The organism is Solibacillus ferritrahens, assembly GCF_037027585.1.
Taxonomy (GTDB): Bacteria; Bacillota; Bacilli; order Bacillales_A; family Planococcaceae; genus Solibacillus; species Solibacillus ferritrahens.
Window position 1 is genome coordinate 1 of sequence record NZ_JAXCLE010000001.1, and the last position, 57,671, is coordinate 57,671.

Here is a 57,671-nt window from a genome sequence, read left to right on the forward strand (position 1 = left end):
GGCCGTGTCTCAGTCCCAGTGTGGCCGATCACCCTCTCAGGTCGGCTACGCATCGTTGCCTTGGTGAGCCGTTACCTCACCAACTAGCTAATGCGCCGCGGGTCCATCTTATAGTGACAGCCGAAACCGTCTTTCAACTTCCAAACATGTGTTTAAAAGTATTATTCGGTATTAGCCCCGGTTTCCCGGAGTTATCCCAATCTATAAGGTAGGTTACCCACGTGTTACTCACCCGTCCGCCGCTAAATCANATAGCTCCAAAAAGGAACTTCTCAAGGTTACCATTTTAAAGTTATCATGTCAATAACATTTTGATGTTTTTTTAGTAATTCACTGACTCGAAATATTATATTACATTAAAATTCTGAAGCCAATAATTATTGCAAAATATTTTTTGAAGTAACCATCCTCTTAAGGACAATTAATAATATACCTTAAAAGGATGTATAAAATCAAGCTTTTTTTCTAAAAATCTTTTTCACATCAACAACGAATAACATTATCCCTAAAATTACGATTAAACCACCTACTATTTGAGAAGCAGTTAAATACTCATTAAAGATATACATCGCCAAAAGTGCCGCCCCTACAGGCTCAAACAAAATAGCAATGGAAATTACATTTGTACTCACCCATTTTAATGACCAGTTAAAAAGATTATGCCCTAATAAATTAGGAATAATCGCCAACAATAAAAACCACATCCAATCAATCGCTGGGTATGGACCGAATGATTCTCCTTTTACAATAATATAAAAGAATAGTGTAATCGTACTTACTGAATAAACAACCACTGTATAAGTTACAAGTGACAGTCTCTTTCTAACATCTTGACCAAACAATAAATATCCGGTTACTAATGCACAGGCAATTAACGCTAAAATATCACCAAAAAGTGCTGAACCGCTAATTTGAAAGTCCCCCCAACTAATCAGGACACTCCCTAAAATTGCTATAGCACCTGCCACAAACGTCTTTAATGTAATTTTCTCTTTAAAAAACAGATAGGTTCCGATAAATGCGAATAAAGGCTGCATTGTAACCAACACAGTAGAGCTTGCAACGGACGTGTAGTTTAGTGACTCAAACCACAAGATAAAGTGAAAGGCTAAAAAGATTCCTGCTATCGAAGAAAAGAACCAATCCCGTTTTGTTAGCATTTTGATTTCATGGCTATATTTCATTAAAAACCACGGTAGCATAATTATTATTGAAAACAACATACGATAAAATGCAATAACACCCGAATCTGCACTAGCCAGTTTTACAAAGATTGCAGAAAGGGAAACAGAAATTACACCTATCATAATTGGGATATATGGATGAATTGGTGGTCTTTCCACAAAAATGCCTTCTTTCTATATAAATAGTTTAGTATCCGATACATTTTCAATCTTACATACTAACTTTAACAAACTATACCTTATTAAAGGATTTTTTTCGATAAAGTTTGAATTTCATTCTATATAGAAAGGAGATCATGACATGGAATGGTTAGCCACCGATAAATTCACTTCAGAAATTTTATTAAAATTACTATTTGCGGCTACACTAAGTTTAATCATTGGGATTGAGAGGGAATTAAAAAAGAAGCCAGTCGGTTTAAAAACGAGTTTGGTGATTGCTACATTTAGCTGTTTGCTTACAATCATTTCAATCGAGACTGCTTATTCAACGCCTGCACGAGATGATATCAACATTACGATGGATCCATTACGTTTAGCCGCTCAAATTGTTAGTGGTGTTGGATTTTTAGGGGCTGGAGTTATTTTACGTAAAGGCAATGACAGCATTACAGGTCTTATAACAGCAGCCATGATCTGGGGGGCTGCAGCAATTGGTATTGCAGTTGGTGCAGGTTTTTATATAGAAGCATTCATTACCGTTCTTATTGTCGTATTAGGTATTGAACTTCTTGCCCCTCTATTGATGAAGTTCGGACCGAAACGATTAAGAATGCGAGAAGTTTCTTTAGCTATCATTACTGAACAAGCAGAGAATATAAATAATTTGATGGATTATATGAAGAAATATGATATGTTCGTTGAAAATGTAAGCATTCGAGATGTATCCAACTCCGAGAAAATATTGCACGAAATTGATATTCGGTTTACTACTATTGAAACAAATAATACAATCGAGCTATATAACCGACTAAGAAAGCTAAATTTTGTTCAAAATATTAAAATTGAGTATTTAGATTAATGGAGGAAAACGCATGGAAGAATTATTTAAGTTAATAAAAGGTGGTAATAAACCATCCTTAATTGCCGCTTTTGTCAATTCATTTTTAGGCATTATAAAAGGGGTTGCGTTCTTCTTCACTGGCAATGTCGCCATGTTCGCAGAGATGATGCACTCATTCGGGGATGCTGCAAACCAATTTTTCGTATTTATCGGTTCCGCGTTATCGAAAAAAGCTCCAACCCCAAGATTCCCCAACGGATATGGGCGTATTGTTAACTTAGTATGTTTAGGAGCTGTTTTAATTGTAGCTATTCTTTCTTATGAAACAATTAAAGAAGGATGGCATCACTTCCTACATCCCGCTACAGAATCTTCAGGGGTAGCTATTGCACTTGGCGTATTAACTCTCGGATTCGTATTAGAATTATTCGTCCTAAACAAGGCCGCAAAAGAAGTATTGCATGAAGTTGGGGTAGAACGTAAAGGGATTGCAATTGTTCAATCGGCTAAGTATCTGAAACGCGCAAAACCGGCTACAAAGCTCGTTTGGATGGAAGACTTAGTGGCAACTTCAGGAAACCTTCTTGCATTTTTGGCTATTGTCATTGCATACTTTACAGACTTTTACCGATTAGAAGGAATTGTTTCAATTATCATCGGTTTAATGATGTTTTATGTAGTAGGACGTGTCTTTTTGGATAATGCACGTGGAGCTATTGGTGAAACAGACGAGGAAATGCTAGTTCATATCGGAAACTTAGTAATGGAAGATCCTCACGTAAAGGATATTGCACGATTGGAAGTTATAAAAGAGGGCGAATTTTTGCATGTCGAATTAATTGCTGAAACAGATCCTAGTCTATCACTCGCATATTTAGATGATGTACGAGATCATTTAACTACCCTACTATTAAACCAAAAAGGGGTTACAAAGGTGACAATGGCCTTTGATGAAGATGACGGGGATCGTGCGTGGAAACATACTGTCACAAAGCCCGAAACGGAAAAAGGAATGATTTAATTAATTTTTATAATTAAAGGGAAGCTGGTCCAATAGCAGACCAGCTTCCCTTTTATAATTGTTATAATGACATTTCCAAAATTTTTCGTACGTCCTCTGCTTCAAGCTTATTGAAGTTTCCGAATGGACCATATACTAGGCAATGCTCAACCATTCCTTCAAAATGACTTGCATCGATTTCAAACTCTGCTAAGCGGTTTGGTGCACCTATAGATGTCCAAAATGCTGATAATGCCTCGATTCCTTCCATCGCAACCTGCTCATCAGTTTTGCCTGTTGCATCAATATTGAATACATTGATAGCCAACTTTGCAAATCGTGCGGGATTGACGTGTAAATTGTGCTTCATCCAGTTAGGGAAAATAATCGCTAAACCACTTGCATGTGCGATATCATAGTAAGCTGAAACAGCATGTTCAATATTATGTGTCGCCCAGTCACCACGGGAACCTAGTGATAAGAAGCCATTTAAGCCAATCGTTCCTGCAAGCATCAATGTTTCACGGTGTTCATAATTGAACGGATCCTCTAAAGCTTTAGGAGCAACTTCAATTAAGGTACGTAAAATCCCTTCACTCATTTCATCTGTAATCGGTGTGTTTGTCGCATTGTTAAAATATTGCTCAAGGATATGTGACATCGTATCTACAACACCATTTACTGTTTGATTTGCAGGCACCGTAAATGTATAGGAAGGATCTAAAATCGAAAACTTAGGGAACACAGCAGGGCTGCCCCATCCGTACTTTTCTTTTGTTTCCAAATTAGTAATAACCGATCCTGAATTCATTTCTGATGCTGTTGCCGCTAACGTTAATACAGTCGCCAAAGGTAATGCTTCCAATGCCAACACTTTCTTCGTTACAATATCCCAGGCATCTTCTTCGACTTTAGCTCCTGCCGCAATTAATTTAGAGCAGTCAATAACCGAACCGCCACCTACCGCCAATACGATGTCAACATTATGTTGCTTACAAATTTCAATTCCTTTTCTTGCTGTTTCCACACGTGGATTCGGTTCAACACCTGATAATTCAAATACATTCATATCCAAATCATTCAAAATTGACATGATTGATTCGTAAACACCATTAGCTTTAATACTTCCGCCGCCATATACAATTAAAATGTTTTTCCCGTATTGCGGAAGTTCCATTCGTAAGTTTTCGATACTTCCCTTACCAAAGTGTATTTTTACCGGATTGTAAAATGAAAAATTGTTCACTTATAATTCCCCCTATTTTCAAAAAAAGCCTCACCCCACATTGGGAGTGAGACTTTATTTTATAATGATTATACCCATCCACGGAAGCGAGAAGCCTCGGCAGTTCGGCGTACCCCTACCATGTAGGCAGCTAAACGCATATTAATATTGCGATTTTGCGCTGTTGTATATACATTATCAAACGCTGTAACCATTTTTGCATATAATTTCTCACGGACTTCTTCTTCAGTCCAATAATAACCCATATTATTCTGAACCCATTCAAAGTAGGATACTGTTACACCGCCTGCAGAGGCTAAAACATCCGGCACTAACAGAATGCCACGATCTGTTAAAATCTTAGTAGCTTCTGCAGTAGTTGGACCATTTGCCGCTTCTACAACGATGTTCGCTTTAATATGGTGCGCATTGTCAGCTGTAATTTGATTTTCAATTGCAGCCGGCACTAGAATATCGCAGTCTAATTCCAATAGTTCCTTATTTGAAATAGTGTTCTCAAATAGTGTTGTTACAGTACCGAACGAATCACGTCGGTCCAATAAATAGTCAATGTCCAAACCATTAGGATCATGTAATGCACCGTGCGCATCTGAAATCCCGATTACTTTTGCTCCTAAATCGCTCATGAATTTCGCTAAGAAACTACCAGCATTCCCGAAGCCTTGGATAACAACACGTGCACCTTTAATTTCGATCCCGCGTTTTTTTGCTGCTTCCTCAATTACAATTGTTACACCTTCAGCCGTCGCACGATCGCGCCCTTGTGAGCCTCCAAGTACAATTGGTTTACCTGTGATAAATCCTGGCGAGTTAAATTCATCCATACGGCTATACTCATCCATCATCCAAGCCATAATTTGAGCATTTGTGAACACGTCTGGAGCTGGAATATCTTTAGTAGGACCTACCACTTGACTAATAGCACGTACATAACCACGACTCAAGCGTTCGATTTCACCCATTGACATTTCACGAGGATCGCAAATAACGCCGCCTTTACCTCCACCGTAAGGAAGGTCGACAATACCACATTTCAATGTCATCCACATAGAAAGCGCTTTCACTTCTTCCTCCGAAACCATTGGGTGGAAACGTACTCCGCCCTTTGTAGGACCAACTGCATCATTATGTTGTGCACGGTAACCTGTGAATACCTTAGTCGTACCGTCGTCCATTTTTACAGGAATTCGTACTGTTAACATACGGACAGGTTCCTTTAGTAATTCATACATTGCCTCATCATAGCCTAGTTTATTTAATGCCTCATGAATTACTTCTTGAGTAGATGTGAATAAATTTAAATTTTCAGCCATTATATTATTCGCCTCTTTAAAATTATTGTATTTGTGTCTTTCCGCCAACATTGTAACATACTTCATTCAGAGTTTGTTAAATATTTCGTCACATTTTAAGCACTTTTATTATTTCAATAATAATTTATGAAAAAAAATACTTTTTAAACCATGTTTATTCTTAATTAACCTATTTTCCGCATTTAAAAACACACCTCATTATCCATTTATATAATGAGGTGTGCTATTTAATGTCCAGATTGTTCAATCCAGTCCTTTAATTTTTCCTTTAAAATCTGAAAACCATCTGCATCTACTTCATCTACCCGATCTTGTAAAGAACGGCGAGGTTGCATATCCCTTTTCCGATGAAAGGGTACTTCTTGAAGTTCACGAATGGATAAGCTTATTTTTTTTTGATCTGTATCTACATCTAAAACCTTTACTTGTATTTCATCACCAACGGATAAAAATTCACTAACATCCTTCACAAAACCATATGTGATTTCAGAAATATGCACAAGCCCTTGCGTAAATTCATCTAAAGCAACAAAAGCTCCGTATGGTTGTATTCCTGTTACTTTACCGGTTAACACGTCACCCACTTCAATTTTTTTTGCCATACTTTGTTCCTACCTTCTTTTCGTATATACGTAAATGTCATGTTAAATTATAACATATGAAGCTTACAGTAACAAAGAATCGTATTAGTCTAGCGTTTTTCTATCAATAATTATAATAAAAACCCAATAATTAAAATTATTTTATTGTTTGTTGCATGGAATTTATCATTTCACTAAATCTTTTTTGCAAAATTTGCGAATATTATTGTAAAATGTTTATTTGCATACACATGAGGAGGTTGTCTTTTGTCATCTAGAGATCAATTTACATCTAAGATTGGATTTATATTGGCTGCTGCAGGTAGCGCAATCGGTCTTGGAGCTATTTGGAAGTTCCCTTATATGGCGGGAACAAATGGTGGTAGTGTTTTTATTTTATTATTTGTATTATGTACAGTTTTGATCGGGTTACCGATTTTAATTGCTGAGTTTATGATTGGACGAAGAGGTCAAAAAGATCCGATTACCTCTTTTAAAGAGCAGGCACCAGGAAAGCCTTGGTTTATGATTGGATGGATCGGGCTAGTTGCATGTGGACTCATCCTATCGTTTTATAGTGTCGTTGGTGGCTGGATATTGAGCTATATTGTCAGAGCAACTACATTTTCCCTTACTGGTCAAGGGAATGACTTTGGCGCATTATTTACGGATATTATTTCAAATCCAATGGAAGTCCTAATTGCACAGGCATGCTTTATGATTTTGACTTTAGTTATCGTCCAAGCCGGCATTAAAAACGGAATCGAATCGGCTAGTAAATGGATGATGCCATTATTGTTCATTTTTTTCATCTTGCTATTTATCCGTTCGATTACATTAGAAGGAGCCTTTGAAGGTGTAAAATTCATGTTTATTCCTGATTGGTCCTATTTAAATGGTGAGACATTAATTTTAGCATTAGGACAGGCCTTCTTTTCACTAAGTATTGGCGTCGCTGCGATGATTACTTACGCATCTTATCTATCTAGAAAAGAAAAAATCGTAACTTCGGCTATGAATGTTGCAACGTTGAACATTGCGATATCATTATTAGCGGGTCTTGTAATTTTCCCGGCAGTTTTTGCACTTGGCTTTTCTCCTACAGAAGGACCTGGCTTAGTCTTCATTATGATTCCTGCAGTATTTGAGCAATTGCCGTTCGGTAGTTTTTTATTGCTTGTCTTTTTCATCTTATTGCTCTTTGCCACTGTCACTTCTTCCATCGCCTTATTAGAAGTAGTTGTTTCAATTGGTATACGCGAAAAAACAGAGCAACGTAAAAAAGCATCTACGTTATTTGCTGCCATCATTTTTATCGTAGGTATTCCAAGTGCGTTATCATTTGGTATTCTGTCCGACATATCGATTTTTGATCGCTCTATTTTCGACTTTGTGGATTATGTAACGAGTGCGATTTTAATGCCAATTGGTGCCCTTTTAACTTCGCTATTTGCTGGATACCATTATTCCAAGAAAATTTCACGTGAAGAAATCCAGGCATCGCCAATTTTATATACGGTCTGGCTATTCATCGTACGCTATTTAGCACCTATCTCCATCGTTGCTATTTTTATTAATAAAGTTTTCTTTAGCTAATTTTAAGGACTTGTTCGAATTAAATTTCGAACAAGTTTTTTATTTTTGTCATAAAAAGGTGATTTCATCAATAGTTCTACATATTATAATTAAATAAAAAGAATATATTGGAAGGATGTGCACCAAGTGAAATTACAGCTTCATGAACAGTTAAAAATATTGCGTCTAGAAAAAAACTTATCCATTGAAGATCTTTCAAAAAAGACACAAGTAGGCATTGAAAAGCTGACAGCCTATGAAAAAGGTGACCAAATCCCTTCGACGCAGACAATATTATTATTATCGACGATTTTGGAAGTACCTGTATCAAATTTAATGGATGGCTTAAATTTAAAAGCGAGCGGCCTCAGCTAAAGGTCGCTCGCTTTTTTTAAATTATGCATTTCGCTTCGAATTTTACAGCAATTAATTTATATGCAATAGCTACACAGCGTTCAAAAGGAATCCATTGTTCAAATGAATATTCATAAACTTTTTGAATTACTTTTGCCAGCTCTGTTGGATCATCTATTCCTTGTAATGCGGCTACAACATCAGCTGTCTCCGTATCATAGCTATTAATACCAAATCCGAATGGATCCCAGTTTTGTAATATATGAACACACTTTTGATTCATTTCAATATTTTCCATTTCCCTCACCTTAATACTCTCTTATAATAGTTGTATGATAACATAAGTAAAAATAAATTCTATAGAAAAGAGGTTTATTATGACTTTTTTTAACGAAATTCATGAGCGTCGAAATTCCAATTCAATTAAATGGGATATGATGAATGTTGTATACAATTTAGATGATACTTCAAATATTTTACCAATGTGGGTGGCTGATATGGATTTCCCCCCTCCCCCAGCAATGATCCAGGCTATAAAGGAACGCTTGGAGCATCCTGTATTCGGCTATACATTTGCGAACGACGATGTAAAAGATGCAATCGTCAAATGGTTTGAAACACGTCATGAGTGGCGAATTGATCCAACTACCATTCTATTCCAACCTGGTGTAGTGCCTGCAATTGCTACAATAATTGAGACATTCACAGAAGTGGGAGACAAAATTGCCATGTCTACTCCGGCATATCCCCCATTCTTCAATGTCCCAAAAGACCAGATGCGGGAAGTCGTGACTTGCGACTTAACAGAAAAGAATGGAATTTATACAATTAATTTCGAGACACTAGAAGAAGTTTTCCGTACTGGTGTTAAAATGTTTATTCTATGTAATCCACATAATCCAGCAGGTATTGTTTGGGGGCGTCAAGAACTTGAACAGCTTGTCGCATTATGTATTCAATATGATGTGTATTTATTATCCGATGAAATTCATGCAGACATTTTAATTCAGAAAGCCTATACACCTATTTTAACGTTGGCAAATGCTGATGAAGCAAAAATCATTACTTGTATTGCGCCTACAAAAACATTTAATATAGCGGGCATTCACGCTGCAATGATTGTTGCGCCTAATAAAGAGTTATTTACAGCTCTCGGAAAAAACTCGCAGGCACATGGAAACCTCGGCTTAAATACTTTTGCATGCACCGCTGTAAAATCTGTCTATAATGATGGTGGCGCATGGTTAGATGAACTGCTTTTATACTTAAAAAATAATATGGAATATGTTGCACAAGAATTAAATGCGATTGAAGGAATTACTGTAAAAATTCCTGATGCAACCTATTTAATGTGGATAGATTACCGCGCAACTGGCATTGAAGAAAAGGAAATGATGAATCGACTTCTAACAATCGGACAAGTTGCTCTAGATCCTGGTACGAAATACACTGAAGCAGGTCGAGGCTTTTTACGAATCAATGTTGCATGTCCATTTGATACGTTAAAAGATGGTGTTGAACGCATTAAAAAGACTTTGCAAACATTTAAATAACAAAATAAAGGGGCTATCCGGAAAATTTTCGGATAGCCCCTTCTACATTATGATTATTGTTTTTGTAACTGTTCCGATGCCTGTTCTTTAGCCATACGCTCATTACGTTCCTTTAATGCGCGTTCTTCTAAAACTTTTGCTTGTGCAGCTTGGCGAGCAGCGATACGACGAATAAAACGGAATGTAGCAAAAACAATAATCAGTAAGATTGCGAATTCAATTGCAGCGGGAAGATATAGTGATTTGTCTTCCGGAAAATACAAAAAGCCACCAGAGAAATTCATTAAAAATTGGTTCACGTGCTCACACTTCCTTTAAAATTTAGTCAATTACAGTGATTGACTCAATCTTAACATCTTCTTTTGGTTTATCGTGCATATTTCGGTCAACGTTCGTAATTTTGTCAACAACATCCATACCTTCCACTACTTGTCCGAATACAGTATGTTTACCGTCCAACCATGGCGTACCACCGTTTTTCTTGTATACTTCTACATCTTCCTTCGACCAACCGCGTACTTCCATTTGTTTTAGCATAGATACTTCTACTTGTGGTGCTTGTACGATGAAGAATTGAGAACCGTTTGTGCCTGGGCCAGCATTAGCCATTGATAAAGCACCACGGATATTTAATAATTCAGGAACACACTCATCTTCGAATGTACCGCCCCAGATTGATTCTCCGCCCATACCTGTACCAGTAGGGTCGCCACCTTGAATCATGAACTTTGGAATAACACGGTGGAAAATAATACCGTTATAATAACCTGATTTCGCGTGACCTAAAAAGTTTTCAACTGTTTTTGGTGCGTGCTCTGGGAATAATTTAATTTTGATTGAACCCATTGTTGTGTTCATTTCTACCATTACTTCGCCTGGATTTAATTCTTTTGATAATTGTGGAAACATTTTTGTCTCTCCTTTAAATAAATTATGGAATGGTTGGGTATAGGTAATAGAACCGAACTTCCCCTTTTCTACCAAGTTTCAGTTTACCATAACTCTGTTATTTTAAGCTAATAACATGTGAAGGACTTCCTTCGTATTACGAAATAAGTTATACTATATTACAAATATTATGGAAGAATGTGATTAATTTGAAAAATATGAGACATAATTTCATCATCATTTTAGTAGCAAATTTTATAGTTGCAGCGGCCGCTACGATGATCATGCCGTTTTTGTCTTTATATATTGATACGTTAGGAGATTTTTCAGACGACTACGTTCAAACGTGGGCTGGTTTAATCTTCGCTGCGACCTTTGTTACGGCATTTTTAATGTCACCTATTTGGGGGAGAATAGCGGACAAGTACGGGTACAAACCCATTATGATTATTAACTGCTTTGGTGTAGCAACAAGTATTTTTTTGATGGGTTACGTCCAAAATGTTGAGCAATTTTTCGTATTAAGGTTAGTGATGGGTGTCGTAACCGGCTTTATTCCAACTTCTATCGCCTTTATAAGTAGGCATACGCCAAAAGAAGTTGCTGGAAAAACGTTAGGCACTCTGCAAATGGGGAGCGTTGGCGGGACATTATTTGGTCCTGTTTTAGGTGGACTAATGGCAGATACATTTGGCTTTAAATATACATTTATTATTACGGCAGTTGCGATTGGTATTGCGGCGGTAATTATCATTGTGGGTATTCATGAACCGACCATTGTACGTAAAACAAAAAATGCAATTTACGCAAGCAAGAATGTGATTTGGGCAATTTTTCATCATCGATTAATTATAAACGTCATGCTTGTAACAACATTAATTCAAATCGGAAACTTTAGTATTCAGCCTTTGCTGTCACTCTATGTTTCAGAGCTTACTCCTTCACAGGAAGTCGCATTGCTTGCGGGTATTACTTTTAGTGCTGCAGGGCTCGGAAATATTTGCTTTGCCAGGTTTTGGGGGAAATTAAGTGACCATTACGGCTATGAAAAAATATTATCCTATTTATTAATCGTTGCTGTAATAATCATTATTCCCCAAGCTTTTGTAACAGAGTTATGGCAGTTAATTGGATTGCGCTTTTTATTCGGAATTGTTTCAGGAGGGCTTATTCCAATCACTTCTGCTCTTATTCGCCGGGAAGCTCCAATCGAGGTTCAAGGGGAAATTATGGGCTACAATCAAAGTTTCCGTTTCCTTGGCAATATTCTGGGACCGGTTTTGGGCGGAGTAGTTGCTAGTATCGGCGGTATTCACTCAGTATTCTATTCAACTAGCTTATTATTTTTAATCGCGTTTATTGTCATGTCATTTTTGAAAAAACTACCTGAGCAAAATATGAAGGAACTCTTAAAAAACCATGCTTAAATCTATATGAATATGGTATTCTTTTTTAGAGTACAACATCTAGAGAAAATTAACGATTGATGTTGGTAAACATATACATATGGGGGCCGATTAAAAGATGAAACAAACATTCGGCTACATAGTCATTTTATGTAGCATCCCTTTACTCCTATTAATCGGTAGTGAAGTATGGAAGGAAATAGGGAAAGCCAGACAACATGAACAACTAATCACACAATCTATTGAACTTCCTGAAGTCGTCTCAACATTACCCGTCAATTTATATGATGCTAATAAGGATATTTTCAGCGAAGAATATACAGAATGGTCACAGCCCCTTGCCTTGAATGAAATACCTGAAATAGTAAAACAGCTATTTATTTATAGTGAAGATGAAAGCTTTTACAATCATATTGGTTTTGACGTAAGTGCCATAGCTCGGGCATTTATTGCTAATACGTCCGAACAATCCATTCAACAAGGTGGGTCTACCATTACGCAACAGCTTGTAAGAATGCGCTATTTGTCTACAGACAAAACATATGAACGGAAATTAATGGAGCTTTTTTATGCATATGAAATAGAAAAGACCTATTCAAAAGATGAAATTCTTGAAATGTATTTAAACGAAATGTATTTTAGCAATCAAGTTTATGGAATCGGGGCTGCGGCAACTTATTATTTTAATCGCCCGTTAACAAAGCTTTCGCTTGCTGAAATTGCTTTTATCGCAGCAATTCCTAATAGCCCATCCTTATACGATCCTATTCATCATTTTGAAAACACAAAAAATCGCCAAGAACGATTAATCGATAAGCTCACGGAACATGGTGCTATTACTGCAACAGAAGCGACTGCCTATAAAGATGAAATAATTCAATTGGAAGTAAAACAAAAGACTCAACAATATCCTAGTTACAGCACATTCGTCTTGCAGGAGCTAAAGTGGCTTATCGCAGAGCAAACTGGCTATCGCGAACTTATTGACAAGACTTCAGATAAAATGGAAAAGGAATTTTTACAATTAGAGCTTCAAAAGAAAATTGATTTGATACTACGTCAAGGTATCAATGTATATACAGCACTTCAACCGGAAAAACAGCGTCAAGATGAAATAGCGATCAATCGTATCTTACCGAATACCGATTTACAGGCAAGTGCAACTGTTATTGATAATGAAACACGGGAAGTTGTCAGTATTTTTGGTGGCAAAGATTATAAAAAGCACGATTTACACCGCGCTTACCAAGCACCTAGACAGCCAGGCTCTGCATTTAAACCGATTAGTGTATTTGCACCTTATTTTGAAACGACTACCGGTACGAAAAATTCGATTATAAATGGTGGTCCGTATTGTATTGGCAACTTTTGTCCAGAAAATTACGGCCGCATTTGGTATAACAATGTAACTGTTGAAACAGCTTTCAAAAATAGTATCAACACAAGTGCACTCCGAATTTTTAATACGGTTGGAGTCGATACAGCTTTTTCTTATATAGATCGATTCGGCTTTCAATCAATAGTGGACAAAGATCATACTTATGCGGCAGCATTGGGTGGATTAACATATGGGGTAACATCACTTGAACTGGCCGATGCCTATTCTAGCTTTATTGATGGCTTTTACTCACCTGTACGTAGCATCCGTAAAGTGACAGACTTAACAGGAAAAGTGCTTTATAGCTGGTCTCGTGATCGTGAGGAAATTTGGTCTGCAACAACGACGAAAACGATGCGTGATTTATTGAATGCAACTGTAACAAGTGGTACTGCGCGTGGTCTTTATAGTGCTTCAGGCTATGTCGGCGCGAAAACAGGTACGACAAATGCATTTAAAGATTACTGGGTAGCAGGGCTAACAAAAGATTATACAACGGCTATTTGGATTGGATATGACAAACCTCGATCAATGGACTCAATTGAAAGTTCTAAAATTCATTTTTCAATATTTAATGCGATAACAGATTAAGTATGTAGAAACAGCAAAATAATATAAAAAAGCTTGTTAACTATTGTATAGCGCACCTCCCCCGCTAAAATGCTAACAAGCTTTTTTAATTTTATGCAAATGGCAAACCCGCAAGTATTCCATTGTAGAGCTTAACAATCGCATAGACGATTAACGCGAATAATACTGACCATGTAATTATTTCAAAAAAAATTAAGCCAATCACACCTGCAATAGACATATACTGACTCATTTTATAGACATTGTAAATAAAATAACAAAATACTGTTATTAAAAAAACTATGACTAGAATGGGTAATGATTGAAATCCGATGATAGAAGCAAATGCTCCGAAAAAGAAGATAACATATCCACCACGAGCTACATGAATTGTTTGCCCCTCTTTATCTTTTGAGAAAAATAACATTCCTAGCTCATGGACAGTTTCTCCTATAAGCTTTAACGCTGAGAATAGCATAAAAAATAAAAGTGCAAATACAATCAGTAGTACGAAACGCAATTCCAAATCCGATAAAAACTCACGCATACCGTTGTATACACCAATCGCGTGAAGTAATTGTAAGGATTCAGATATAGCAAACATACTGAATGAAAAGCTAAATAAAATGATTGTAATTAATGGTAAGTAGCCATATAAATATGGGTTTTTCATAATTTTATTTCCCTCAAAAATCGTAATATTTCCTTCTTCCATCATAGCCAACAATACTGTTACGAGCAAGTATGTCTTTACCTATAATTATTGCCTGTTTACCAATAACGTCGTCGGTATGGTGGATAATTATAAGGTGGGTAGTAGTAATTCGGTGGATAATTTGGTGGGTATGGTCCGTATGGTGGGTAATTAGGTGAGTACCTGTTATTAAGTGACCCCCCTAAAAAGCCTCCTAGAAAACTACCTAAAAACGGAACACCAAATGGATATACAAACCCTGCATTATTATATGGGTTACGATTAACCATGTTTATGTCCTCCTCCCTTATGAATAGTGTATTCATAATTTATAGGGCCGTTAGTCAATTGCCTAAAAATAAAAGATGTCCTGTAAGTTTTATACCTACAGGACTTCTTCTCAATATATTAATTATCGCGCAGCTCTACTAATGTAGCTAACGTACGTACCATGACGCCAGTTCCACCTTTTGGTCCTAAAGCATGTGGTGCACCCGCATCTGATGTACCTGCAATATCAAGGTGAATCCATGGAGTTTCTTCTGCGAATTCCCCAACAAAGCCTCCACCGAAAATCATATGTCCATCACGTCCAGGCGAGTTATTTAAATCCGCAATATCTGATTTTCGAATACGCTTTTTATCGCTTTCTGTTAATGGTAAGCGCCAAACGAATTCGCCTGTTTCTATCGCTGCTTCCATAAACTCCTCGAAAAACTCCTCGTTGTTTGTTAAAGCACCCGTTTTATCTTTTCCAAGTGCAACAATGACTCCGCCAGTTAAAGTAGCAACATCGATTAAGTAATTGGCACCTTGCTGTTTGGCATATGTCATGGCATCTGCCAGTACTAAACGACCTTCAGCATCTGTATTGAGTACCTCCACGGTTTTTCCATTGTACATTGTAATTACATCATCTGGTTTAAAGGCTTCACCAGATACCATATTATCTGTAGAGCCGATTACTGCTACTACATTTTGTTTTGGTCGTGTTTCACCAATAATGCGCATCGCACCAAGTACAGCTGCCGCACCACCCATATCACCTTTCATACCAACCATACCATCACGAGGTTTTAAAGAATAGCCGCCCGTGTCATATGTTACACCTTTGCCGACAAAACCGATCACGTCTTCCCACTCTGGTTTGCCCTGGTATTTAATCGTAATTAAACGCGGCTCTTCTACAGAACCTTTGTTGACAGATAAAATACCGCCCATACCTAATTCTTCAAGCTGTGCTTTATTTAAAACTTCCACTTCTAAATCGTAAATATTTGCAAGCTCTGTTGCATAATCAGCTAAATCTGTAGCTGTAAGTAAATTCGGTGGTAAGTTAATTAAAGTACGCGCTTCATTTACTGCATCTGCATACACTTTCCCAACCTCGAAGTTTTCTACTACCTCTTCAATCTTAGTTTCTGTTACAAATTGAACTTGATCTAAGTATGTGTTTGGTTCATTTGAAGATGTTTTATAGCTTAGTGTTGTATAGTAGCCTAAATTTAACCCTTCACCAGCTAAATATGCGACTTCTGTTTCTTCTAATTGATCAGTAGTAAATGATTCTACCCAAATTGCGACATCACTTACTTTTGCTTTCTTTAATTCTTTACCTGCTGTTGCAAATGCTTCGCGTAGTTCATTTGCTGTCATATGTTTGCGCTCACCTAGACCAACAAAATAAATACGCTTAAGTGAAGAATGGTTTCCTGAAAACGGCAATTTCGTAATTGTTTTAGACTCAGTTGAAATTTCCCCATTATGAAGCCATGTATTAATTGTCTCTCCATAGAAATCACTAAAAGTTGACCAATTTTTCATTTGCTCGCGGTGCTTTTGTACACCGATAATTAGCGTTTCCGAAGTTTGTGTATCAAATGTTTTTGCCATCACTTCAATGTTCATATGTTTAAAACCTCCTAATGTATAGTTTTATTATATACAAAATAAGTTAATTCGGGTAACGAAAGAAACAATTTTTTTATTTTTCTGTGAGTTTAATTTTAATCAAACATAGGAAAAATGGTATAATTATTGCAATTATGAGAAAGTGGGTGTAATTATCGAACTTCTGCAAAATACGCCACTTTGGCTCGGGATTTTCGCAATTGTTTTTGCGCAAATATTAAAAGTTCCAATCAATTTTATTGTTACTAGAAAGTTCGACTGGAGCTTGTTAACTTCTACAGGGGGGATGCCGAGTTCCCACTCTGCTGCTGTAACGAGCATTGCCACTGCAGTTGGTATAGAGGCAGGCTTTGATTCTGTAACTTTTGCTGTTGCTGCAATGTTAGCTGGCATTGTAATGTATGATGCGAGTCATGTACGCTTTCAAGCTGGACAACATGCAGCAGTTTTAAACGAAATCCGACATGACCTTCAGTTATTTTTTGGTGAAATCAAACGTTGGCCTGAAATGAATGAGCAGGAAAAAATAGAAGATTTAAAAACGTTATTAGGGCATAAAAAAAGTGAAGTATTCATTGGTGGACTTGCAGGAATAGTGCTCGCAGTTGTGTGGTATAGTGTTCAAGGTTTATAAAAAAATGGTCTGTTAAAAGTTTAGATTTCTTTTAACAGACCATTTTTTATTTTTAAAACATCCGATAACCTGCCTTTCGAAGAGCGATCATAACGAATCCCGCTACAATTGCGCCTCCGAAGCCACCCGCTAAAATTAATATATCAACGAGCTGTAATGCCTGAATTTTATCTAATAGTGCAGAAAATGCCATACTAGGTTTAAAGATATAATCTAAAAACCTTACCTCATCAATAATAAAAATTACGACAACCGGATAAACAATGGCCATTAACCATGTCATACGCAATAACATATTCAATAAAAATCCGATTCCGAAAAACATGACAAAAAATAAAACGATTGAAATGATTAACTGTACTAATGAAACATCATTCATGTTATGTATACCCCCAATAACCTCTCATAATTTTACATGATATAGTGGGTACTTTCAATTCAACATCCATAATAATGAACAGGAGATTAAAATTGTCAATACTTCTCCATAAAGTAAATTGTTTTTTAATTTAGTTAGTAATTATTTCTTGAAAAATAAATGATATTCGCTATAGCCGAATACATCCCCTGGATTAATATTTTCTATGATTGGATGAATATGATTAACAACTTGCTGGTGCGCCATCTCCTTCAACATAACGGATGATAATTCATGCTGTACGATATCTGCTGGTGCCATCCAGCAAGCTTCAACAATTTCTTTCTCCTGTAATAGAAACGGTTGATTATTATCGATTGGCTCACAATGAAAAATAGCCATATTATCGCTAATATCATTTAAAATCACACCTGATCGAAATCCTGCCAATCCTTTCACATTACAAACGATACCTGTCTCCTCTAAAACTTCACGCATTGTTGCAGCCGTTACCGTTTCTGCTTCCTGAACGAAGCCTGCTGGCAGCGACCAAACTCCTTTAAGGCCACCATAAGTTTTTTTTACGAGCAGCCATTCGCCCGCTTGGTTTTCAACAATGGCAGCAACCCCAAGCCATACTTTCCCTCTGTCCTTTTTCATAATAGAAATCCCCCTTGTTATGCTGATAAAAAAACTTGCAAAAGAAGTGTTGCACACTCGTTTGCAAGTTTGAAGTTAGATTATAAAAATTTAAATTTCCCTTTTTTCAGTGTTAAGCCTACACCACCAACTAAATACAGGGCACGGTCATCAACTACTTTTTTTAATGCAGATGCCGGCTTACCGGTAAATTTACGATCAAATGCAGTCCCAATAGCATCTTCATGCCCTAATGAACAGACAGCACCTTTATCATCGTATACAAATACTTCTGTAGACTCTTCATTAATTAAATGTTTAATATTTTTTGCAATGGTAACACCTTGCTGCATCGCAATTTGCGCAGTTGGCGGATAAGGACGCCCCACCTCTTCATTTAGTAGAAAAGCACAATCCCCTACGATAAATACATCATCAAAGCCTGGTGCGCGCATGTCTTCACGTACAGCAATACGTGCTCGATTCGACTCGATGCCACTTGATTCCACTAAAGCATTCCCTCGTATTCCTGCTGCCCATACGACCGTACCTGCTTTAATAAATTCAATTTCTTCTTCATCTTTTCTAATTTTCACACCTTCTGCTGTCGCTTCAACAATTGGTGTCCCAATCGAAAACTCTACGCCCTTTTTGGATAATTGTGCTTTTGCATAATCAACAAGCTCCGGATCAAACCCGGGTAATACTGTCGAAGCTGCTTCTACACAGAGCAAACGTACTTTTTCTTTAGGTATATCAAATTCTTTACATAGCTCAGGGATACGGTTACCCAGCTCTCCCAAAAATTCAATTCCTGTAAAGCCTGCTCCACCGACGATGATTGTTAATTTGCTATCGTCTTTTACTTCATCCAATGTCCAGGAAGCAAACTGATATTCAATATGCTCGCGAACTTGGCGTGCAGTATTAATATTAGTTAATGATAATGCATGCTCTTTCAAACCTGGGATACCGAAAGTTTCACCTTCAAAGCCCAATCCAATGACTAAATAATCATACGTGAAATCCCCGGCAGAAGTACCAACTATTTTTGTATTGACATCGATGCTTTCAATATTTGCTTTTACAAAGGTTACGTTATGATTAATTACTTTTGAAATAGGGTAGCGCGCCTTGTCAGGAGAAATCGTTCCTGCCCCAACTTCATGCAACCATGTCGTTTCATAATGATAGTCATTTTTGTTCACTAAAATAATCTCTGCTTCGTTTGCGTTGACAAGCTTTTGTAAATTAACAGTAGTAGTTAATCCACCATAACCTGCGCCTAATACTAAAATTGTCGGTCTTTTCATCAATCAAAACCCCCTTAATTTTAATGTACTAGCGCAAGTTATAGAAACTTTCTATTTGCTGTACGCTAGAATATGCTACTTTTTTACGAAATTACTACTCTTAATAGTAGCGTTTTTTAATGGTTATTTCAAACAAATTAGTAAATAGCATTCTATTAATTAACGATGTTATGCTCATATAAATAGTCATATCTGATATCTATAAATAGAAATTCTTCATTGGCAATGGCCATCGAATAGGTACGTGTTAATTCTCCTGTTTCTATGTCGCTATATACGGAAGACAATTCTCCCTGATTGTCTTTTGTCATTTTAATAATATTCAATAGGAAATAAGGTCGCCAACTCCAATTTTTCCCTATAGTTTCTTGATGCATCTCCCACTTGCCTTCATTCCATCGGATATTCGGTGATGTTTGGAAACCATTATTATCGCAAATATAAAGTCGGAACGTACAATCTTCCAGAGCTTTTGCCAGTTCCAATAATTTTTCATATTGTGTACCCGTAGGATTTAATTGTTCAACAACTGTACAAATTACTCGCTCCAGACGCTTCATTTCATCATATTTTTGTAGAAGCTGTTTCTTCTCTGTAGCAATAAATTGTTCACACTCATTGCGGAAACGCTCTTTTAATGAATCCCGCGCATGAAGTTCCTTCTGTGGAAGTTGTAAATAAGGTCCTTTATAATACCTGGCCCCATTTTTCCATCCATGCTGCAATTGATATACAGTTTCAATATTTTCAATTAATAATTGAGTGCCCATCTTTACAGCGAGTGTACGAATTGTAGAAAAGGCATGATTTTGTGCACCCCATAAATTGTAATTCAGCTGACCTACATTCAATTTTAAAATGGATGGCTCAAGCAGCAATATATTTTCGAGCTGTGTTTGAGACCCGACTTCTGCAAACGCAATTTTAATGCCATATGTCTTTATATAACGGATAAGATGTTGAAGTTGATTCATTTCCCCATCAAATTTATGTTCAGTCATTACAAGTGTAATATTCGATAAATTAGATTCTACAACTAATTCCTTTAACATTGAAAAGTAGCTTTCGCCAAAATCAAGCATAAGCAATTCTGGATTGCATGGAATGTATAAACCAAAATCATCGATTAAATCCGTAACTGCCTGCAAAGATCTCCGGACAAATAATTGCTCGATTTCTGCTCTAATATCGGCAGGAACATCTTTTTCATATGTGAATTTTTCTATATTAATTACATCATTTTCGCTTTCCACTTGACCAATTACTTCATATGCGATTACGCGATGTCCATCTGCACTATAGATCGGCTCATATAAAATTTCGATTTGATCAAGCTTATCCAATAACTCTAATACACTCACCTCAATGCCCCCTAGCAGTATGGTTATGGTTTTACTATTATAATAATTCAATCCTTATAATAATACAAAAGTATACACTAAAACATAGTTCCATTATAGGAAATATCTGAATTAAAAAAGTCTTTAGCACTTATCGCTAAAGACTTAATCATTTTCATTCTTATTCACATGGTTGCTCTTCTGCTGGTCGTGCTGCCGCTTTAAAGCTTGTGCCGCAGCCGCATGAAGCAAGTGCGTTCGGGTTGTCGATTGTGAAACCGCCGCCCATTAATGATTGTTTAAAATCAATTTTTGTATCCTGTAAAATACCCGCATCTTCTTTTGATACGATAATTTGGATTCCGTGTTGGTTATCGATATAGTCATCTTCATTGACTGTTTGCTCAAATGCCATTCCATAAGAAAGGCCACTACAACCACCGCCTTTTACTGCAATACGTAAGCTGGCATTTTCCTCTTCGTTATGGACCATCATTTCTTTGACTTGAAATGAGGCCGCTTCTGTTAATATGATTACTTGTTTTTCACTTGCCATTTCAGTCACCTACCTTCTTTACTTATCATATCAATTGTAATTCGTATCTGACAACAAAACTGCCTAATACAATTATTTTACTACTCACTTTTTATTTTAAAAGGAAAAAATACCTAAAAAATCATATTTATTCATTTACTTTATCACTTTCCCTTTGCTATCCCTGCTATAATATAGTTATTACTTATGCGAGAGGTATGATACCTATGATAATTTCCCCATACTATGAAAAAGAAATTGAATGCTTAAACTGCCAAAAAAAATTTCCCACATTAAAAGTGCGTTCAAAATCCATAAAAGTTGACCATACAGAATCCGATTTCCAACCAATATATGCAGATAATGAGGTCAACGCATTATACTATAATGTATTCGTTTGTCAGCATTGTGGATTTTCCTTTACGGAAGACTTCAATAAATATTTTGCCCCAGGAGTTAAAGAAAAAATCACTATTCAAATCACTAATAATTGGATACCCCATAACTTTAAAGGTGAGCGTACGGTTTTCGATGCCATCCAGGCATATAAGCTTGCGTTATTATGTGCGACAATTAAAAAGGAGAAATTTGTTATTATTTCTGGTTTGACCTTACGACTTGCATGGTTATACCGCTCCGTTAAAAATACAGGGCAAGAACAACGTTTCCTTAAAATGGCCCGTGATTTTTATATGGAAAGCTTCTCGACAGAAGATTATTCAGGTTCACAAATGTCTCCCGTACGTATTATGTATTTGATTGCTGAATTATCCCGTCGCATCCACGATTATCAAAATGCAACGCGCTTCTTCTCACGCGTCATCGAAAGTCAGCGTGTTGGTGGCGAAGCAAAACTTATTGAGATGGCCAAGGAACAATGGGATTTGGTTCGAGAAGAACGGGAAAAAATGCCCCTATAAAAAATAGAGCTGCCTTAATATTAAATTAAAGGCAGCTCATGCTTTTTTTGCTATCTTCTATAAAATGTTATAACCCAATATTTAAGGGCTAATACCATTATTTAGAATACTTGCTCTACTTCAACAATACCTGGTACTTCTTCTAATAGTGCACGTTCGATACCTGCTTTTAACGTAATTGTAGAACTTGGGCAGCTACCGCATGCGCCTAGTAAACGCAGCTTTACGATACCTTCTTCAATATCAACTAATTCACAGTCTCCGCCATCGCGTAATAAAAACGGGCGTAATTTATCTAAAACTTCCTGTACTTGTGCATATTGTTCTGTTTCTGTCATTTTGCTCGACTCCCTTCATTAAAATCATTATAATGTGAAGGAGCAAAAAAATCCATTATTGAATAGCGAAAGGTTGGAATTCCCATGTCACAATCTCAGCCAATTATTGAAGTGTTCGGTGCAAATATCATTTGTGCAAGCTGTGTGAACGCACCTTCTTCTAAAGATACATACGAATGGCTTCAAGCTGCAATCTCACGTAAATATCCCGAACAACCGTTTACGATTCGTTATATCGACATTGAAGGTGCAATTGATAACGAGCGTGATCAAGATTATGCCAATCGCATACAAGAAGATGAATTTTTCTATCCACTGGTTCTAGTAAATGATGAAGTTGTCGGAGAAGGTTATGTACAAATCAAACCTGTCTTCTCAGCACTTGAAGCAGCAGGCTTTGAGCCAATTTCAGAGTAAGAAAATGCCTCTTTAGCAAGATATTGCTAGAGAGGCATTTTTAATGATTAAAATTTTATTAATTATCGTTTTGACGTTTATAATACCAAAGAAGACCTGACTTCATAAGGCGTGCAATACGTCCTGTTACCGTTGTATCTGCTAAATGAACAAAGCCTTGCTTTTTCCCTAGGGAACCCATAAAGCCCTTCATTTTAATTTCTGAAAGCTTTTCTGGTAATGGCTCGCCCTTCCAGCGCATTTTAAGTACTTTTACAATACGCTCGCCTTGTTCCTCGGCTAATTGGGCTGTTGGTGGTAAATGAGAAGAAGCACAATCTCCTACTACGTATACATCCTCATCACCAACTACATGGTAATGGTCCGTAATGATTGGACGATTAAATTTATCTTTTTCTACATCTAATTCACGAACGATTTTTACAGGCTGTACACCTGCAGTCCAAACAATTACATCCGCTTCAATAACTTCATCGTGATTGTAAAGTCGTCCTTCTTCAACGCGGGTAATGTTAGATTCAGCAATAACTTCAACATTATGTTTTTCGAACCATGATTTAATATATTCACTTAACTTTTCTGGGAAGTCTCGTAAAATCCGGTGCGAACGGTCAAATAATTTAATTTTTAAATCTGAGCGACTTTCGCGCAATTCACTTGCAAGCTCAATTCCTGAAAGTCCTGCACCAATAATTGCTACAGTTGAGCCAGGTGCTAATCCGCAAACCTTTTCAAATGTTTTGCGGGATTTTGCAATAGTTTGAATACTATATGTGAATTCATCAGCGCCTGGGACACCATGATATTTATCGACACAACCTAAACCGATAACAAGCTGGTCATATGCCAGTTCCTGTCCGTCTTCCAAATAGACTTTTTTATCTTCACGATCAATTCGAACAACTTCTCCATACACACGATTTAACCGCTCATGCTCCGGAAACGCAACTCGGATTTCTTTATCTGTAGAAGTACCCGCTGCAAGTGCGTAAAATTCTGTTTTTAAACTATGGAAAGGTGTACGATCCACCAATGTAATTTCTACATCTGCTGGTAAGCCTGGTAATAAACGAAGTAAAATTCGCATATTCCCATATCCGCCACCTAATAATACTAATTTCTGCATAGCAATTTCCCTCATATTCTGTAATTAATCAATTACACCTACGCGTAATTGTGTCTGTTTTTTTTCTAGTTTACCCAAAAAATCTATATTAATCTGCAACGCCTGTCAGAAGCTCTACCTTCATTCAGTACGAAATAGAACACTTACTGCACGAAGAATAGTATGTTCACAAACTTTCCATAAACATTATAACTGTTTGTGATAAATTTCACAATATATTAAATGAGTTTTTGTGAATTAATTCACATAGTAATATATTACGAAACAGAGCAATTGACGTCAATAAAAAAACAAAGTAGCATGGCTAATAGTGAGGTGACGATATGTTAAATCCATTAGTCGAATTTTGTATTAGTAACTTAGCAAATGGTGCACAACAAACATATGAACAATTAGAACAAGACCCTGATATAGATGTTTTGGAATATGGTTGCTTAAGCTACTGTACAAAATGTGCTCAATGCTTTTATGCAGTTGTAAATGGTGATTTAGTCGAGGCAGATACACCGGAAGAACTGACGAAGCGCATTTATGAATATATCGAAGAAAATCCGATGTGGTAACAACCCACATCGGATTTCTTTTGCATTATTTTAGAAGTTCAATTAAATTCTCTACATAGTAAGTTGGTAGCTGTGACTGCTGTTTTACGATTTCTATCGGCGTTACACCCGTATTGACATGAATTGTATCACAGCCAAAATGTATGCCACATAAAATGTCGGTGTCATAATTGTCACCTATCATGACCATTTCCTCTTTTTTAAAGCGATGCTCGTCCGCAATAATTTGAAGCATTACAGGTGATGGTTTTCCAATAAATAGCGGTGTTACTCCTGCTACATTAGCGACTAAATGAACGAACGAGCCATTGCCAGGTGCAAAACCGTTCTCGTTTGGAAATTTAATATCCTGATTTGTTCCGATTAACTTTGCACCATTTTGGACATAGGCACTTGCCTTTACAAGCTTTTCATAACTTATTTGGCGATCGATGCCCATTACAAGAACATCGCTTTGTTCGTCAGTAATTTCTAATCCTTCTTCAAGTAACGCTTTACGAATACCTGCTTCTCCTACGACATTCACCTTATTATTACTGCAGATTGTTGCAACATACTTTGCTGTTGCTAATGAACTCGAATATATATGGTGAAGTGGTGCCTCAATCCCAACACTTTGTAGTAGTTGCTGCAATGTCTCCCGTGTTTTTGACGAGTTATTCGTTAAATAATAAGGCTCGATTCCTTGTGTTTGAAGATGATGGATAAATTGCACTGCAGATTTGATGCCCGTTTTACCTCGGTAAACTGTTCCATCCAAATCAAAACAGTACGCTTTATAAGTCTGCATTATGCATGGTCCTCTGGTAAAAATGCTGAAACCGGACCTAACTCATTTAATAAATAATCTTCAACTTTACTGGAGAATTGTTTTAGTATGCTTAAATTTGAAGTTAGCACTGTTAAAATCTCTTCATTATCGACTGCGATAAATTCACGAACAATCATTTTACGTAATCCCACTACTGCTTTTAGCGGTGCATCCATTTCAGGTGTAATTACTTTTTCATCAACAAAAATATCGATAATGTCTTCATAGCTACCTGGGTCACGCATAATGAAGCCATCGATTACAAGGTTCCCCACGTCCATCATCGCTTCCATGACATTATGGCCGATACGCTGTAAAGCAAGCTTATGAATTTCATCGCCTAGCCAGTTGTCCGTTGATTCAAAAATTGATATTAATTCATCTAAATGTGATAAGTTGTTTGTAATTTTATTTCTATCTACGAAGTACATAGATAAAGCCTCCATTCAATCAATAAAAGTTGATAGTGTTTTCCCTTATATAGTACCATATTCTTTAGAAATGGAAGGGGTTCAAAATAAAATGGAACGATTTTTCTTATATGATGATGTAGAAGACACAAAAACGCGCTTTGTTAGTTTTGCCGGTAAATCGCAACGTTATGATTTAGCGATTTTACAAAGCAGTCGCTTTTTCGGGAAGGTTCTCGTGCTAGATATTCAGTTTGGAAGATTTGCTATTATCGGTGCTGATGATGTAGAAGAACCAGGTTATTTAGAGCATGTTTATAACCGTACCGAGGCTGATACAGAAGACCTGCGTGAATATTTACGTGAGCTATTAAGCTAAAAAAACGAGGAAACGTATTTTAACGTCTCCTCGTTTTTCAGTTATTCAGCTACTTCAGCAACCTTTTCTTCACCAGTTTTCTCTATTTCTTGTTCTTTTTTCACTTCTACTGCACGACCGGTTTTTTGAACAACAAAATATGCACAGCCAAAATTACAATACTCGTATAAATAATCCTGTATTGTGCTGATTTTTGTGTCAAATGTTGATTTTTGGTTTTTATCATCAAAAAAGCCTTTTAAACGCAACTGACCATAACCCCAGTCACCAACAATATAATCGTATTTTGTTAAAATATCTGAATAACGTGTCAGAAACGCTTCTTCTTGAAAGCCTTCCCGCACATTTTCAATCACTTCGTAAGTATAACCTTCCGCAATAATCAAACTAGACACCACCTATCTTATTTCCATGTTAATGAATATTGAGCATGAAAGCAATATTCACTACAAAATTTCAAAAAGACGGCAAAATTCATCAGATCTCAACTTTATGGTTTGCAGCAGCATTTACTTGCTCATCTGCATGGTAGCTACTGCGTACTAACGGACCAGCTTCACAATGACTGAAGCCTTTTTCCATGGCAATTTTCCGTAGCTTTCCAAACTCGATTGGAGAGTAATATTTCTTTACAGGCAAATGTTTTTTCGTCGGCTGTAAATATTGCCCTATCGTCATAATATCTACGTTGTTTGCACGCAGGTCATCCATTACTTCATAAATTTCTTCAATTGTTTCTCCTAAGCCGATCATTAATGATGATTTTGTCGGTATATTTGGCTGCATCTCTTTTGCTTTACGCAAAAATTCTAATGACCGGTCATATGTTGCTTTCGCACGTACACGTGGTGTTAAGCTACGGACTGTTTCAATATTGTGATTTAAAATATCAGGTTTAGCATCCATAAGTAAGCGTAGACTTTCTTCTCGACCGCCTAAATCAGAAGGCAACACTTCCACTGAAGTTAATGGACTTTTACGACGGATGGCACGGACTGTTTCCGCCAAAACTTCAGCTCCGCCATCTTTTAAATCATCCCGGGCTACCATCGTAATTACTACGTGTTTTAAATTCATTAATGCAACTGAATCTGCTACGCGCTCCGGTTCTGCTAAATCTAATTCGTTTGGTAATCCCGTTTTAACTGCACAGAAGCGACAGGCACGTGTACATACAGAGCCGAGAATCATCATTGTAGCTGTACGCCGCTCACCCCAGCACTCATGAATATTCGGACAACGTGCTTCTTCACATACAGTATGCAAATTATTGTCCCGCATTAACTTTTTTAATGCCTTATATTCATCATTCGTATTCAGCTTAATTTTTAACCATTCCGGCTTACGTAAATGCTCTTCCTTCAGATTAGTTGGTTTACAAGATGTCATTCCACTTACTCCCCTTCACTCAACTACTAGTTGTTACTGATGTCAGAGTACCATATTAAATAATTTCCAACAACACAGTATTCTTAATATTTAATTTTATCGCAATTGAGTTATTATTCGTAAGGGATAGGTACTTCAATGGATGGTTGTGCCCCTTCACCGGCACTGTAAATATGAGGAACAGTTCCTCGTACTAATCCAATGGCAACTGGAATTTTCTGCTCTACGGATGCAGATTTACTCGCAAACGGGACGATAATTTGAACATTTACTTCAATGAATAAATTCACTTCTACAATGGCATTATTTATGCCGAATTCACTAACAGTGTTTTCAACATTGCTATGTACATTCCCGATAATATGAAAACGAATAGGTATTTTCGGTCCCAGATTCCCGATTATTGGAATATTCAGGGCCTGCCCTAAAGGCACAAAAAATACAATTCCGTCTCCAGCTTCCATCTTTCCAACATCATATTCGACATTTTCCAAATTCGGCAAATGCGATAAATCCCCATTTTCTGCTTGCTCTAAATATTCTTTTACTAATGCCGTTGTTTCTGCACGCACTTGGTTAATGATTTCCGTATTAAATTTTGTCGTTATCATATCAGTTGATTGTGTCGGTAAATCTACAATAATATCATTCACATCGAGAACACTTGAGGTTCTTGAATTAATGGCTTTACTTACGACATACGAGGCAACTTTATATGTTTGTATTTCGGCATAATCCAAATATATTGGCATTAACCTTGCATTTAATACATATATACTAATACAAACCATTGCGATAATACTTACGACAACAACCGTAACAACATTATGCATTTTGCCTTTTTTTCTGCCATAGGGTTTTGCCTTTGACTTCTTTGACTTTGAATTCCACTTTCTTTTACCAAAACGCAAATAAATCCTCCTTCTCTTAAAATATGAGAAGGAGGATTTTTTATTCAACATATACAGCAAATTCTGTTTCAATTTTTTTTATGTAGATTCCAGGGTAGTCACTCAAACATATTTCATATGTAGCACCCAATCGGTTATCATCTTCTTCAAAAATCCTAATCCAGGGACGGGTTACATCGATTAAGTTTTGTTTTGATACAATTCCACGTCGTCCATCTGTCAGCAATACAATGGTTCCGTTTGTATAGTGGACTATACTTCTTTTGAAAGCCTCCACAACTTTTGTATCAAATTTCGTTCCATCATCTTTAGCAATGATAGCTATTGCTTCAGTCGGCAACATTTTTTCTCGATATACTCGATTTGATGTCAATGCGTCGAATACGTCTGCAACCGCAATTATCTTTGCAAATGGATGAATTTCATGGTCCACAATTCCTCGTGGATATCCACTCCCATCAATTCGTTCATGATGTTGAAATGCACAATGCGCTATAAGTAAAGATAGGCTATGCAAGTTGCGCAATAAGTCAAAACCGTATTGTGCATGACGTTTTATCTCTTCATACTCATCTTCTGTTAATTGTCCTGGCTTCAATAGAATCTCAATAGGTATAAGCAGTTTTCCTATATCATGTAAAAGTGCTCCGATCCCAATTAATCGAATATCTTCATACGAGTATCCCATTTCTTTTGCTATCGCAATCGAATACATTGAAACTTGAAATGAGTGCTGATAAATGTATTCATCATATAAATAGGCATCTGTCAGCACCATTAATACATCGTCGCTATTAATAATAGAATTCATAATATCATCTACTATTAAGCAGATTATTTTAGACTGTTGATCAAGTACAAAAGAGGACTGGTTTGGTATAGCCTGTTTGATATTTGTAAATGCTTGGGTCATATTTTTTACTGCTTCAATTCGTTTCTTCAGTTCAATGGTTTCTTCTATTTCTATTCCTGTAGAAAGGCTGTCATCAATGTATAAATATTGAATATTAAGTTGTCGTAGCCTTTCAATAATTCGATTCGTTACAATTACATCTTTATGGAGGAGTGGATGTCCGGCTTCATTCCATATAGTCCTCCCAACTACCATACCTTCTTTCAAAACATTAATCGATATTAATCGCATTTGTTTATTTCTCCATTCTAATATTACGTATTCACGTTTAATGGGTTAGAAATATATAAATTATCATTGAAATTTCTTCATACAGTAACTTTTAAATACATCTCTTATAAAATCCGGTAAGTAATATTCCTTCTTTGCATATTTAAAACTAGGGAAGAAATAGCCAAACGTAAATAAATCCAACGTAGCTAAACGATATACCTTATCTGATTCCATGAGATGACCGTTAATGAACAATTCACGTTGCTTCGTAATTTCAATACCATAATTCAATATTTTCCCGAAAATATTTCCTCTAAAGCCTAGCCCTTTTAATTCAAGCCTTGACCATTCTTCATTTTCAGATTGGAGGAATATTTCTTTTAGTTCACTACCAGTTATTTGAACGACACATATATTTATCGGATGAGGTAGAATTTTATGAATATCATATGTAGAAATTTGCCCTTTTGGTAATTTATCCACGAAAATGCCCGCATTAAACATGAGACAATCCGCTTTCGTATAGTCATACATACATTCTGCAAATAAATTGGATAATTGGGAGCGGTGAAACCATTCTTTATTATATGATTTTGTTAAAGTAAAAACAGGTTCATCCAGTATAAGCTTAGCTTCCTTTTGTAATTGGATTAACCATTCCCCTTCATCTTCAACTTCAGGTAAAAGAGCATTTTCATACAGGCGATCTTTTTTGGCAGTTAATGACTGTGTTGAATGATCATACTCCATCTCCAACTGACCAATATATTGGCCGAATTTACCGCCCCCTGTTAAAAGGACATTATTTTCTAGACGTCCCTGTTCAAACACGTGATGTGTATGCGAGCCAAAGATTACATCAATAATCGGACATTCCTGTGCTAACAACTCATCTTCTGTAATTCCTAAGTGAGACATGCAAATTATAATATTGGCATGTTTTTTTAATTCAAACGCCAATTTTATTAAATCTGCACGAGGTGTTGTTACTTCCCAACCAAGTTCTTTATAAAAAAGGTCAAATTGCGCTGTCGCTGCAATTACTGCAATTTTCGTCCCATACCTTGTTGTTAAAATTGTATATGGTTTCATCCACCTTGGATTCTCTTCAAATTGCGAGTAAAGATTACCGACTACCACTTCAAATTCAGCATCATCGTATAAATGAAAAAGGACATCGTAAGGAAGTGTGATTCCTTCATTATTTCCTATTGTTACAACATCGTATTGCGCCTCATTCAGCATTTTTATATTGCCTTTGCCTAATGTTGCTTCTGTATACAAATTAGAACGGTCTATATGATCCCCTAAGTCCACTAAAAAGCTTGTTTCTCCTCGATCGGACAGCATTTTGCGTTGCATTTGTATAAACGATTGACTGCGCTTCCAATACGTAAAATGACTATGCAAATCATTCGTATGAAAAAAATGAATTATTTCTCGCATTTTTGCTCCCCCACTCTCATTTACTCTTCAAAAAATCCTAGCTGCTTTGGTGCAAGTCCACCAAATTCAATACGTAAGATTTGCTGCAACCGTTTTGCATTTTTAGCTGCATGTCCACCAGAATTATTATTAAATAAAACATAAATATGCTCTACCTGTGTCTCTAAAAGTTGGATGTCTTCTGCAAGTTTCTGCAGTTCTTCCTCATTGTAATCATATAAAAATCGAACTTTTCTCCAATTCTCCCCGTGCCCAATATTGCGCCAGCCATGTACATTTCGACCATGTATTCTGAGAAGTACTTCATTATTTGTAGCAACAGGTACGAATGGAACTGAACCGCTTCCCGCTTGCGGTTCATCACAAACAGTATGGATAAATTGGTGTTCTTTTAAAAATTGTAGTGTCTTTTCTTTCGTTTGGGGACTATACCAAGTTTGATTGCGAAACTCAATCGCAATTGGATAATCTGTCAGTTGTTGTTTTATATAGCGAATATACTGTACATTTTTTCTTTGACAGTCAAACCATGGAGGAAACTGTACAAGCACCATCGCCAGCTTTCCATGCTTTTTGAATGTATCGGCACATGATCTAAATGCATTGAACATATCATTTTTCGTTTCGAACGGCAATTCATCCCGAAGATGACCTGTCATCCCTTGATATGCCTTTATAACGAATTGAAAATTATCAGGCGTATCTTTACACCATTTTTTTACATTTTCAATAGACGGTATAGCATAAAACGAGGTATCCAACTCTACAACAGGAAAGTGCCCACTATAATCAAATAATTTATCTTTTGCTGCCGTCACTTTACTATAAACATCTGGGTGATCGCCCCAACCAGTTAAGCCGATTGAAATCATTTCAACTCACCTCTTTAATTAATTGTATTGTACAACAACCTGAACATATGTAAGTCGATACATTGCAAAATGAAATAATTCCTACCATAATAGTAGAAAAGGGAGGTTCAGTTTATGCATATTTTACAATCAATCGAGGAATTTGAGCAATTTAAAAGTAGCTCGGCAGTGATTTTTGAATTTACAGCAGATTGGTGTGGCGATTGTCGTTTTATCGATCCGTTCATGCCGGAAGTAGTTGAAAAGTTTTCAAATTACAAATTCGTTAAAGTTGACCGTGATAAGTTTTTAGACCTTTGTATCGATTTAGGAATTATCGGTATTCCTAGCTTTTTAGCTTATGAAAACGGAATTGAGCTTGGTCGCTTTGTCAGCAAAGACCGTAAAACGCAGGAAGAAATTGAAAACTTTATTTCCAACCTCAAATAGAAAAATGCTTCAAACGAAAAGAAATATCCGTTTGAAGCATTTTTTAATTATTTGATTATACCTTCGTGCTCTTCGTTTTTCCAAAGTTTGTTGTTCTTCTTTTGTCCTAATGCCCAAAAAATAACGACTACTGCCACTACTAATACTACAGCAGGTACCCCTAAAGTAATTGGCCAGAATAAGTTTTCCATTATAGCTCGCTCCTTTATATACACATAATCTATAATCCCATTATTCCATCTAATACAATTATTGTAAACGGCAGCTAAGTATTTAATTAAAATAATCTCGCAAAAATACTGTTTTCTTCACGAATTCAACACAATTCCTCTTAGGCAAAATTCCTAGTGGAAGAATTTATTTTTATTTATGTCTGTATATGATAATCATTAAGTGAACCAAATTTATGAAACTTTCTTCTTTATACCATCTTCCGCAAATTCTTTAACAACATAACTCCTCATTAATCGTAAATTACAAATTAGAAAATATAAATTTCAAACGTGTCTCACATTATATCAAATTATTTTGGTATTAAGAAAAAGTTAGAGTATCTTATATAAAGAAAAAAATAAAATTAATTTTATGTATTTAGAATTAATAATTCAACAGATTTTATGTTACCTTTGTCTGATTCAAAAAATTAATAATGACATAATTTAGGTAATTTGGTATAATTGATTAGCGTAAGCAAATAGTAACACAAAAGGAGATTTTCAACATGAAGAGAATTAGTTTTTCGACAAGTCTGTTATTTTTTTGGGTAAAAGGTGCAGTCGAAGTTGATAACAGATTTGTAAAAACAAATTTATCAAATACAATCCTAGGATTTATCCCTGCAGGAAAAGATGAACAAAGTATTCCTTTAAAAAATATTTCTGGATCTATGTTATCTTCAAAATACAATATTAAGGCAATAATTATTGGCTTAATTTTGATTTTTATCGGCATCGGTTCTTTAGGAGAAAGTTTTTTCGGGGCTTTATTTTGGTTAATTATTGGTATAGGTGTTGCGGGTAGTGGAATCCAAACAATATTAAATATCGAAAAATCAGGATCACCACACTACATAAGTGTACCATTTTTTGAAAAAGCGAAAATCTCAGAATTAAACCAATATATTAATATAGCTTTAGCTGAGGATACTGATAAAACAGATTTAAATTTATTCTTTGATAAAAAAACTAATTAATATATAGGAACAGACTTAAAGCCTATATTGTAGACATTTGAATATAAAAAGCTGTAGTAGTTTTACGCTGTGATGAGATGACTTCGGTATATTGCCGGAGTCATTTTTTTAATGACCATTGCTTTCTTGCGGACCTATTTCAAGCCTACTTCTTTAACAAGCCTTTGATATTCCAAGTATGTATAAAAAAAGCTTTATGGATTGAATCATAGCTTCCGGATGAAGGTTGCCATCTAAATTGTCTTTTAACTTTTCGAGTGTCCCGTATAAGAGCCAGGATAACCAATATTCCCTTTCGCCTGATCATAAATGATTTTTAAGAATAGATAATATTGATCTTCTATTACTATTCGTATCGCACTTTTCGTTTCTCCACGTTTCATTTATAATATCCGCTTAGGCTAACATTCACTATCATCAAATTTTTCAGTAGACAAACGAATCGTTCCATTGATGACCTGATATTTCTCTTTTGATGTTAGGAGCGCTTCTTCTTCACCCGCCTTTCCATTTTGTCTAGCTAAACGACTGCCGATACTTATTTGCATATAACAAAAAAGATCGAGCAAGATGCGCTCGACCTTTACAAAAATAATCTTAAATATACAAATTAAAATCTTTTGTGGGCAATTTTTGGGCAAATAGGCTTTTCGGCGATTTTTCAAGCCATGTAAAGCCTTTCACCTCAAAGTTTTATCCCCTAAATTATCCGATAGAACCTTCCATCTCGAACTTGATTAGACGGTTCATTTCTACTGCGTATTCCATTGGTAATTCTTTTGTGAATGGCTCGATGAAGCCCATTACGATCATTTCTGTCGCTTCTTCTTCAGAAATACCACGGCTCATTAAGTAGAATAATTGCTCTTCAGATACTTTAGAAACTTTCGCTTCGTGCTCTAAAGATACATTATCATTTAAGATTTCGTTATATGGAATTGTATCAGAAGTTGATTGGTTATCCATAATTAACGTGTCACACTCGATGTTTGAACGAGCACCTGTTGCATTTTTACCGAATTTCACTTGCCCAAGATAAGTTACTTTACCACCTTGCTTAGCAATCGATTTAGATACGATTGTTGAAGATGTATTTGGTGCTAAGTGAATCATTTTAGCTCCAGCGTGTTGGTGTTGACCTTTACCTGCAATGGCAATTGAAAGAGTCATACCACGTGCGCCTTCACCTTTAAGGATACAAGCAGGGTATTTCATTGTTAATTTAGAACCGATGTTACCGTCGATCCATTCCATAGTACCGTTCTCTTCAACAACTGTACGTTTTGTAACAAGGTTATAAACGTTGTTTGCCCAGTTTTGAATCGTTGTGTAACGGCAGTATGCGTTCTTTTTAACGATAATTTCTACTACAGCTGAGTGTAGAGAGTTCGTTGTATAAACAGGCGCTGTACAGCCTTCTACGTAGTGCACAGAAGCATCTTCATCTACGATAATAAGTGTACGCTCGAATTGACCCATGTTTTCAGAGTTAATACGGAAGTATGCTTGTAATGGTGTATCTAATTTAACACCTTTAGGCATATAAATAAATGAACCACCAGACCAAACTGCAGAGTTTAATGCTGAGAATTTGTTATCCGTATAAGGGATTACTGTACCCCAGTGTTTTTTGAAGATTTCTTCGTTTTCTTTTAATGCTGAGTCAGTATCTTTGAAGATAATCCCCATATCTGTTAAATCTTGCTTCATGTTATGGTAAACTACTTCAGATTCATACTGAGCAGAAACACCTGCAAGATACTTTTGTTCTGCTTCAGGAATACCTAATTTATCAAATGTTGCTTTGATTTCTTCAGGCACTTCATCCCATGAGCGTTCTGTTGCTTCAGATGGCTTTACATAATAAGTAATTTCATCGAAGTTTAATGACGCAAGGTCACCGCCCCATTGAGGCATTGGCATTTCATAGAATTTTTCAAGAGCTTTTAAGCGGTAGTCTAGCATCCACTGTGGCTCTTCCTTCATAGTTGAGATTTCACGAACGATATCTTCAGTTAATCCACGTTCAGAACGGAAAATCGATACGTCCTTATCATGGAAACCATACTTATAATCGCCGATTTCAGGCATTTTTTTAGCCATGTTGTCTCCTCCGTTCATCATATGAGAAGTGCTAAAATGCTGTACAAGCACTTTAGCCTACTTAAATTATTTATTTTCGTTATTTACGCCTTTTTCCATTGCTTTCCAAGCTAATGTAGCGCATTTAATACGTGCCGGGAATTTAGCAACACCTTGGAGTGCTTCCACATCCCCAAGATCATATTTTTCATCATCGAAGTCTTCACCAAGCATCATTTTTGAGAAAATGTCTGCTAATTCTAAAGCTTCGTCTAATTTTTTGCCTTTTACGATTTGTGTCATCATTGATGCTGAAGACATAGAGATTGAACAGCCTTCTCCATCAAACTTCGCATCTTCTACGATACCATCGTTTAGCTTCAATGTTAAATGGATACGGTCACCGCAAGTTGGGTTATTCATATCGATTGTCACACTGTTTTCTTCAAGTGCCCCTTTGTTACGAGGGTTTTTATAGTGATCCATAATTACGGAACGATAAAGTTGATCTAAATTATTAAAAGACATCGCCAAAATACTCCTTCGCTGAGCGCAATCCTGCAACTAGTCGGTCAATATCTGCTTCATCATTATACATATAGAAGCTAGCCCGGGCTGTTGCTGATACTTGAAGCCATTTCATTAAAGGTTGGGCGCAATGATGTCCCGCACGAACTGCAATGCCACTCATATCAAGTACTGTCGCCACATCATGAGGATGGACATCGTCAAGATTAAATGTAACAAGTCCGCAGCGTTTCATCGGGTCACGTGGACCAAAAATCTGTAGACCATCAATTGTATCTAATTGATCCATCGCATAGCCTGCTAATTTATGTTCGTGTGCTGCGATGTTGTCTAAACCTATTTCTTCTAAGAAGTCAATTGCAGCACCCAGACCAATTGCTCCTGCAATAATCGGTGTACCACCTTCGAATTTCCACGGTAACTCTTTCCATGTTGATTCTTCTAAACCTACGAAATCAATCATTTCGCCACCAAACTCTACTGGTTCCATTTCTTCAAGAAGCGCTTTTTTTCCATATAGTACCCCAATTCCAGTAGGAGCACACATTTTATGCCCTGAAAAACCTGCAAAGTCCACATCTAAATCTTGAACATCAATCTTTAAATGCGGTGCTGCCTGAGCTAAATCAGCTACCATAATAGCACCATTTTCATGTGCAATACGTGCAATCTCTTTAATCGGGTTAATCGTACCTAATACGTTTGAAACATACATCATTGAAACAATTTTTGTTTTTGGTGTAATGATTTCACGTACTTTTTCCAGTGAAATTGTACCGTCCGGTTCAAGGTTAAGATATTTTAAAACTGCCCCTTTTTCTTTTGCTAGCTGTTGCCATGGGATAATGTTTGAATGGTGTTCCATGTACGTGATGACAATTTCATCACCTTCTTTGACATTTTGACGACCATAGCCTGAAGCTACCGTATTAAGGGCTGTAGTAGTACCACGCGTAAAAATAACTTCCTGTGTTGAACTGGCATTAATGAACTTACGAACTTTTTCACGTGCACCTTCATAAGAATCTGTTGCACGGTTTCCAAGTGTATGCACACCACGGTGAACATTTGAATTATCCAAGTTATAATAATTCGACACTGCTTCAATTACTTGAATTGGCTTTTGAGATGTGGCCGCACTGTCTAAATAAACTAATGGATGTCCATTAACTTCCTGGTTTAATATCGGAAAATAACTTTTTATTTCTTTTGGTATCATTATCGAACTTTCCTTTCGATAACCTCCGTCAGCTGTTTTTTAACGCCTTCGATTGGCAATTGAGCAACAACTGGCGCAAGGAATCCATGAATTACAAGGCGCTCTGCTTCTTGTTTAGAAATACCGCGGCTCATTAGGTAGTAAAGTTGCGTTGGGTCAACACGTCCAACAGATGCTGCGTGTCCTGCTGTTACATCATCTTCATCGATTAAAAGAATCGGGTTTGCATCACCACGAGCTCCTTCAGAAAGCATTAATACACGAGATTCTTGCTCAGCATTTGCTTTCGTACCGCCATGCATAATGTGACCGATACCGTTAAAGATAGATTGTGCCTTATCTTTCATAACACCGTGTTTTAAAATTTGGCCGTCGGAGTTTTTACCCCATTGACGGATTAATGTTGTAAAGTTAAGTTTTTGATCTCCGCTACCTACAGTTACCATTTTGAAATCTGAAGTAGAGTTATCACCAATTAAGTTTGTTGTATTTTCATAAATTGTATCTGAGTTCGTCATTAAACCTAATGCCCAGTCAATTTTTGCATCGCGCTGTGCATGTCCACGGCGATTTACATATGCAGTATAACCATGTGCTAAGTTATCTACTGCACCGAATGTAACTTGTGCATTATCTTTTGCGATTACTTCCGTTACAACGTTTACTTGGCCTTTTGCTTCTTCAAATGTAGAAATATATGTTTCTACATAAGTAACAGCTGAAGATTCTTCTGCCACTAATAATACGTGGTTGAATAATGAAGCTTCTGCATTGTCATTTAAAAATACAACTTGAAGAGGTTCTTCAATTACAACATTGCGTGGAACATATACGAAAATACCACCGTTAACTAGTGCAGCATGGTAAGCCGTCAATTTATGCTCGTCCACTTTTACAGCTGTTGTCATAAAGTATTTTTCTACTAAATCTTTATGGTCACGAATCGCTGTTTGAATATCTGTGAAAATAACACCTTTGTTTTTAAGTTCTTCCGATACCTTTACAAACGCTGGAGTATTGTTGCGTTGGATATATAAGTTTTCCTGTTTTTCAGTATCTACGACTGCTTTCACTTCTTCAGGTAGTTCTTCCAATGAAGCGAATGGCGCGCTTTCTACTGTATGGTTTGCGAAATCAATGAAGTTCCACTTTTTAATATTCGTTCTGTCTGGTTTTGGTAAGTCAAGCTCAGCAGCTTTTTCCATTGCATTTACACGGAAATCAGTAAATGCTGCTGGTTCAGCGTTATTTTGCGAGAACGAGCGTACTTCTTCTACTGATAACGCTAATTTTGTTTCAACCGTCATCTTCGTCGTCCTCCTTAATTATGCTTCTTCTGTTACAACGTCAGTATCTTGAATACCTAGTTCAGCTTTAATCCACTCATAACCTTCTGCTTCTAAGCGTTGTGCTAATTCAGCACCACCAGATTTCACAACTTTACCTTGCATCATTACGTGAACATGGTCAGGTGTGATGTAGTTTAATAAACGTTGATAGTGAGTGATCATTAAGCAGCCGAAACCTTCGCCGCGCATTTCGTTAATACCTTTTGAAACTACTTTTAATGCATCGATATCTAAACCAGAGTCGATTTCATCTAAAATACCGAATGTTGGTTTGATCATCATCATTTGCAGAATTTCGTTACGTTTTTTCTCACCACCAGAGAAGCCTTCGTTTAAATAACGTTGTGACATTTCTTCTGGCATTTCTAAAAATTCCATTGTTTTATCTAATTCACGGATGAATTTCATTAATGAAATTTCTTGTCCTTCTTCACGGCGAGCATTAATAGCTGAACGTAGGAAGTCCGCATTTGTTACACCAGGAATTTCTGATGGATATTGCATAGCAAGGAATAAACCAGCTTGTGCACGCTCATCTACTTCCATTTCCAATACGTTTTCGCCATCAAGGATTATTTCACCTGAAGTTACTTCATATTTTGGGTGCCCCATAATTGCTGAAGCTAATGTAGATTTACCTGTACCGTTCGGACCCATGATTGCATGGATTTCGTTTGTGTTGATTGTTAAGTTTACACCTTTTAAAATCTCTTTTCCGTCGATTTCAACGTGAAGATCTTTAATTTCTAAAGTTGCCATTAAATTACCTCCAAATATTCATTTGCATACTTTTTGTATGCTAAATTAAGTTCATTAACAATCTTACCCGAAATGAATGTGTGTTGCAAATAGTTTAGAATGATTTTAATTAAAAAACACTTATCAATCTATTAAAACACTTTATTGCAGTTTGTTTCTACTATTTAAACAGTAATAATTATGCTTTGTATTTTTTCAATAGCTAAACACTAATTGAGAATCAATTTCACTTATTACCGGGCGCTTTTCTCCCTTTTATATAATTAACAAAACACCATTCTCTTAAAAGAAAATGGTGTTGGTATAATTATATTAACTTTTAACTACTAATTCATTTAAATAATATTCAACACTTGCAGCAACTCCGCGCCCTTCTTTAATTGCCCAAACGACAAGACTTTGACCGCGGCGTGCATCACCTGCAGCAAATACCCCTGGTATATTCGTTTCATAATCTTTAATAGATGCGCGGATACGACTATTTGTAAATTCTACCCCGAAATGTTCAGGTGTTTCTTTTTCCGCCCCTTCAAAGCCTATTGCCACAAATACATGCTGTACCGGCCAAACTTTCTCTGTACCTGGTAGTTCCTTAAAGTAATGGAATCCGTCTTCCCCTAAAATCTTCTCCATTTGAATTGTATGGAGTTCCTTTACATTTCCTTTTGAGTCTTTAATGATTTTTGTCGTTTGAATGCAATATTCACGTGGGTCACGTCCAAATTTCGCGTCTGCTTCTGCGTAAGCATAATCCAACGTATAAATATTAGGGTCTTTCGGCCACATTGTATCATCCGTACGAACTTTCGCCTGTTGAGGATGTTTCCCGAACTGGTACACTGAGCGGCAATTTTGACGTAATGCTGTTGCCACACAGTCTGCACCTGTATCTCCACCACCAATAACGATGACGTCCTTACCTTCTACGTTCAATGCTTTATTGTCTGCAAAATTTGAATCCAATAGACTTTTGGTAACATCTGTCAAATAATCCATCGCTAAGTGAATGTTACCAGCATCGCTGCCTTCCATATGAAGAGAACGCTGCTTTTGTGCCCCTGTGCATAATATCACAGCATCATAATCGGCCTGCAATTGTTCTTTAGTAATATCTTTCCCAACTTCTGTATTTGCTACGAAGCGAATACCTTCCGATGCCAATAAGTCAATACGGCGCTCAATAACTTCTTTTTCAAGTTTCATATTCGGAATGCCGTACATTAAAAGTCCACCGAAGCGGTCCGAGCGTTCAAATACTGTTACTGTATGCCCTAACTGATTAAGCTGATCGGCTGCTGCCAAGCCTGCTGGACCAGATCCGACAATCGCCACTTTAAAATCAGAACGTACCTTTGGGATACGTGGTGTAATCCAGCCATTTTCAAAGCCCTTATCAATAATTGTTCGCTCTATTGATTTAATCGCTACGGCTGGATCTGTAATGGCTAATGTACAGGATCCTTCACATGGTGCAGGACAAACCCTCCCCGTAAATTCCGGGAAGTTATTTGTCATATGAAGACGATCCAACGCTTCTCTCCATTGTCCTTTATAGACCAAATCATTCCACTCCGGGATGACATTATATATCGGACAACCTGCAGTCGTTCCACGAATCTCAATTCCCATATGGCAAAATGGCGTACCACAATCCATACAACGAGCACCTTGAGTCTGAAGCTTTTCATCTGATAGTTTGCTTGCATATTCTTTCCAACTCGAAATGCGCTCTAGTGGTGCCTGTTCCTGTACTTTTTCACGCTTAAATTCCATAAATCCAGTTGCTTTCCCCATGCTAGAACCCTCCTGTTATTTCGAACTCACAAGCTTTTTTTGATTTCCTGTCACTTCCACAAAGGCTTGCATTGCGGCATTGTCATACGTTAATCCATTTAATTTATACTCATCAATTTTTTCCAACATTTCTTTATAATCTACCGGCACAACTTTCACGAATTGAGGAACGAATTGCTCCCACTTCGCTAAAACATCAAGTGCATAAGAGCTATCTGTCTCCTCTAAATGCTGAATAATGAGTTGGCGAACTGATTCGATTTCAGCTGCATCCGAAAGCTTTTCGAATTGAATCATTTCCATATTGCACTGTGCTTTAAATTTCTCTTCGTCGCTCGGTAAAATGTAGCCTATACCTCCAGACATCCCCGCACCAAAGTTTTGGCCTACATCACCCAATACAACAATTTTCCCACCAGTCATATACTCGCACCCATGATCGCCTATTCCTTCTACAACAATTTGTGCACCGGAATTACGAACACCGAAGCGATGCCCTGCTTGCCCGTTAATGAACGCCTGCCCGCTTGTCGCACCGTATAAGCAAACATTCCCTGCAATAACGTTTTTCTCTTGCTCCCCTTTTATTGGAGCGATTGCTACTACTTTACCGCCTGATAGACCTTTTCCAAAGTAGTCGTTGACATCTCCTACTACCCGCATAGCCATACCACGTGGAGTAAAGGCACCAAAACTTTGACCAGCATGACCTGTAAACGTTAAATTAATTGTATTTAACGGCAGCCCTGCTTCTCCATATTTCCTTGAAATCTCACTACCGACAATCGTCCCCATAACTCGGTCTGTATTTTTAATTGGGTAACTTAATTCTATGCGCTCTTTTTCTTCAATAGCCTTTGTGACCTTTGGCAATAGCTCGCGCATATCAAAGCTTTCTTCAATTTGATGATTCTGTTGTTGCTGCTTCGTACGCGTACCTTGCATTTGATGTAACAATGCGGATAAATCCAATTGACTTGCTTTCCAATGTTTTGCCGTACGTTCAGAAATTTGAAGAACATCAGTACGTCCAACCATTTCTTCTACAGTTCGGAAGCCTAAAATACTCATATATTCACGCATTTCTTCTGCTACAAAGCGCATATAGTTTACAACATGATCTGCATTCCCCATAAATTTAGCACGCAGTTCTGGATTTTGCGTTGCTACTCCTACCGGACAAGTATCCAGATGACAAGCACGCATCATAACACAGCCTAATACGATTAATGGTGCTGTTGCAAAACCGTATTCTTCTGCACCTAGCAATGCTGCCATTACGACATCCTTACCTGTCATTAGCTTTCCGTCTGTTTCTAACGTTACACGATCTCTTAGTCCGTTTAGCATTAACGTTTGATGTGCCTCAGCCAGACCTAGCTCCCATGGCAAACCTGTATGTTTAATCGAAGTTTTTGGCGAAGCACCTGTACCTCCGTCATAGCCTGAGATTACGATAACGTCTGCTGCACCCTTTGCTACACCTGCCGCTATAGTTCCAACCCCTGCCTTTGCTACAAGCTTCACCGAGATTCTTGCATAGCGGTTAGCATTTTTCAGATCGTGAATAAGCTCTGCCATATCTTCAATTGAATAAATATCATGGTGAGGTGGTGGAGAAATTAATCCTACCCCTGGAGTCGATCCGCGTACTTCTGCTACCCACGGATATACTTTATTGCCAGGCAATTGACCGCCTTCTCCTGGTTTTGCACCTTGCGCCATTTTGATTTGTAATTCATCAGCGTTTACTAAATAATGCGATTTCACACCAAAGCGTCCCGATGCAATTTGTTTAATACTTGAACGACGGTTATCGCCATTTGCATCTAATTTGTAGCGCGCTGGATCCTCGCCGCCTTCTCCTGAATTTGAGCGTGCCCCTAAACGATTCATCGCAATCGCTAACGTTTCATGTGCTTCTTTTGATAATGAACCGTAAGACATCGCACCCGATTTAAATCTTTTTACGATAGAATCAACAGATTCCACTTCTTCAATCGGTAGTCGACGTTCTGCTTTTTTGAAGTCAAATAAGTTACGTAAAAAGCCGATTCGTTCTTCATTTGCCATTTCTGCATACATGCGGTATAGACCGTAATCATTTTTTCGTGTTGCCCACTGTAGTGTATGAATTGTTTTTGGATTGAACGCATGATGTTCACCATCTGCACGCCATTGGAAATCAGAGCCTGACTGCAACTGATCTGTCATTGATTTCATTGCTGCTTCATGACGGCGTTTTGCTTCTTCTCCGATTGTTGTCAAATCAATCCCATCAATTTGTGAAGCCGTACCTGTGAAATATTCATCTATTACAGCTTTTGAAATTCCCACTGCCTCGAAAATTTGAGCACCGCGATATGATTGAACCGTTGAAATGCCCATTTTGGACATTACTTTTACGACACCTTCCGCTGCACCTTTTCGGAACTTTTGCATTGCTTTTTCAAAAGGAATTGATAAGTGTTCATTTTCAATCGCTTCTTCAATTGTTGCATACGCTAAGTACGGATGAATCGCATCAACACCGAAACCGATCAATGCTGCAAAATGGTGCACTTCACGAACTTCCGCACTGTTTACAACGATACTTGCTTTTGTTCTAAGCCCTATGCGGATTAAATATTGATGGACAGTACTAGCTGCTAATAATACCGGTATTGTTAATTGTGTTGCATCTTCCAAATAATCCGATAGCACAATAATTGTTCGTCCACCAAAAATCGCTGCTTCTGCTTCAGTCTTAATACGGTTAAGCTCACTTTCCAAATTTTCCGTAAATTTAAGTGAGATTTCAGCTACTTTAAATGCTTCTTCTTCATTATTTAAAAGCAGCTCGTACTCTGCAGTCGATAGCACTGGTGTTTCTAAAAAAATACGCTTTGCATTTTGTTCGTTCGGATGCAATAAATCTCCTTCCGCACCTAATAGAGTCATCGTAGAAGTAACTACATGCTCTCGAATGGAATCGATTGGCGGATTGGTAACTTGTGCAAAGAGCTGTTTAAAATAGTTGAATAATGATTGTGGTCGATCTGATAATACAGCTAGCGGAGAATCATTCCCCATTGAACCAAGCGGATCTTTTCCTTCTTTTGCTAGCGGTACAATATATTTTTGAACATCTTCAAAAGTATAGCCATGGATCTTTTGTCGTAAAGTGATGTCATTTAATTCAACAATCTTTTCATCTTTTGCTTTAAGCTCTATCATGTTTTCTTTTAACCATGCAGCATACGGTTTCGCTGCTGCCATTTGAGATTTCAGTTCTTCATCCGAGATGATTTTCCCTTGCTCCAAATCGATTAATAACATACGCCCTGGACTTAAACGGTCCTTGTATAAAATATCTTCTTCTGCATAATCAACAACACCTGTTTCAGAAGAGAAAATGACATGATCATCTTTTGTTACATATAGTCTTCCTGGACGTAAGCCGTTTCTATCCAATATTGCTCCAATTTGTCTACCATCCGTGAAGCAAATAGCTGTCGGTCCATCCCATGGTTCCATTAAACTAGCATGATATTGATAAAATGCTTTACGGTCTTCTTCAATGCGCGGATTTTCCGTCCATGGCTCAGGAATCATCATCATCGCTGCCTCGGCCGGTGAGCGTCCTGCTAATACTAAAAATTCGAACGCATTATCAAGCATGGAAGAATCTGAGCCTGTTGCATCGATAATTGGTAACAGCTTTTGCAAATCCTCTCCAAAAGCCTGTGATACAAATTGTTGCTCACGTGCCCGCATCCAGTTAATATTCCCACGTAATGTGTTAATCTCACCATTATGAATGATGTAACGATTTGGATGCGCGCGTTTCCAGGACGGAAATGTGTTCGTTGAGTAACGTGAATGAACAAGCGCTAAAGCAGAAACAAAGCTTTCATGTTGTAAGTCAATATAAAATTCGCTTACTTCTTCCGGCGCCAATAAACCTTTAAATACCATTGTTTGACTTGAAAGACTTGGGATATAAAGTTCGAAACCTTGCTCAACCGCCCAATGTTCCAATTGTTTACGTATAATATATAATTTCCGTTCAAATATTTGTTGATTTTGTGAATGAGCTTTTATAAATACTTGTCGTACAACCGGTGCAGTAGATTTTGCAATTTCACTTAAATTTTCTTTATTGATGGGAGCAGTTCGCCAACCGATAAGTTCCTGACCCTCTTGTTGGATTAATTCGTTCATTTTTTGTTCAATTTTCGTACGTTCGGTTTCATCGTTCGTAAAGAAAATTTGCCCTACACCGTAAGCTCCCTTTTCAGGTAAGTTAGTTTCCGGACAATTTAATTTAAAGAAGTCGTGTGGAATTTGTACCATTAATCCTGCTCCGTCGCCTGTCTTACCGTCCCCTCCACGTCCAGCACGATGCTCTAAACGACATAACATTTCTAAACCTTTTTTTACAATCGTATGTGATGGTTTCCCTTTTATGTTAGCGTACATTCCGATGCCACACGCGTCATGTTCAAACTGTGGATTATATAAACCTTGTGCTCCTGGCAACTGGTGAAAACTCATATTAATTCCCCCTCATTCTTTCAATAACGTATTTACATTTTAAAGTTTTCGAAATAATATAAACAATATATAGTTTGGATATAAACAATCTATTTTTTAGATGAATGGGGTGGGATTAGTGGAACTAAGACAATTACGTTACTTTGTCGAGGTAGCAGAACGAGAACATATTTCAGAGGCAGCTGAGCATCTACACGTTGCCCAGTCTGCAATCAGCAGACAAATCGCCAATTTAGAAGAAGAGCTTGGAGCCGCACTTTTCGAGCGTATTGGACGTAACGTCAAACTGACACCGATTGGTAAAACTTTTTTGGAACATAGCATTACCGCACTGAAGGCAATTGATTTTGCCGCTAAACAAGTGGAAGAATACCTAGACCCGGCAAAAGGGGTTATTAAAGTTGGGTTTCCAACAAGTCTAGCAAGCTATGTATTACCATCAGTCATTTCCGCATTCAAAAAGGAATATCCGGACATCGCTTTCCATTTGCGCCAAGGTTCTTATAAATATTTAATCGAAGCCGTTAAAAATCGGGAACTTAATTTAGCGTTATTAGGCCCTTTACCCCCTAAAGATGAATCAATTAATACAACAGTTTTATTTAGCGAAAGTATTCATGCATTACTGCCCGCAACACATCCATTGGCAAAAAGGGATACGATTAATTTAGTCGATTTACGAACTGATCAATTTGTCCTTTTTCCAGAAGGTTATATATTAAATAAAGTAGCTGTAGACGCTTGCCGCTCTGTAGGTTTTATGCCAACCATTACTTCAGAAGGAGAAGATATGGACGCTTTGAAAGGGCTTGTAGCAGCTGGAATTGGGGTCACACTTTTACCAGAAAGCTCTTTATACGATTCCACGCCTCGTATGACAGTAAAAGTACCCATTGCAACTCCATCCATAAGACGGACAGTCGGCATTATTGCACCATCGACCCGCGACCTCGCCCCATCTGAACAAGTATTTGTAGATTTTGTGTCTAAATTTTACTCACGTTTAACAAGATTCCAATGAAAAAAAGAGATTAGTTGAGAATCTTCTCAGCTAATCTCTTTGCAGTAAGTGCCTAAATAAAGCAACTCCATATATTTTATTCGCCTGAAACTGGTACTACAGAGCCGCCCCATTCTTCAAGGATAAAATCTTGAATTTCTTTTGAACGTAATGCATCTACTAATGCTTTAATTTCTTTAGAATCCTCTTCACCAGACTTTACAGCAATAATATTTACATACGGTGATTCACTTGATTCGATTGCGATTGAATCTTCCAGTGGGTTAATGCCATTATCAATTGCAAAGTTCGAGTTGATTAATACAGCATCACCTTCTTCATTTTCATACATTTGCACTAATAGTTCAGCTGCAGTGTTTGCATCAAATACGAAGTTTTTCGGATTATCTACGATGTCTTTTGTTTCTGCTTTTGTTTTATCAATACCATCTGCTAATGTAATTAGACCTTGTGCTTCAAGTAATGAAAGCATACGTCCATGATCTGCTACTGAGTTTGACAGTAAAATCGTTGCCCCTTCAGGAAGTTCATCCAATGAATTGTACTTTTTAGAATATACGCCGATTGGCTCGATATGAATACCACCAGCATTTGCAAAATCATAATCGAAATCTGCTTTTTGTGCTTCGAAGTAGGGAATGTGCTGGAAGTAGTTTGCGTCTATATCACCATTTTCTAGATCTTGGTTCGGAAGGACATAATCTGTATATGTAGCAATCTCCAGCTCAATGCCTTGTTCCTCTAAAATTGGTTTTACTTTTTCTAAGATTACCGCGTGCGGTGTATTTGAAGCACCGACTTTTAGTGTATCGTCATCTCCTCCACATGCTGCTAATGCTAAGACTGAAGCTCCTAAAATAATGCTTGATAATAATTTTTTCATCTGTTTTTACCCCTATCTCTATTTGTTATTTTTAGCCATTATTAACCGAACAATTTTTATATTCAGTAAATTGAATGTATAAACGCGCACTCTTGTAAGTTTGCGTTTATTATTGTTCAAAAAACTTTGGCTTATATAATTATGACCTGTAAGTCACGAACTATCGTTTATCCACTTTTACCGTAATAAAGTCACCAATATATTGAATAATGAATACTACAACTAATATTAAGACTGTCGCCATAAGCGTGACATCTGTACGGTTACGCTGGAATCCATCAAGGAACGCCAAATTCCCTAGTCCACCTGCTCCAATAATGCCAGCCATTGCTGTATAGCCGACTAAAGCAACTGCTGTTACTGTTATACCGGAAATTAGTGCTGGTAAGCTTTCCGGAATTAGTACTTTCCAAATAATAGTCGATGTTTTGGCTCCCATCGAGCGCGCTGCTTCGATAACACCTTTATCAATTTCTCTTAGTGCGATTAATACCATGCGGGCATAAAATGGTGCCGCTCCGATAATAAGCGCTGGTAATGCTGCATTGGCACCCCGAATTGTTCCCAGTAAAAACTTTGTAAATGGAATTAACAAAATAATTAATACGATAAAAGGAATCGAACGGAAAATATTTACGAGTGATCCTGTTAAAAAGTGAACGATTTTATTTGCCCATAACTGGTTGTCGCTTGTTAAAAACAATACAATTCCTATTAGAATTCCGAGGATAAATGTAATGACTGTCGCTACAGCTGTCATATAAACAGTTTCGTATGTTGCATCAAGCATTTTACCCCAGTCAACGTTCGGAAATAATTGATTAAGCATGCTCAATCACCTCCGTTTGAATTTCCTGCTTAGTTAAGAAGTTTAATGCCTTCTCTACTTCATGTTGCTCACCATCGATATGAATAAATAACGTACCGAATGAACCACCAGTTGTATTGGAGATTTTCCCGTGAACGATATTAACAACTATGTCAAATTGCTTGATCATCTGAGAGATAACCGGCTGTTCTGTCGTTGCCTCTGCAAATGTTAATTTGGCAATTTTCCCTGCTGGATAGTTCGCTAAGATTTGCTCTAGTGAGGCTTGCATTTCCTGTGTTTCCCCAGAAGCCTGTGAAACGAAATTTTTTGTGATCGGCGCTTGTGGATTTTGGAAAACCTGTAGCACATCTCCCTGTTCCACTACTTTCCCTGCCTCCATAACAGCCACACGGTTACAGATTTTGCGAATAACATGCATTTCATGGGTAATCAATACAATTGTTAAACCGATCTTTTTATTAATATCTAGTAATAGCTCTAAAATCGAATCCGTCGTCTCAGGATCAAGTGCTGAAGTGGCTTCATCACATAGTAGAACTTCCGGGTTGTTCGCTAATGCGCGGGCTATACCGACACGTTGTTTTTGACCACCTGAAAGTTGAGATGGATAGGCTCTTCCTCTTCCTTTTAAACCTACAAGTTCAATAAGCTCTTCTACTCGCTTTTCACGCTGAGTTTTTGAAACACCTGCGATTTCAAGAGGAAATGCGATATTTTCTTCGACTGTACGTGACCAAAGCAAATTAAAGTGCTGAAATATCATACTAATTTTTTGGCGTGCTTCTCTTAACTTTGCCCCTGAAGCTTTAGAAATATCCTGTCCACCTACAATAACTGAACCTGTTGAAGGTTTTTCCAGACCATTTAATAGGCGGATCATTGTACTTTTACCAGCACCACTGTAGCCGATAATACCGTATATTTCTCCTTTTTTTATGGATAAGCTAACATTGTCTACCGCTGTAAGCTCACCGTTTTTTGTGTTATATACTTTCGTGATATTTTGTATATCAATCATGCGTTGTACCCCTTCTCTTGAAATAACCTACCTGTAATTTCAATATAATGTTTTTGGTGTTTTTTTCGCATCTTCGAAAATAAAATTACACCAAAAAAACCTTCCTACTCACGACAAGTAGAAAGGTTTCACATAAAAATTTATACGGTAAACCGTTCTCTCATCTTTCAAAGTTTAAACTTTGTGTGAATTGGCACCTTTGCATAAAATGCTGGTTGCCGGGCTTCATAGGGCACTTCCCTCCACCTCTCTTTATAAGAGTAACGTTATTAAGTTTTATTATTATGTCTGTTACTTTATCATGCTAAAGAGAAGACGTCAATTACTTTTTTAATATTTCATACAAAAATGGTACGGATTTAAATGCATATAACTTTTTTATCACTTTTCCATTCTCAGAAACAATTAAACAAGGTACGCTTTCAATTTTCAAATCGTTGGCCAAACCTTCTATATAATTGATATTTGCCATACCTAATGGTAAATCTGGTAGTAATTTCTCGATTACTTTTAGCATTTTTTCAGATATCTCACAAGTACCACACATTGGAGTGTATAGAAAAAATGCTGTTTGATCATATTGTTGTATATTTTGTTCCCACTGCTCTCTTGACCATTGTTCCATATATAAGTCATCCTTCTTTTATTGAAAATTTTGCTTGTATTAATAAGTTCCGTAAAATTATAGTAGGCGTTTTTTCAACCTCTACATATTCTTGAGGTATGATAAGCTGTTTTACTTCAGGATATGCTCGGTTCATTAGTTTTCTTAACTTTTCACCATTCTTGTCTGCATCAAACATTGTTACAATTTCATAATGCTCATAGTCTTCTAGTAATTCGATTAAATTGACTTCGCTTATTGTTCCGTTTGTACAAAGAATAGTAACTTCTTCAGCCAATAGGGGTATTAACCTCATTTTATCAGCTCGTCCTTCAACTACAATGCATTTTCCCATAAAGATACGCTTCCTTTCATCAATTACGGCTATCTATACAATATCAAAAAAACACCAAAACCTTTAACTTTTAGGCTTTGGTGTTTAAATATTTATTGTTCAATTAATGCAGAATAAGCATCTGCATCCATTAATTCTTCAACTTCTGCATCGTTTGTTACTTCAATCGTAACCATCCAAGCAGTTCCGTATGGAGATTCATTTACGTATTCTGGGTTGTCTAAAAGTTCTTCGTTAATAGCAACAACTTTACCTGAGATTGGCGCATAAAGTTCCGAAACAGTTTTAACAGATTCTACACTGCCGAATGGCTGATCCTTTGAAATTTCGTCGCCTACTTCCGGTAACTCGACAAACACGATGTCCCCTAATTCAGATTGCGCAAAATCCGTAATCCCGATTGTTGCTTTGCCGTCTTCCATTTTTACCCACTCATGCTCTTTTGAATAAAGTAATTCTTTAGGTGTGCTCATTAAAAAACCTCCATTATTATGTAGTACATTCAACTTCATTTTGCCATATTTCGTTCGGAAATACAACGTGAATACCGGTTTATTTCCATGTTTCCGAGAAGTCAGACTCCTTAAAACCTAATGTTAATTTTTTACCATCTGTTACAATCGGACGCTTAATTAGCATACCCTCTGAAGCTAATAACTCCAATTGCTCATCTTCAGACATTGAAGGCAATTTGTCTTTTAGTTCCAGCTCACGATATTTCATACCTGAAGTATTAAAGAATTTCTTTAAAGGTACCCCACTCGCTTCATAATACGCTTTAAGTTGTTCTTTAGTAGGCGTTTGTTCAACAATGTGAATATTTTCATATTGAACATCGTTTTCATCTAACCATTTCTGTGCTTTTTTACATGTAGTACATTTTGGATATTGGATAAATTTCACTGTCATAAATGAACTCCTCTTTACCATTGATTTTCCCTTATTGTAACGGATATAGAAAAACAAATCAAAATTGGAATTACATTGTGGGAGTTATATTGAAATTAATTAATATTAGAAGATTTTTGATGATATTAGAATATCTCGAATGCTTTTAAGAAGTAATCATTTTCTTATTCGAAACTTTTGAAAACATATTAGAAAAACAGCCACTTTTATTAGAACATGCGATTTAAATTAGCACCGTTTAAAGTATATTAGAACTTTTTTCGTTTTATTAGAAAATCTATTCCGTAGAAAAAATCGGATACAGCTTCCTGCATCCGATTATATTCTATCTATTAAACTACATATTTTTCAGCATCGATTAATTTCGCTGCTGCTTCACGCTTTTTCGGAATTAAGTTGTAAGGGTTGTTACGTGTTAATTTACGTAATGCTGATAAGATCATACGTGCATCATCGCCTTCAACTGAAGCGATTAATGTTTCTTTTGCTTCTTTTTCGATTTCTGCAAATGCTTCTTGGCAGAAGATTTGTGTATAAAGAATTTTTTGTGCCGCTTTTCCTTCACCGTCACGCTCAATTGCTTTTTGTGTACGGATCACTACAGATTCCATTGCATATAATTGGTTCGCAATGTTTGCAATGTTTACTAGAATTTCTTGCTCTGCATCTAGTTTGGCACCGTAGCGTTGTGCTGCTGCACCTGCTGCAAGTACAGCAATTTTCTTCGCATTTTTCACTAAATATTTTTCTTGCTCTAATGCTTCGTTACCGATTTCTTCCGGCATAAGCATTAATAATTCATTTTGTAATTCCTGTGCTACTTGTAATAGAGGTAATTCACCTTTTAGCGCTTTTTTCATGAAAGTGCCTGGCACGATCATACGGTTAATTTCATTTGTACCTTCGAAAATACGGTTAATACGTGAGTCACGGTAAATGCGCTCTACTTCGTATTCAGCCATAAAGCCATAACCACCATGTAATTGAACTGCTTCGTCTGCTACGTAATCCAAAGTTTCAGAACCGAATACTTTTGCGATCGAGCACTCAATTGCATACTCAGCGATCGCTCCAGCAATTGCTTTACCGTCTTTTTGTTCTTCGTCTGATAACTGATTCAAGCGATCTTCAAAGTAACCAACTGTACGATAGTTTAAAGATTCTGATGCATAAATGTGAGAAGCCATTGATGCGATCTTTTCTTTTGTTAAGTTGAAATCCGATAATTTAGTTTTGAATTGTTGACGTTGGTTTGTATAAGCTACTGCTAATTCAAATGCACGTTTAGATGCACCTACAGTACCTACCCCTAATTTATAACGTCCAATATTTAAGATGTTGAATGCGATAATATGACCGCGCCCTACTTCACCAAGTAAGTTTTCTACCGGCACTTGTGCGTCTTCTAAAATTAACGTACGAGTAGAAGAAGATTTAATCCCCATTTTCTTTTCTTCCGGACCAACTGAAACTCCAGGGTATGAACGCTCTACGATGAATGCTGTAAATTTATCGCCATCGATTTTAGCGTACACAACGAATACATCTGCAAAGCCTGCATTTGTAATCCATTGTTTTTCACCATTTAATACATAGTGTGTACCTGCTTCATTTAATTTGGCAGTTGTTTTTGCACCTAATGCGTCAGAACCTGAACCTGGTTCTGTTAATGCATATGCCGCAATTAACTCACCTGAAGCTAATTTCGGTAAATATTGAGTTTTTTGCTCATGGTTACCGAATAATACGATTGGTAATGAACCGATACCAACATGTGCACCGTGAGTAATTGAGAACCCGCCTGCTGGAGACATTTTTTCAGCGATTAATGCCGAAGAAATTTTGTCTAAGCCAAGACCTTCGTATTCTTCTGGTACGTCAGCTGCAAGTAAACCTAGTTCCCCAGCTGTTTTTAATAGACGTACTGAATGATCAAACTCATGATGCTCTAAGTTTTCAACAACTGGTAATACTTCATTCGTAACATACTCCTGAGTTGTTTGGGCAATCATTTTTTGCTCATCTGTAAAGTCTTCAGGTGTAAATACTCGGTTGATTTCCACGTCCTCGATTAAGAAGCCGCCACCTTTAATAATGCTATTTGTTGTTTGTTCCATAATAAATTCCTCCCTAGTTTCCTTTGTGAATTACAATACTTCAAATACCCCTGCTGCACCCATACCGCCGCCGATACACATCGTTACAACACCATATTTTCCACCGCGACGTTTTAGTTCGTTAATTAGTTTTACTGTTAGGATTGCACCGGTTGCTCCAAGCGGATGACCTAATGCAATGGCACCACCGTTAACATTCACTTTATCAATGTCAATACCTAATTCACGTACTACCTGAATTGATTGCGATGCGAACGCTTCGTTAATTTCCCATAAATCTACTTGATCTTGAGTTATCCCTGCAATTTCTAATGCTTTTGGTACCGCTACGATTGGTCCGATACCCATTACTTCCGGTGGAACTCCACCTACAGCGAAACCTAAAAACTTAGCAAGTGGCTTCATCCCTTGTTTTTCTGCTTCTTCACGATCCATTACTAATACTGCTGCTGCACCGTCAGAAGTTTGTGAAGCATTCCCTGCTGTTACAGAACCTTTTACATTGAAGGCTGGGCGTAATTTTGCCAGCGTTTCAACCGAAGTACCTGGACGAACCCCTTCATCTGTATCAAATATTATTGTCTTTTCTTTTAGTTGATTGTTTTCATCGACATAGTACTCCGTAACTTCTACCGGTACGATTTCGTCTTTGAATTTACCTTCTTTAATTGCTTTTTCAGCTAACTCATGTGAGCGTACAGCAAAAGCATCCTGATCTTCGCGAGTTACATTGTAGCGATTTGCCACTTCCTCTGCTGTATGCCCCATCCCGATATAATATTGTGGTGCATCTTCAGCTAACTTAGGATTTAAGCGCACAGTATTGCCTGTCATCGGAATCATACTCATCGATTCCGTACCCCCAGCAACGATTGCCTTTGAATGACCAAGCATAATACGCTCAGCTGCATACGCAATTGTTTGTAATCCTGATGAACAGAAGCGATTTACTGTTAATGCTGGTGTTGTATCTGGAAGACCTGCCAATGCTCCTACTAAGCGGGCAACGTTCATTCCTTGCTCTGCTTCAGGCATCGCACATCCCATAATTAAATCGTCAATTGGTCCTTCATAGCCCGCACGTTTTAACGTTTCTTTTACTACAACTGCACCAAAATCATCGGGTCTAGTATTTGCCAAAGTTCCTTTTTTCGCACGTCCAATCGGTGTTCGTGCTCCTGCAACGATAACGGCTTCACGCATAATGATGTTTCCCCCTTGTGATTAGCTAGCAAGTAAACTCGTAATCTGCCTGCCAGCGACATATTCTCAACATACCGTTGATTTCATTTCGGCGAACACTTCCGGGAGCGTGGTCTGAAACAGCTGTCTCATACGAACGCTTATCCAGAGGTGTCCTTGCCTATATTCCATATCAAAGTGATTTTTAATAGTTCAAATATTAGTTACGTAACGGCTTTCCTTTTACTAGCATGTGCTGCATACGCATTTGCGATTTTTGGTCTGCTACTAGTTCTAGGAACGCTTGTTTTTCCAAGTTTAATAAATACTCTTCTGATACTTCAGTTCCATATGGTACTTTGCCGCCTGCGATGACATATGCCAGCTTTTTAGCGATTTTCAAATCGTGTTCTGTAATGTAGCCCGAATCGAACATTCCTTGTGCACCTAATAGTAACGTTGCATAACCTGGCGCACCGACTACTTTTACTTTCCTTTTCACAGGAGGTGTATAGCCAGCTTCAGCTAATGCTAGTGCTGCTTGTTTCGCATCATAGATTAAATGATCTGGGTTAACAGAAATTCCATCTGCGAAGTTTAGGAAATTGTTTTCACGCGCTTCTTCCCCAGATGTCGAAACTTTTGCCATTGCAATTGTTTCAAATACTTTATTAGCAATATGCTGGTAGTCTACTTCTACACCTTGAGGTAAGCCCTTAATGAATTTTTCATAAAGTCCTAAGTTACCGCCGCCGCCTGGGATTAACCCGACGCCTACTTCTACAAGACCCATATATGTTTCTGCAGATGCTTGAATATGTGCAGCCGGTAAACATACTTCTGCACCACCGCCTAATGCCATTTGGAATGGTGCTGCAACAACCGGTTTTGTTGAATATTTAATACGGCGCATTGCCTGCTGGAATGATTTAATAACAAAATCAAGTTCAAAAATATTATCGTCCTGTGCTTCCATTAAAATCATTGCAAGGTTTGCTCCTACACAGAAGTTTTTACCTTGGTTACCGATAACAAGACCTTTAAAGTTCTTCTCAACTTCATCAACCGAAAAGTTAATCATCTGTACAATGTCCAAGCCAATTGCATTTGATTTTGAGTGGAATTCCAGTAATGCAATACCATCGCCTAAATCTATTAAACTTGCACCTGAATTTGATTTAATAACGCCATGCTTTTTCTTATAGCGTCTTAAATCAATTGCCTTTTCATTTACTGGTACTTTTACATATTCCGTACCGTTGTAGTATGCTAAATCTCCATCAATTTCTGTATAGAATGTAGAGAAGCCTTTATCGAGTAATCCGCTCACAAACTCTGGAATTTCACGACCTTCTTCTTTCATTTTTGCTACAGATTTTTCAACTCCGATTGCATCCCACATTTCAAATGGACCTTGTGCCCAGCCGAAGCCCCACTTCATCGCATTATCGATTGCTACGACATCATCTGCAATCTCGCCCATTAACTGCGCTGAGTAAAGTAATGTTGGTGCAAATGAATTCCATAATAATTCGCCTACGCGGTCCTTCGCATAAATTAATACTTTTAATTTACCGCCTGGTCCTTTCGCCTGCTTTGCCATTTCAAGAGATGGTGCAACAAGCTTTTTATTTGGCTCATATTCAAATGTAGATAAATTTAACTGTAAAATTTCTTTTCCTTCTTTTTTGAAGAAGCCTTGACCGGATTTTGCGCCTAACCAACCATTTGAAACCATTTTCTTTAAAATTGGTGACTCTTCAAACACTGCTTGCTCTGCACCTGTCGTTTGGTCGTATACATTTTTTGCAACATGTGCAAATGTATCAAGACCTACCACATCCAATGTACGGAATGTTGCAGATTTTGGACGTCCGATTATAGGACCAGTCACTGAATCTACTTCACCTACTGAATAATTGCGCGCTACCATTTCATTCATCGTAACGATTAGACCGTATGTTCCGATACGGTTGGCAATGAAGTTTGGTGTGTCTTTCGCAATTACAACGCCTTTACCTAATACATCCTCACCGAACGATTGCATGAAGTTCACAACTTCAGGCTTTGTAGTATTTGCTGGAATCACTTCTAATAATTTCAGATAACGTGGCGGGTTAAAGAAATGTGTCCCAAGGAAGTGTTCCTGGAAATCTTCTGAGCGCCCTTCTGCCATTGCGTTAATACTTACCCCTGATGTATTTGATGAAACGATCGTCCCTGGCTTACGCACAGCGTCAATCTTTTCAAATAATCCTTTTTTAATATCTAATTTTTCTACGATAACTTCGATAATCCAGTCCACATCTTTCAGTTTCTCTAGATCATCTTCAAAGTTCCCCGGTGTAATTAATGCTAGATTTTTTTTCGCTGAAAGTGGTGCTGGTTTTTGCTTTAGTAATTTTTGCATCGCTGAATTAGCAAAACGATTTTTTACAGCTTTAGAATCAAGTGTTAAACCCTTTGCTTCTTCATCCTTTGTAAGTTCACGTGGTGCGATGTCCAATAATAAAGTTGGAATCCCGATATTTGCTAAATGAGCTGCAATACCTGAACCCATTACCCCTGAACCTAAAACCGCTACTTTTTGAATATTGTAAGACACGAGCACTTCCCCCTTCTCCCTTGAATGAACAGTCATTCATTTTCAAATGAAAAAAAAACTTCAAACAGCTTTTC

59 protein-coding genes, 1 rRNA gene, 1 pseudogene and 1 riboswitch are annotated in these 57,671 nt (G+C 37.3%); of the genes and pseudogenes, 15 read left to right on the plus strand and 46 right to left on the minus strand.

What is annotated here, in order from left to right:
* A 16S ribosomal RNA gene (locus tag SNE38_RS00005) occupies positions 1–285 on the minus strand; the annotation flags it as partial.
* A gap of 167 nt (positions 286–452) precedes the next feature.
* A complete protein-coding gene (locus tag SNE38_RS00010; protein WP_191703868.1) occupies positions 453–1,343 on the minus strand; it encodes a DMT family transporter in 891 nt (296 codons plus the stop codon).
* Positions 1,344–1,485: 142 nt separating this feature from the next.
* On the opposite strand from SNE38_RS00010, the gene SNE38_RS00015 reads away from it, so the two are divergent.
* Both SNE38_RS00015 and SNE38_RS00020 read left to right on the plus strand, forming a co-directional pair.
* Positions 1,486–2,205, plus strand: a complete 720-nt coding sequence (locus SNE38_RS00015; protein WP_336045598.1) for an MgtC/SapB family protein — start codon at positions 1,486–1,488, stop codon at positions 2,203–2,205.
* A gap of 13 nt (positions 2,206–2,218) precedes the next feature.
* Entirely contained in the window at positions 2,219–3,208 is a 990-nt protein-coding gene (locus SNE38_RS00020; protein WP_191703866.1) for a cation diffusion facilitator family transporter, read from the plus strand.
* Between the two features lie 61 nt (positions 3,209–3,269).
* On the opposite strand, the gene SNE38_RS00025 is transcribed toward SNE38_RS00020, so the two are convergent.
* The 3 genes from SNE38_RS00025 to yugI form a co-directional block, all read right to left on the minus strand.
* The gene (locus tag SNE38_RS00025) at positions 3,270–4,433 is read right to left on the minus strand and encodes an iron-containing alcohol dehydrogenase (protein ID WP_191703865.1); all 1,164 of its coding nucleotides are present in this window, start codon (positions 4,431–4,433) and stop codon (positions 3,270–3,272) included.
* 68 nt (positions 4,434–4,501) lie between these two features.
* A complete protein-coding gene (locus SNE38_RS00030; protein WP_191703864.1) occupies positions 4,502–5,746 on the minus strand; it encodes a Glu/Leu/Phe/Val family dehydrogenase in 1,245 nt (414 codons plus the stop codon).
* Positions 5,747–5,973: 227 nt separating this feature from the next.
* Positions 5,974–6,348, minus strand: a complete 375-nt coding sequence (yugI, locus tag SNE38_RS00035) for a S1 domain-containing post-transcriptional regulator GSP13 (RefSeq protein ID WP_191699868.1) — start codon at positions 6,346–6,348, stop codon at positions 5,974–5,976.
* Between the two features lie 246 nt (positions 6,349–6,594).
* Between yugI and SNE38_RS00040 the strand changes: the two genes are divergently transcribed.
* Together SNE38_RS00040 and SNE38_RS00045 are read left to right on the plus strand one after the other, a co-directional pair.
* On the plus strand, positions 6,595–7,923 hold the full coding sequence (locus SNE38_RS00040) for a sodium-dependent transporter (protein ID WP_191703863.1): 1,329 nt from the start codon (positions 6,595–6,597) through the stop codon (positions 7,921–7,923).
* Between the two features lie 126 nt (positions 7,924–8,049).
* A complete protein-coding gene (locus tag SNE38_RS00045; protein ID WP_191703862.1) occupies positions 8,050–8,277 on the plus strand; it encodes a helix-turn-helix domain-containing protein in 228 nt (75 codons plus the stop codon).
* A gap of 16 nt (positions 8,278–8,293) precedes the next feature.
* Here the strand turns inward: SNE38_RS00045 and SNE38_RS00050 are convergent, their stop codons facing one another.
* Positions 8,294–8,554: a DUF1871 family protein gene (locus tag SNE38_RS00050; RefSeq protein ID WP_191703861.1), complete on the minus strand. Its 261-nt coding sequence runs from the start codon at positions 8,552–8,554 to the stop codon at positions 8,294–8,296.
* Between the two features lie 79 nt (positions 8,555–8,633).
* On the opposite strand from SNE38_RS00050, the gene SNE38_RS00055 reads away from it, so the two are divergent.
* A complete protein-coding gene (locus SNE38_RS00055) occupies positions 8,634–9,809 on the plus strand; it encodes a MalY/PatB family protein (RefSeq protein WP_191703860.1) in 1,176 nt (391 codons plus the stop codon).
* Between the two features lie 53 nt (positions 9,810–9,862).
* Here SNE38_RS00055 and SNE38_RS00060 read toward each other — a convergent pair whose 3' ends face one another.
* Positions 9,863–10,108: a hypothetical protein gene (locus SNE38_RS00060; RefSeq protein ID WP_318247690.1), complete on the minus strand. Its 246-nt coding sequence runs from the start codon at positions 10,106–10,108 to the stop codon at positions 9,863–9,865.
* A gap of 22 nt (positions 10,109–10,130) precedes the next feature.
* On the minus strand, positions 10,131–10,718 hold the full coding sequence (locus SNE38_RS00065; protein ID WP_191703859.1) for a peptidylprolyl isomerase: 588 nt from the start codon (positions 10,716–10,718) through the stop codon (positions 10,131–10,133).
* A 188-nt stretch (positions 10,719–10,906) separates the two neighbouring features.
* Between SNE38_RS00065 and SNE38_RS00070 the strand changes: the two genes are divergently transcribed.
* Positions 10,907–12,124: an MFS transporter gene (locus tag SNE38_RS00070; RefSeq protein WP_191703858.1), complete on the plus strand. Its 1,218-nt coding sequence runs from the start codon at positions 10,907–10,909 to the stop codon at positions 12,122–12,124.
* Between the two features lie 97 nt (positions 12,125–12,221).
* Positions 12,222–14,072, plus strand: coding sequence for a transglycosylase domain-containing protein (locus tag SNE38_RS00075; protein WP_336045599.1), 1,851 nt, complete (start codon positions 12,222–12,224; stop codon positions 14,070–14,072).
* A gap of 91 nt (positions 14,073–14,163) precedes the next feature.
* Here SNE38_RS00075 and SNE38_RS00080 read toward each other — a convergent pair whose 3' ends face one another.
* From SNE38_RS00080 to SNE38_RS00090, 3 genes are all read right to left on the minus strand, one after another.
* Positions 14,164–14,724: a YufK family protein gene (locus SNE38_RS00080; protein WP_336045790.1), complete on the minus strand. Its 561-nt coding sequence runs from the start codon at positions 14,722–14,724 to the stop codon at positions 14,164–14,166.
* 98 nt (positions 14,725–14,822) lie between these two features.
* On the minus strand, positions 14,823–15,035 hold the full coding sequence (locus SNE38_RS00085) for a hypothetical protein (RefSeq protein ID WP_191703856.1): 213 nt from the start codon (positions 15,033–15,035) through the stop codon (positions 14,823–14,825).
* Positions 15,036–15,153: 118 nt separating this feature from the next.
* The gene (locus SNE38_RS00090) at positions 15,154–16,653 is read right to left on the minus strand and encodes a leucyl aminopeptidase (protein ID WP_336045600.1); all 1,500 of its coding nucleotides are present in this window, start codon (positions 16,651–16,653) and stop codon (positions 15,154–15,156) included.
* A 145-nt stretch (positions 16,654–16,798) separates the two neighbouring features.
* Here SNE38_RS00090 and SNE38_RS00095 point away from each other — a divergent pair, with 145 nt between their 5' ends.
* A complete protein-coding gene (locus SNE38_RS00095) occupies positions 16,799–17,290 on the plus strand; it encodes a divergent PAP2 family protein (RefSeq protein ID WP_336045601.1) in 492 nt (163 codons plus the stop codon).
* Positions 17,291–17,342: 52 nt separating this feature from the next.
* On the opposite strand, the gene SNE38_RS00100 is transcribed toward SNE38_RS00095, so the two are convergent.
* The 5 genes from SNE38_RS00100 to SNE38_RS00120 all read right to left on the minus strand — a co-directional run bounded on the left by SNE38_RS00100 (position 17,343) and on the right by SNE38_RS00120 (position 21,496).
* Positions 17,343–17,669, minus strand: a complete 327-nt coding sequence (locus SNE38_RS00100; protein WP_191703854.1) for a YuiB family protein — start codon at positions 17,667–17,669, stop codon at positions 17,343–17,345.
* A 141-nt stretch (positions 17,670–17,810) separates the two neighbouring features.
* A complete protein-coding gene (locus SNE38_RS00105) occupies positions 17,811–18,308 on the minus strand; it encodes an NUDIX domain-containing protein (protein ID WP_191703853.1) in 498 nt (165 codons plus the stop codon).
* Between the two features lie 80 nt (positions 18,309–18,388).
* Positions 18,389–19,600, minus strand: a complete 1,212-nt coding sequence (locus SNE38_RS00110; RefSeq protein ID WP_191703852.1) for an NAD(P)/FAD-dependent oxidoreductase — start codon at positions 19,598–19,600, stop codon at positions 18,389–18,391.
* A gap of 155 nt (positions 19,601–19,755) precedes the next feature.
* Positions 19,756–20,961, minus strand: coding sequence for an EAL-associated domain-containing protein (locus SNE38_RS00115; protein ID WP_191703851.1), 1,206 nt, complete (start codon positions 20,959–20,961; stop codon positions 19,756–19,758).
* A gap of 160 nt (positions 20,962–21,121) precedes the next feature.
* Positions 21,122–21,496 (minus strand): HesB/IscA family protein, encoded by a 375-nt coding sequence (locus SNE38_RS00120; RefSeq protein WP_191703850.1) that lies wholly within the window; start codon positions 21,494–21,496, stop codon positions 21,122–21,124.
* 206 nt (positions 21,497–21,702) lie between these two features.
* Between SNE38_RS00120 and SNE38_RS00125 the strand changes: the two genes are divergently transcribed.
* Positions 21,703–22,395: a DUF2225 domain-containing protein gene (locus tag SNE38_RS00125; RefSeq protein WP_191703849.1), complete on the plus strand. Its 693-nt coding sequence runs from the start codon at positions 21,703–21,705 to the stop codon at positions 22,393–22,395.
* 101 nt (positions 22,396–22,496) lie between these two features.
* On the opposite strand, the pseudogene SNE38_RS00130 reads toward SNE38_RS00125, so the two are convergent.
* Positions 22,497–22,819 (minus strand): annotated as a pseudogene (locus SNE38_RS00130) (NifU family protein).
* Here SNE38_RS00130 and SNE38_RS00135 point away from each other — a divergent pair.
* Complete coding sequence (locus SNE38_RS00135) at positions 22,818–23,150, plus strand: YuzD family protein (protein WP_191703848.1); 333 nt, start codon at positions 22,818–22,820, stop codon at positions 23,148–23,150. The pseudogene SNE38_RS00130 and the gene SNE38_RS00135 overlap by 2 nt on opposite strands.
* A 58-nt stretch (positions 23,151–23,208) precedes the next feature.
* On the opposite strand, the gene SNE38_RS00140 is transcribed toward SNE38_RS00135, so the two are convergent.
* On the minus strand, positions 23,209–24,276 hold the full coding sequence (locus SNE38_RS00140) for an NAD(P)/FAD-dependent oxidoreductase (RefSeq protein ID WP_191699850.1): 1,068 nt from the start codon (positions 24,274–24,276) through the stop codon (positions 23,209–23,211).
* Positions 24,277–24,599: 323 nt separating this feature from the next.
* On the opposite strand from SNE38_RS00140, the gene SNE38_RS00145 reads away from it, so the two are divergent.
* A complete protein-coding gene (locus SNE38_RS00145; protein ID WP_191699849.1) occupies positions 24,600–24,839 on the plus strand; it encodes a YuzB family protein in 240 nt (79 codons plus the stop codon).
* A 25-nt stretch (positions 24,840–24,864) separates the two neighbouring features.
* On the opposite strand, the gene SNE38_RS00150 is transcribed toward SNE38_RS00145, so the two are convergent.
* Positions 24,865–25,629: a TIGR01457 family HAD-type hydrolase gene (locus tag SNE38_RS00150; RefSeq protein WP_191703847.1), complete on the minus strand. Its 765-nt coding sequence runs from the start codon at positions 25,627–25,629 to the stop codon at positions 24,865–24,867.
* The gene (locus tag SNE38_RS00155) at positions 25,629–26,081 is read right to left on the minus strand and encodes a DUF86 domain-containing protein (protein WP_191703846.1); all 453 of its coding nucleotides are present in this window, start codon (positions 26,079–26,081) and stop codon (positions 25,629–25,631) included. Before SNE38_RS00155 ends, SNE38_RS00150 begins: the two co-directional genes overlap by 1 nt.
* A 91-nt stretch (positions 26,082–26,172) precedes the next feature.
* Between SNE38_RS00155 and SNE38_RS00160 the strand changes: the two genes are divergently transcribed.
* Positions 26,173–26,439 (plus strand): DUF3055 domain-containing protein, encoded by a 267-nt coding sequence (locus tag SNE38_RS00160; RefSeq protein ID WP_191699846.1) that lies wholly within the window; start codon positions 26,173–26,175, stop codon positions 26,437–26,439.
* A 41-nt stretch (positions 26,440–26,480) separates the two neighbouring features.
* On the opposite strand, the gene SNE38_RS00165 is transcribed toward SNE38_RS00160, so the two are convergent.
* The 6 genes from SNE38_RS00165 to SNE38_RS00190 all read right to left on the minus strand — a co-directional run bounded on the left by SNE38_RS00165 (position 26,481) and on the right by SNE38_RS00190 (position 32,183).
* Positions 26,481–26,825, minus strand: coding sequence for a YutD family protein (locus SNE38_RS00165; RefSeq protein WP_191703845.1), 345 nt, complete (start codon positions 26,823–26,825; stop codon positions 26,481–26,483).
* 91 nt (positions 26,826–26,916) lie between these two features.
* Positions 26,917–27,828: a lipoyl synthase gene (lipA, locus tag SNE38_RS00170; protein ID WP_191703844.1), complete on the minus strand. Its 912-nt coding sequence runs from the start codon at positions 27,826–27,828 to the stop codon at positions 26,917–26,919.
* 113 nt (positions 27,829–27,941) lie between these two features.
* The gene (gene yunB / locus SNE38_RS00175) at positions 27,942–28,739 is read right to left on the minus strand and encodes a sporulation protein YunB (protein WP_404829015.1); all 798 of its coding nucleotides are present in this window, start codon (positions 28,737–28,739) and stop codon (positions 27,942–27,944) included.
* A gap of 40 nt (positions 28,740–28,779) precedes the next feature.
* Positions 28,780–29,883, minus strand: coding sequence for an HD-GYP domain-containing protein (locus SNE38_RS00180; protein WP_336045602.1), 1,104 nt, complete (start codon positions 29,881–29,883; stop codon positions 28,780–28,782).
* Between the two features lie 63 nt (positions 29,884–29,946).
* On the minus strand, positions 29,947–31,311 hold the full coding sequence (locus SNE38_RS00185; protein WP_336045603.1) for a bifunctional metallophosphatase/5'-nucleotidase: 1,365 nt from the start codon (positions 31,309–31,311) through the stop codon (positions 29,947–29,949).
* A gap of 20 nt (positions 31,312–31,331) precedes the next feature.
* Positions 31,332–32,183 carry a DUF72 domain-containing protein gene (locus SNE38_RS00190; RefSeq protein WP_336045604.1) on the minus strand — a complete coding sequence of 284 codons (852 nt, stop codon included), beginning with the start codon at positions 32,181–32,183 and terminating at the stop codon, positions 31,332–31,334.
* Between the two features lie 114 nt (positions 32,184–32,297).
* Between SNE38_RS00190 and SNE38_RS00195 the strand changes: the two genes are divergently transcribed.
* A complete protein-coding gene (locus tag SNE38_RS00195) occupies positions 32,298–32,612 on the plus strand; it encodes a thioredoxin family protein (protein WP_191703840.1) in 315 nt (104 codons plus the stop codon).
* Positions 32,613–32,659: 47 nt separating this feature from the next.
* On the opposite strand, the gene SNE38_RS00200 is transcribed toward SNE38_RS00195, so the two are convergent.
* The gene (locus SNE38_RS00200; protein ID WP_191703839.1) at positions 32,660–32,803 is read right to left on the minus strand and encodes a hypothetical protein; all 144 of its coding nucleotides are present in this window, start codon (positions 32,801–32,803) and stop codon (positions 32,660–32,662) included.
* A gap of 530 nt (positions 32,804–33,333) precedes the next feature.
* Between SNE38_RS00200 and SNE38_RS00205 the strand changes: the two genes are divergently transcribed.
* The gene (locus SNE38_RS00205; RefSeq protein ID WP_191703838.1) at positions 33,334–33,804 is read left to right on the plus strand and encodes a hypothetical protein; all 471 of its coding nucleotides are present in this window, start codon (positions 33,334–33,336) and stop codon (positions 33,802–33,804) included.
* A 245-nt stretch (positions 33,805–34,049) separates the two neighbouring features.
* Here the strand turns inward: SNE38_RS00205 and SNE38_RS00210 are convergent, their stop codons facing one another.
* The 9 genes from SNE38_RS00210 to gltB all read right to left on the minus strand — a co-directional run bounded on the left by SNE38_RS00210 (position 34,050) and on the right by gltB (position 46,071).
* A complete protein-coding gene (locus SNE38_RS00210) occupies positions 34,050–34,187 on the minus strand; it encodes a hypothetical protein (RefSeq protein WP_336045605.1) in 138 nt (45 codons plus the stop codon).
* A gap of 18 nt (positions 34,188–34,205) precedes the next feature.
* Complete coding sequence (locus SNE38_RS00215; RefSeq protein ID WP_336045606.1) at positions 34,206–34,469, minus strand: hypothetical protein; 264 nt, start codon at positions 34,467–34,469, stop codon at positions 34,206–34,208.
* Between the two features lie 40 nt (positions 34,470–34,509).
* Positions 34,510–35,907: a Fe-S cluster assembly protein SufB gene (sufB, locus tag SNE38_RS00220; RefSeq protein WP_191703835.1), complete on the minus strand. Its 1,398-nt coding sequence runs from the start codon at positions 35,905–35,907 to the stop codon at positions 34,510–34,512.
* A gap of 66 nt (positions 35,908–35,973) precedes the next feature.
* Positions 35,974–36,414, minus strand: coding sequence for a Fe-S cluster assembly sulfur transfer protein SufU (sufU, locus tag SNE38_RS00225; protein WP_191699837.1), 441 nt, complete (start codon positions 36,412–36,414; stop codon positions 35,974–35,976).
* Positions 36,404–37,633 (minus strand): cysteine desulfurase, encoded by a 1,230-nt coding sequence (locus tag SNE38_RS00230; protein WP_191703834.1) that lies wholly within the window; start codon positions 37,631–37,633, stop codon positions 36,404–36,406. Before SNE38_RS00230 ends, sufU begins: the two co-directional genes overlap by 11 nt.
* Positions 37,633–38,940: a Fe-S cluster assembly protein SufD gene (gene sufD, locus SNE38_RS00235; RefSeq protein WP_191703833.1), complete on the minus strand. Its 1,308-nt coding sequence runs from the start codon at positions 38,938–38,940 to the stop codon at positions 37,633–37,635. The genes SNE38_RS00230 and sufD overlap by 1 nt, the downstream gene beginning before the upstream one ends.
* An 18-nt stretch (positions 38,941–38,958) precedes the next feature.
* Complete coding sequence (gene sufC / locus SNE38_RS00240) at positions 38,959–39,741, minus strand: Fe-S cluster assembly ATPase SufC (protein ID WP_191703832.1); 783 nt, start codon at positions 39,739–39,741, stop codon at positions 38,959–38,961.
* Positions 39,742–40,053: 312 nt separating this feature from the next.
* A complete protein-coding gene (gene gltD / locus SNE38_RS00245) occupies positions 40,054–41,535 on the minus strand; it encodes a glutamate synthase small subunit (protein WP_336045607.1) in 1,482 nt (493 codons plus the stop codon).
* A 15-nt stretch (positions 41,536–41,550) separates the two neighbouring features.
* A complete protein-coding gene (gene gltB / locus SNE38_RS00250) occupies positions 41,551–46,071 on the minus strand; it encodes a glutamate synthase large subunit (protein WP_336045608.1) in 4,521 nt (1,506 codons plus the stop codon).
* 118 nt (positions 46,072–46,189) lie between these two features.
* Here gltB and SNE38_RS00255 point away from each other — a divergent pair, with 118 nt between their 5' ends.
* Positions 46,190–47,092: a LysR family transcriptional regulator gene (locus tag SNE38_RS00255; RefSeq protein WP_336045609.1), complete on the plus strand. Its 903-nt coding sequence runs from the start codon at positions 46,190–46,192 to the stop codon at positions 47,090–47,092.
* A gap of 76 nt (positions 47,093–47,168) precedes the next feature.
* Here the strand turns inward: SNE38_RS00255 and SNE38_RS00260 are convergent, their stop codons facing one another.
* The 10 genes from SNE38_RS00260 to SNE38_RS00305 form a co-directional block, all read right to left on the minus strand.
* Entirely contained in the window at positions 47,169–47,975 is an 807-nt protein-coding gene (locus SNE38_RS00260) for a MetQ/NlpA family ABC transporter substrate-binding protein (RefSeq protein ID WP_336045610.1), read from the minus strand.
* Between the two features lie 160 nt (positions 47,976–48,135).
* Positions 48,136–48,804 carry a methionine ABC transporter permease gene (locus SNE38_RS00265; protein WP_191703827.1) on the minus strand — a complete coding sequence of 223 codons (669 nt, stop codon included), beginning with the start codon at positions 48,802–48,804 and terminating at the stop codon, positions 48,136–48,138.
* Positions 48,797–49,825, minus strand: coding sequence for a methionine ABC transporter ATP-binding protein (locus tag SNE38_RS00270; RefSeq protein WP_336045611.1), 1,029 nt, complete (start codon positions 49,823–49,825; stop codon positions 48,797–48,799). The genes SNE38_RS00265 and SNE38_RS00270 overlap by 8 nt, the downstream gene beginning before the upstream one ends.
* Before the next feature lie 157 nt (positions 49,826–49,982).
* Positions 49,983–50,086: riboswitch (SAM riboswitch) on the minus strand.
* A 61-nt stretch (positions 50,087–50,147) separates the two neighbouring features.
* Entirely contained in the window at positions 50,148–50,450 is a 303-nt protein-coding gene (locus SNE38_RS00275; protein ID WP_336045612.1) for a thioredoxin family protein, read from the minus strand.
* A 7-nt stretch (positions 50,451–50,457) separates the two neighbouring features.
* Positions 50,458–50,784 carry a toprim domain-containing protein gene (locus SNE38_RS00280; protein ID WP_191703824.1) on the minus strand — a complete coding sequence of 109 codons (327 nt, stop codon included), beginning with the start codon at positions 50,782–50,784 and terminating at the stop codon, positions 50,458–50,460.
* A gap of 92 nt (positions 50,785–50,876) precedes the next feature.
* Positions 50,877–51,257 (minus strand): glycine cleavage system protein GcvH, encoded by a 381-nt coding sequence (gene gcvH, locus SNE38_RS00285; RefSeq protein WP_191703823.1) that lies wholly within the window; start codon positions 51,255–51,257, stop codon positions 50,877–50,879.
* Positions 51,258–51,336: 79 nt separating this feature from the next.
* A complete protein-coding gene (locus SNE38_RS00290; protein ID WP_336045613.1) occupies positions 51,337–51,693 on the minus strand; it encodes an arsenate reductase family protein in 357 nt (118 codons plus the stop codon).
* Between the two features lie 332 nt (positions 51,694–52,025).
* Positions 52,026–53,810, minus strand: coding sequence for an acyl-CoA dehydrogenase family protein (locus tag SNE38_RS00295; RefSeq protein ID WP_336045614.1), 1,785 nt, complete (start codon positions 53,808–53,810; stop codon positions 52,026–52,028).
* Between the two features lie 30 nt (positions 53,811–53,840).
* Complete coding sequence (locus tag SNE38_RS00300) at positions 53,841–55,013, minus strand: acetyl-CoA C-acetyltransferase (protein WP_191699822.1); 1,173 nt, start codon at positions 55,011–55,013, stop codon at positions 53,841–53,843.
* A 199-nt stretch (positions 55,014–55,212) separates the two neighbouring features.
* Complete coding sequence (locus SNE38_RS00305) at positions 55,213–57,597, minus strand: 3-hydroxyacyl-CoA dehydrogenase/enoyl-CoA hydratase family protein (RefSeq protein ID WP_336045615.1); 2,385 nt, start codon at positions 57,595–57,597, stop codon at positions 55,213–55,215.
* Between the last annotated feature and the right edge of the window lie 74 nt (positions 57,598–57,671).

Excerpts from the sequence above, each read along its gene's own strand:
- SNE38_RS00015 (WP_336045598.1), top strand. The coding sequence starts at position 1,486 with ATGGAATGGTTAGCCACCGATAAATTCACTTCAGAAATTTTATTAAAA.
- SNE38_RS00020 (WP_191703866.1), top strand. The coding sequence starts at position 2,219 with ATGGAAGAATTATTTAAGTTAATAAAAGGTGGTAATAAACCATCCTTA.
- SNE38_RS00030 (WP_191703864.1), bottom strand. The coding sequence starts at position 5,746 with ATGGCTGAAAATTTAAATTTATTCACATCTACTCAAGAAGTAATTCAT.
- yugI (WP_191699868.1), bottom strand. The coding sequence starts at position 6,348 with ATGGCAAAAAAAATTGAAGTGGGTGACGTGTTAACCGGTAAAGTAACA.
- SNE38_RS00050 (WP_191703861.1), bottom strand. The coding sequence starts at position 8,554 with ATGGAAAATATTGAAATGAATCAAAAGTGTGTTCATATATTACAAAAC.
- SNE38_RS00055 (WP_191703860.1), top strand. The coding sequence starts at position 8,634 with ATGACTTTTTTTAACGAAATTCATGAGCGTCGAAATTCCAATTCAATT.
- SNE38_RS00065 (WP_191703859.1), bottom strand. The coding sequence starts at position 10,718 with ATGTTTCCACAATTATCAAAAGAATTAAATCCAGGCGAAGTAATGGTA.
- SNE38_RS00075 (WP_336045599.1), top strand. The coding sequence starts at position 12,222 with ATGAAACAAACATTCGGCTACATAGTCATTTTATGTAGCATCCCTTTA.
- SNE38_RS00080 (WP_336045790.1), bottom strand. The coding sequence starts at position 14,724 with ATGAAAAACCCATATTTATATGGCTACTTACCATTAATTACAATCATT.
- SNE38_RS00085 (WP_191703856.1), bottom strand. The coding sequence starts at position 15,035 with ATGGTTAATCGTAACCCATATAATAATGCAGGGTTTGTATATCCATTT.
- SNE38_RS00090 (WP_336045600.1), bottom strand. The coding sequence starts at position 16,653 with ATGAACATTGAAGTGATGGCAAAAACATTTGATACACAAACTTCGGAA.
- SNE38_RS00100 (WP_191703854.1), bottom strand. The coding sequence starts at position 17,669 with ATGAATGATGTTTCATTAGTACAGTTAATCATTTCAATCGTTTTATTT.
- SNE38_RS00105 (WP_191703853.1), bottom strand. The coding sequence starts at position 18,308 with ATGAAAAAGGACAGAGGGAAAGTATGGCTTGGGGTTGCTGCCATTGTT.
- SNE38_RS00110 (WP_191703852.1), bottom strand. The coding sequence starts at position 19,600 with ATGAAAAGACCGACAATTTTAGTATTAGGCGCAGGTTATGGTGGATTA.
- SNE38_RS00120 (WP_191703850.1), bottom strand. The coding sequence starts at position 21,496 with ATGGCAAGTGAAAAACAAGTAATCATATTAACAGAAGCGGCCTCATTT.
- SNE38_RS00125 (WP_191703849.1), top strand. The coding sequence starts at position 21,703 with ATGATAATTTCCCCATACTATGAAAAAGAAATTGAATGCTTAAACTGC.
- SNE38_RS00135 (WP_191703848.1), top strand. The coding sequence starts at position 22,818 with ATGTCACAATCTCAGCCAATTATTGAAGTGTTCGGTGCAAATATCATT.
- SNE38_RS00140 (WP_191699850.1), bottom strand. The coding sequence starts at position 24,276 with ATGCAGAAATTAGTATTATTAGGTGGCGGATATGGGAATATGCGAATT.
- SNE38_RS00145 (WP_191699849.1), top strand. The coding sequence starts at position 24,600 with ATGTTAAATCCATTAGTCGAATTTTGTATTAGTAACTTAGCAAATGGT.
- SNE38_RS00150 (WP_191703847.1), bottom strand. The coding sequence starts at position 25,629 with ATGCAGACTTATAAAGCGTACTGTTTTGATTTGGATGGAACAGTTTAC.
- SNE38_RS00155 (WP_191703846.1), bottom strand. The coding sequence starts at position 26,081 with ATGTACTTCGTAGATAGAAATAAAATTACAAACAACTTATCACATTTA.
- SNE38_RS00160 (WP_191699846.1), top strand. The coding sequence starts at position 26,173 with ATGGAACGATTTTTCTTATATGATGATGTAGAAGACACAAAAACGCGC.
- lipA (WP_191703844.1), bottom strand. The coding sequence starts at position 27,828 with ATGACATCTTGTAAACCAACTAATCTGAAGGAAGAGCATTTACGTAAG.
- SNE38_RS00180 (WP_336045602.1), bottom strand. The coding sequence starts at position 29,883 with ATGCGATTAATATCGATTAATGTTTTGAAAGAAGGTATGGTAGTTGGG.
- SNE38_RS00185 (WP_336045603.1), bottom strand. The coding sequence starts at position 31,311 with ATGCGAGAAATAATTCATTTTTTTCATACGAATGATTTGCATAGTCAT.
- SNE38_RS00190 (WP_336045604.1), bottom strand. The coding sequence starts at position 32,183 with ATGATTTCAATCGGCTTAACTGGTTGGGGCGATCACCCAGATGTTTAT.
- SNE38_RS00195 (WP_191703840.1), top strand. The coding sequence starts at position 32,298 with ATGCATATTTTACAATCAATCGAGGAATTTGAGCAATTTAAAAGTAGC.
- SNE38_RS00200 (WP_191703839.1), bottom strand. The coding sequence starts at position 32,803 with ATGGAAAACTTATTCTGGCCAATTACTTTAGGGGTACCTGCTGTAGTA.
- SNE38_RS00205 (WP_191703838.1), top strand. The coding sequence starts at position 33,334 with ATGAAGAGAATTAGTTTTTCGACAAGTCTGTTATTTTTTTGGGTAAAA.
- SNE38_RS00210 (WP_336045605.1), bottom strand. The coding sequence starts at position 34,187 with ATGAAACGTGGAGAAACGAAAAGTGCGATACGAATAGTAATAGAAGAT.
- sufB (WP_191703835.1), bottom strand. The coding sequence starts at position 35,907 with ATGGCTAAAAAAATGCCTGAAATCGGCGATTATAAGTATGGTTTCCAT.
- sufU (WP_191699837.1), bottom strand. The coding sequence starts at position 36,414 with ATGTCTTTTAATAATTTAGATCAACTTTATCGTTCCGTAATTATGGAT.
- SNE38_RS00230 (WP_191703834.1), bottom strand. The coding sequence starts at position 37,633 with ATGATACCAAAAGAAATAAAAAGTTATTTTCCGATATTAAACCAGGAA.
- sufD (WP_191703833.1), bottom strand. The coding sequence starts at position 38,940 with ATGACGGTTGAAACAAAATTAGCGTTATCAGTAGAAGAAGTACGCTCG.
- sufC (WP_191703832.1), bottom strand. The coding sequence starts at position 39,741 with ATGGCAACTTTAGAAATTAAAGATCTTCACGTTGAAATCGACGGAAAA.
- gltD (WP_336045607.1), bottom strand. The coding sequence starts at position 41,535 with ATGGGGAAAGCAACTGGATTTATGGAATTTAAGCGTGAAAAAGTACAG.
- gltB (WP_336045608.1), bottom strand. The coding sequence starts at position 46,071 with ATGAGTTTTCACCAGTTGCCAGGAGCACAAGGTTTATATAATCCACAG.
- SNE38_RS00260 (WP_336045610.1), bottom strand. The coding sequence starts at position 47,975 with ATGAAAAAATTATTATCAAGCATTATTTTAGGAGCTTCAGTCTTAGCA.
- SNE38_RS00265 (WP_191703827.1), bottom strand. The coding sequence starts at position 48,804 with ATGCTTAATCAATTATTTCCGAACGTTGACTGGGGTAAAATGCTTGAT.
- SNE38_RS00270 (WP_336045611.1), bottom strand. The coding sequence starts at position 49,825 with ATGATTGATATACAAAATATCACGAAAGTATATAACACAAAAAACGGT.
- SNE38_RS00275 (WP_336045612.1), bottom strand. The coding sequence starts at position 50,450 with ATGGAACAATGGTCAAGAGAGCAGTGGGAACAAAATATACAACAATAT.
- SNE38_RS00280 (WP_191703824.1), bottom strand. The coding sequence starts at position 50,784 with ATGGGAAAATGCATTGTAGTTGAAGGACGAGCTGATAAAATGAGGTTA.
- gcvH (WP_191703823.1), bottom strand. The coding sequence starts at position 51,257 with ATGAGCACACCTAAAGAATTACTTTATTCAAAAGAGCATGAGTGGGTA.
- SNE38_RS00290 (WP_336045613.1), bottom strand. The coding sequence starts at position 51,693 with ATGACAGTGAAATTTATCCAATATCCAAAATGTACTACATGTAAAAAA.
- SNE38_RS00295 (WP_336045614.1), bottom strand. The coding sequence starts at position 53,810 with ATGGAACAAACAACAAATAGCATTATTAAAGGTGGCGGCTTCTTAATC.
- SNE38_RS00300 (WP_191699822.1), bottom strand. The coding sequence starts at position 55,013 with ATGCGTGAAGCCGTTATCGTTGCAGGAGCACGAACACCGATTGGACGT.